This is a genomic window from Hydrocarboniphaga sp. (genome assembly GCF_028291725.1).
Lineage (GTDB): Bacteria > Pseudomonadota > Gammaproteobacteria > Nevskiales > Nevskiaceae > Hydrocarboniphaga.
In genome coordinates this window covers 1-48,421 of sequence record NZ_JAQGNT010000096.1, presented here as the reverse complement: position 1 = coordinate 48,421, position 48,421 = coordinate 1, and the positions used below count along the sequence as shown (strand labels likewise).

Annotated in this window: 41 protein-coding genes; 13 read left to right on the top strand and 28 right to left on the bottom strand. The window is 65.4% G+C overall.

The genetic code is table 11. The annotated features are described in order from the left end of the window. Nucleotides 1-175 precede the first annotated feature (175 nt). Both JWQ90_RS25220 and JWQ90_RS25215 read right to left on the bottom strand, forming a co-directional pair. On the bottom strand, nt 176-700 hold the full coding sequence (locus JWQ90_RS25220) for a nuclear transport factor 2 family protein (RefSeq protein WP_299697831.1): 525 nt from the start codon (nt 698-700) through the stop codon (nt 176-178). Nucleotides 701-1,047: 347 nt separating this feature from the next. Further along, on the bottom strand, nt 1,048-2,094 hold the full coding sequence (locus JWQ90_RS25215) for a LacI family DNA-binding transcriptional regulator (protein WP_299697830.1): 1,047 nt from the start codon (nt 2,092-2,094) through the stop codon (nt 1,048-1,050). 103 nt (nt 2,095-2,197) lie between these two features. Here JWQ90_RS25215 and JWQ90_RS25210 point away from each other — a divergent pair, with 103 nt between their 5' ends. From JWQ90_RS25210 to JWQ90_RS25200, 3 genes are all read left to right on the top strand, one after another. Next, complete coding sequence (locus JWQ90_RS25210; RefSeq protein ID WP_299697829.1) at nt 2,198-3,604, top strand: MFS transporter; 1,407 nt, start codon at nt 2,198-2,200, stop codon at nt 3,602-3,604. 173 nt (nt 3,605-3,777) lie between these two features. Further along, entirely contained in the window at nt 3,778-5,196 is a 1,419-nt protein-coding gene (gene xylE / locus JWQ90_RS25205; protein ID WP_299697828.1) for a D-xylose transporter XylE, read from the top strand. Nucleotides 5,197-5,199: 3 nt separating this feature from the next. Continuing rightward, a complete protein-coding gene (locus tag JWQ90_RS25200; protein WP_299697827.1) occupies nt 5,200-7,728 on the top strand; it encodes an exo 1,3/1,4-beta-D-glucan glucohydrolase in 2,529 nt (842 codons plus the stop codon). Nucleotides 7,729-7,746: 18 nt separating this feature from the next. Here JWQ90_RS25200 and JWQ90_RS25195 read toward each other — a convergent pair whose 3' ends face one another. Continuing rightward, nucleotides 7,747-9,294 (bottom strand): tryptophan halogenase family protein, encoded by a 1,548-nt coding sequence (locus JWQ90_RS25195; protein WP_299697826.1) that lies wholly within the window; start codon nt 9,292-9,294, stop codon nt 7,747-7,749. A 190-nt stretch (nt 9,295-9,484) separates the two neighbouring features. Between JWQ90_RS25195 and JWQ90_RS25190 the strand changes: the two genes are divergently transcribed. Beyond that, complete coding sequence (locus tag JWQ90_RS25190; RefSeq protein WP_299697825.1) at nt 9,485-11,911, top strand: TonB-dependent receptor; 2,427 nt, start codon at nt 9,485-9,487, stop codon at nt 11,909-11,911. Between the two features lie 90 nt (nt 11,912-12,001). Here the strand turns inward: JWQ90_RS25190 and JWQ90_RS25185 are convergent, their stop codons facing one another. The 8 genes from JWQ90_RS25185 to JWQ90_RS25150 all read right to left on the bottom strand — a co-directional run bounded on the left by JWQ90_RS25185 (nt 12,002) and on the right by JWQ90_RS25150 (nt 19,671). After that, the gene (locus tag JWQ90_RS25185) at nt 12,002-13,150 is read right to left on the bottom strand and encodes a hypothetical protein (protein ID WP_299697824.1); all 1,149 of its coding nucleotides are present in this window, start codon (nt 13,148-13,150) and stop codon (nt 12,002-12,004) included. A 10-nt stretch (nt 13,151-13,160) separates the two neighbouring features. Continuing rightward, the gene (locus JWQ90_RS25180; RefSeq protein ID WP_299697823.1) at nt 13,161-13,490 is read right to left on the bottom strand and encodes a hypothetical protein; all 330 of its coding nucleotides are present in this window, start codon (nt 13,488-13,490) and stop codon (nt 13,161-13,163) included. Between the two features lie 191 nt (nt 13,491-13,681). Next, nucleotides 13,682-14,485 (bottom strand): SDR family NAD(P)-dependent oxidoreductase, encoded by an 804-nt coding sequence (locus tag JWQ90_RS25175; RefSeq protein ID WP_299697822.1) that lies wholly within the window; start codon nt 14,483-14,485, stop codon nt 13,682-13,684. 19 nt (nt 14,486-14,504) lie between these two features. Next, complete coding sequence (locus JWQ90_RS25170; protein ID WP_299697821.1) at nt 14,505-15,278, bottom strand: enoyl-CoA hydratase-related protein; 774 nt, start codon at nt 15,276-15,278, stop codon at nt 14,505-14,507. Continuing rightward, a complete protein-coding gene (locus tag JWQ90_RS25165; protein WP_299697820.1) occupies nt 15,275-16,429 on the bottom strand; it encodes a sulfotransferase in 1,155 nt (384 codons plus the stop codon). Before JWQ90_RS25165 ends, JWQ90_RS25170 begins: the two co-directional genes overlap by 4 nt. Next, nucleotides 16,426-17,163, bottom strand: coding sequence for an SDR family NAD(P)-dependent oxidoreductase (locus JWQ90_RS25160; protein WP_299697819.1), 738 nt, complete (start codon nt 17,161-17,163; stop codon nt 16,426-16,428). The genes JWQ90_RS25165 and JWQ90_RS25160 overlap by 4 nt, the downstream gene beginning before the upstream one ends. A 116-nt stretch (nt 17,164-17,279) precedes the next feature. After that, complete coding sequence (locus tag JWQ90_RS25155; protein ID WP_299697818.1) at nt 17,280-18,311, bottom strand: phytanoyl-CoA dioxygenase family protein; 1,032 nt, start codon at nt 18,309-18,311, stop codon at nt 17,280-17,282. Nucleotides 18,312-18,513: 202 nt separating this feature from the next. Beyond that, entirely contained in the window at nt 18,514-19,671 is a 1,158-nt protein-coding gene (locus JWQ90_RS25150) for an amidohydrolase family protein (protein ID WP_299697817.1), read from the bottom strand. A gap of 212 nt (nt 19,672-19,883) precedes the next feature. Between JWQ90_RS25150 and JWQ90_RS25145 the strand changes: the two genes are divergently transcribed. Then, entirely contained in the window at nt 19,884-21,353 is a 1,470-nt protein-coding gene (locus JWQ90_RS25145) for an FCD domain-containing protein (RefSeq protein WP_299697816.1), read from the top strand. A gap of 81 nt (nt 21,354-21,434) precedes the next feature. Here JWQ90_RS25145 and JWQ90_RS25140 read toward each other — a convergent pair whose 3' ends face one another. From JWQ90_RS25140 to JWQ90_RS25090, 11 genes are all read right to left on the bottom strand, one after another. Further along, nucleotides 21,435-22,646, bottom strand: a complete 1,212-nt coding sequence (locus JWQ90_RS25140) for a CaiB/BaiF CoA-transferase family protein (RefSeq protein WP_299697815.1) — start codon at nt 22,644-22,646, stop codon at nt 21,435-21,437. A 143-nt stretch (nt 22,647-22,789) separates the two neighbouring features. Then, nucleotides 22,790-23,584 (bottom strand): enoyl-CoA hydratase-related protein, encoded by a 795-nt coding sequence (locus tag JWQ90_RS25135; protein ID WP_299697814.1) that lies wholly within the window; start codon nt 23,582-23,584, stop codon nt 22,790-22,792. Nucleotides 23,585-23,608: 24 nt separating this feature from the next. Then, on the bottom strand, nt 23,609-24,733 hold the full coding sequence (locus tag JWQ90_RS25130) for an acyl-CoA dehydrogenase family protein (RefSeq protein WP_299697813.1): 1,125 nt from the start codon (nt 24,731-24,733) through the stop codon (nt 23,609-23,611). Between the two features lie 133 nt (nt 24,734-24,866). Beyond that, the gene (locus JWQ90_RS25125) at nt 24,867-26,054 is read right to left on the bottom strand and encodes an acyl-CoA dehydrogenase family protein (RefSeq protein ID WP_299697812.1); all 1,188 of its coding nucleotides are present in this window, start codon (nt 26,052-26,054) and stop codon (nt 24,867-24,869) included. Between the two features lie 103 nt (nt 26,055-26,157). Beyond that, nucleotides 26,158-27,312, bottom strand: coding sequence for an acyl-CoA dehydrogenase family protein (locus tag JWQ90_RS25120; RefSeq protein WP_299697811.1), 1,155 nt, complete (start codon nt 27,310-27,312; stop codon nt 26,158-26,160). 7 nt (nt 27,313-27,319) lie between these two features. Then, the gene (locus JWQ90_RS25115) at nt 27,320-28,525 is read right to left on the bottom strand and encodes an acyl-CoA dehydrogenase family protein (protein ID WP_299697810.1); all 1,206 of its coding nucleotides are present in this window, start codon (nt 28,523-28,525) and stop codon (nt 27,320-27,322) included. 111 nt (nt 28,526-28,636) lie between these two features. Beyond that, nucleotides 28,637-29,425 carry an enoyl-CoA hydratase gene (locus JWQ90_RS25110; protein ID WP_299697809.1) on the bottom strand — a complete coding sequence of 263 codons (789 nt, stop codon included), beginning with the start codon at nt 29,423-29,425 and terminating at the stop codon, nt 28,637-28,639. A 109-nt stretch (nt 29,426-29,534) separates the two neighbouring features. Then, entirely contained in the window at nt 29,535-30,341 is an 807-nt protein-coding gene (locus JWQ90_RS25105; RefSeq protein ID WP_299697808.1) for a crotonase/enoyl-CoA hydratase family protein, read from the bottom strand. Between the two features lie 74 nt (nt 30,342-30,415). After that, nucleotides 30,416-32,038: a choline dehydrogenase gene (locus JWQ90_RS25100; RefSeq protein ID WP_299697807.1), complete on the bottom strand. Its 1,623-nt coding sequence runs from the start codon at nt 32,036-32,038 to the stop codon at nt 30,416-30,418. Between the two features lie 70 nt (nt 32,039-32,108). Then, nucleotides 32,109-33,221, bottom strand: a complete 1,113-nt coding sequence (locus tag JWQ90_RS25095; protein WP_299697806.1) for an NAD(P)/FAD-dependent oxidoreductase — start codon at nt 33,219-33,221, stop codon at nt 32,109-32,111. Nucleotides 33,222-33,233: 12 nt separating this feature from the next. Next, nucleotides 33,234-34,406, bottom strand: coding sequence for a substrate-binding domain-containing protein (locus tag JWQ90_RS25090; protein ID WP_299697805.1), 1,173 nt, complete (start codon nt 34,404-34,406; stop codon nt 33,234-33,236). A 30-nt stretch (nt 34,407-34,436) separates the two neighbouring features. On the opposite strand from JWQ90_RS25090, the gene JWQ90_RS25085 reads away from it, so the two are divergent. From JWQ90_RS25085 to JWQ90_RS25075, 4 genes are all read left to right on the top strand, one after another. Continuing rightward, entirely contained in the window at nt 34,437-34,661 is a 225-nt protein-coding gene (locus JWQ90_RS25085) for a hypothetical protein (protein WP_299697804.1), read from the top strand. A gap of 305 nt (nt 34,662-34,966) precedes the next feature. Further along, a complete protein-coding gene (locus JWQ90_RS25080) occupies nt 34,967-37,060 on the top strand; it encodes a 3-hydroxyacyl-CoA dehydrogenase NAD-binding domain-containing protein (protein ID WP_299697803.1) in 2,094 nt (697 codons plus the stop codon). A 49-nt stretch (nt 37,061-37,109) separates the two neighbouring features. Beyond that, nucleotides 37,110-37,319 (top strand): type II toxin-antitoxin system VapB family antitoxin, encoded by a 210-nt coding sequence (locus JWQ90_RS29300; RefSeq protein ID WP_366919593.1) that lies wholly within the window; start codon nt 37,110-37,112, stop codon nt 37,317-37,319. Between the two features lie 483 nt (nt 37,320-37,802). Beyond that, nucleotides 37,803-38,780: a site-specific DNA-methyltransferase gene (locus JWQ90_RS25075; RefSeq protein ID WP_299697802.1), complete on the top strand. Its 978-nt coding sequence runs from the start codon at nt 37,803-37,805 to the stop codon at nt 38,778-38,780. Here JWQ90_RS25075 and JWQ90_RS25070 read toward each other — a convergent pair. From JWQ90_RS25070 to JWQ90_RS25055, 4 genes are all read right to left on the bottom strand, one after another. Then, on the bottom strand, nt 38,767-39,492 hold the full coding sequence (locus JWQ90_RS25070) for a hypothetical protein (protein WP_299697801.1): 726 nt from the start codon (nt 39,490-39,492) through the stop codon (nt 38,767-38,769). The two genes, JWQ90_RS25075 and JWQ90_RS25070, sit on opposite strands and share 14 nt — an antisense overlap. Further along, entirely contained in the window at nt 39,489-39,719 is a 231-nt protein-coding gene (locus JWQ90_RS25065; protein WP_299697800.1) for a helix-turn-helix transcriptional regulator, read from the bottom strand. The genes JWQ90_RS25070 and JWQ90_RS25065 overlap by 4 nt, the downstream gene beginning before the upstream one ends. Before the next feature lie 105 nt (nt 39,720-39,824). Further along, the gene (locus JWQ90_RS25060) at nt 39,825-40,598 is read right to left on the bottom strand and encodes an SDR family oxidoreductase (protein ID WP_299697799.1); all 774 of its coding nucleotides are present in this window, start codon (nt 40,596-40,598) and stop codon (nt 39,825-39,827) included. Between the two features lie 3 nt (nt 40,599-40,601). After that, complete coding sequence (locus JWQ90_RS25055) at nt 40,602-41,396, bottom strand: SDR family oxidoreductase (RefSeq protein ID WP_299697798.1); 795 nt, start codon at nt 41,394-41,396, stop codon at nt 40,602-40,604. Nucleotides 41,397-41,554: 158 nt separating this feature from the next. Here JWQ90_RS25055 and JWQ90_RS25050 point away from each other — a divergent pair, with 158 nt between their 5' ends. From JWQ90_RS25050 to JWQ90_RS25040, 3 genes are read left to right on the top strand one after another with little or no spacing between them, the layout of a single operon-like run. Beyond that, a complete protein-coding gene (locus JWQ90_RS25050) occupies nt 41,555-42,481 on the top strand; it encodes an SDR family NAD(P)-dependent oxidoreductase (RefSeq protein WP_299697797.1) in 927 nt (308 codons plus the stop codon). Continuing rightward, on the top strand, nt 42,478-43,269 hold the full coding sequence (locus JWQ90_RS25045; protein ID WP_299697796.1) for an SDR family oxidoreductase: 792 nt from the start codon (nt 42,478-42,480) through the stop codon (nt 43,267-43,269). The genes JWQ90_RS25050 and JWQ90_RS25045 overlap by 4 nt, the downstream gene beginning before the upstream one ends. Nucleotides 43,270-43,274: 5 nt before the next feature. Then, nucleotides 43,275-43,655: a hypothetical protein gene (locus tag JWQ90_RS25040; RefSeq protein WP_299697795.1), complete on the top strand. Its 381-nt coding sequence runs from the start codon at nt 43,275-43,277 to the stop codon at nt 43,653-43,655. Between the two features lie 91 nt (nt 43,656-43,746). Here the strand turns inward: JWQ90_RS25040 and JWQ90_RS25035 are convergent, their stop codons facing one another. Together JWQ90_RS25035 and JWQ90_RS25030 are read right to left on the bottom strand one after the other, a co-directional pair. Further along, the gene (locus tag JWQ90_RS25035) at nt 43,747-45,204 is read right to left on the bottom strand and encodes an aldehyde dehydrogenase family protein (protein ID WP_299697794.1); all 1,458 of its coding nucleotides are present in this window, start codon (nt 45,202-45,204) and stop codon (nt 43,747-43,749) included. Nucleotides 45,205-45,336: 132 nt separating this feature from the next. Beyond that, complete coding sequence (locus tag JWQ90_RS25030) at nt 45,337-46,512, bottom strand: beta-ketoacyl synthase N-terminal-like domain-containing protein (protein WP_299697793.1); 1,176 nt, start codon at nt 46,510-46,512, stop codon at nt 45,337-45,339. Nucleotides 46,513-46,659: 147 nt separating this feature from the next. Here JWQ90_RS25030 and JWQ90_RS25025 point away from each other — a divergent pair, with 147 nt between their 5' ends. Further along, complete coding sequence (locus JWQ90_RS25025; protein ID WP_299697792.1) at nt 46,660-48,216, top strand: AMP-binding protein; 1,557 nt, start codon at nt 46,660-46,662, stop codon at nt 48,214-48,216. Nucleotides 48,217-48,421: the final 205 nt, after the last annotated feature.

Here is a 48,421-nt window from a genome sequence, read left to right as displayed (position 1 = left end):
GAACGTGGCCTGCCGCAGCGGCGAGAAGATGCCGTTGGCGTTCACTGCCTCGGCCGCGCCATCACGCGGCCGGGTGTCGCGTGACCCGCTCGCAGCTTTGGCTTCCGGAGATGTCGGCATTCAGCCGACGAGTTTAGCAAGAGCGGCAATAGGCCCCGGCTTTGGGCGCCGACCTTTATGCGTTCGGGCCGCCGACAGCCTTGAGAAAACCGACTCTGCCGGCCTCGCCTTCGCGCCGCAGAACGCAGGCGTTCAGCTCGAACTTCACGCCCGGGATGGTCTCGTTGACCGTCGGATTGCCGGTCCACCAGACGACGCGGCAAATGCGTTTGCGGATTCGCCAGCCTGCTTGTGTACGCATGACCTCGTCGTCGTACCAGCCGCTGCCGTCCCACAGAGGCGAGCCTCCGGCCGCATGACGCACGAGGCGCCAGCTGCCATAGGTGAAAGCCTGCGCCGAGTCGCCGTCGACCTGCACCAGGTGGTTCATCATGCAGTGCTGAGTGCTGTCGAAGGGCGCGTGGAAGGCCGCAAAATCCGACTTGAACCTCGCACGATCACGCCAATGCGCGGACTCGCTGTAGTCGGCATCGACATCGTCGGTGAAGATGCGATCGAATAAATCCCATCGCTGCGCATCCACTGCGACGCCGTAAAGATTGACCAGCTGGATGATGGACATGATGTCCGGCTGCGACATTCGAGCCTCCTCAGACCGATGCTCACCCGGGTGATCAAAGCGGGTTCAGCATCGGAGTCTGTGCCCGCCCCGACATCGTCGTCCATGCGAAAACCCATCGCGACGAGCACAGGCAAGCCTCGTGTCACGTCGAGGCAAGACGACACGGCCCGGGCAGCATTGGAATCCACACGAACCTCGCGACCCTCTTATTCCCTCCATGAACCGCCCCTGCCCCGCGAGCGACGTCGGTCGGCAATCCCTTGCCGACGTGTGCGCCCTGATCGCTTGAGCACGTCGGCAAAGGATTGCCGACCTAGCTTCATCGGCTTCCTGGGGGAATTCTCGTTACGTTAGTGCCATTCGCCTTAGGAGTCTGCCGGCGGTGGCGCGGTGGACTGGCGCAGCTTGATTTCGTATTCGAGATCCCGCCGCGACGCAGCGGCCGGCGGCGAGCCGGTGTCCTTGTGCCCGGTCAAGGCCAGCAGGATGTCGGCCGCGGCCTCGGCCATTTGCGCGATCGGCTGGCGCACCGTGGTCAGCGGCGGCCAGACCACGCCGGCGATCGGCGCGTCGTCGAAGCCGACCACCGACAGCTCCGACGGCAGCCGGATGCCGTTTTCGTGCGCCACCGCGATGACCGCAGCGGCCATGTCGTCGTTGCTGGCGAAAATGGCAGTCGGACGCTTCGGCTGCAGCAGCAGCCGCCGCGCGCACTCCAGACCGGAGGCATACGAGAACAGGCCCTGTTCGACCAGATGCGGCTGCAGCTTGAGCTGATGCGCCGCCATCGCGCGGCAGTAACCTTCGTAGCGCAGGCGCGCGGCCGAATGACCGGGGTCGCCCTTGATGAAACCGATCTCGCGATGGCCCAGGCCGATCAGGTGCTCGGTGAGTTGCTCGGCGGCCGCAGCGTCGTCCATCGCCACCACCGGCGAGTCGCCGAAGTCCTGGTCGGGCGCGATTCTGACGTAGGGCACGCCGGCTTCGCGCAGCACGCGCAGCACGTCGGGAAAGTCGGTGATCGGCGGCGTCAGCACCACACCGTCGAGGCGCAGTTGCGTGACCAGCGCGGCGGTGCGTGCAGCGACGTCGGGCGCGCTGATGTCGATCTGCTCGACCATCAGGTGATAGCCGGCCTCGCGACAACGATTGAGGATGCCGATCTCGACGCGATGCGCATAATCACCACTGGGATCACCAAACAGGTAGCCGATCAGGAACGAGCGCATGCCCGCCAGGCTGCGCGCCGAAAAGTTCGGCCTGTAGTCCAGTTCCGCGACCGCGCGCATCACCCGCTCGCGCATTTTCTCGCGGACATTGGGCTCTTTGTTGATCACGCGGGACACCGATTTGATCGATACCCCGGCGAGCACGGCCACGTCGGTGATGGTTGCCTTGCCGCCGGATTTCATCGATTCACCGCTCTCCCGTTGCAGGCTCGCATGCCGTCCCCGCATCGCCGATGATGCTGGCAGACCAGAGACACTGGCAACTACGGCGATGGGCGGGAGACGCATGCAAGACGACCGGAGCGGTGCACCGCGCGCCACCGCCAGTACCAGGCTCAGCGCGCGCGAGCGCTATGGTTTCGCGGTCGGCGATTTCGGGCTCAACCTGTACTGGCAGGGCCTGGGGCTGTTCCTGATTTTTTTCTACACCGACGTGCTCGGCATTCCGGCATCCGCGGCCGGTCTGTCGTACTTCGTCGCGACGCTGTGGGATTGCGTCACCGATCCGGTGATGGGTGTGCTCGCCGATCGCACACGCACGCGCTGGGGCCGCTACCGCCCGTTTCTGCTGTTCGGCTCGATGCCGCTGGCGATGGTGTTCGCGCTGGCGTTTTCGGGCCCGGCGCTATCGACATCCGGGCTGGTGGCCTGGACGCTGGTAACGCACTTGCTGGTGCGCACGCTGTACACCGCGGTGGCGATCCCCTACTCCGCGCTGTCCGCCTCGATCACCCGCGACAGCGACGAGCGCGTCGGCCTGACCGGCCTGCGCATGCAGTTCGCGTTTCTCGGCGGTTTTGCGGTCGCCTATCTGATACCGGCACTGGCCGAGGTACTCGGCGCCGGCGACCCGCGTCGCGGCTATAGCCTTGCGGCCGCGGTGACCGGCGCACTCGCCAGCGTTGCGTTCGCGCTGTGCTTCGCCTCGGTGCGCGAACCGGGGTACGCCCGGCCACCGCAGGCTTCGAGCAGCGGCTTCATCGCCGAGGCGCGCGCATTCCTGGCGAACGCGCGCCGCAACGCGCCGCTGCTGTGCCTGCTCGCCGGCAAGTTCCTGGTCACGCTGACCTTGACCATGCACACGCGCAACCTGATTTATTTCTTCAAGTACGTGCTGCGCGCCGAGCACCCGATCCGCTACGCGATCCCATTGCTGGGCGTCGCCAGCATGCTCAGCGTGCCGCTGTGGGTGTGGCTGATACGCCGCAGCAGCAAGCGCGGTGGCTGGCAGATCGGCAGCCTCCTGACCTTCGCCAGCGCGCTCGCGCTGTATCTGCCGCAGCAACTGCCGCTGCTTCCGGCCGTGGCACTGCTGGCCCTGATCGCGATGGGCAACACCGCGTATGGCGTGTGCTTCTGGGCGATGCTGCCGGACACCGTCGAATACCACCAATGGCGCTTCGGCCGGCGCGACGAGGCCAAGGTGTTCGGCCTGGCCGCGTTCATCGAGAAGTTTGCAATGGGCCTGTCCGCGCTGGCCACCGGCACGATGCTCGACGCCAGCGGCTTCGTCGCCAACCAGGTCCAGCAGCCACCCGCGCTGCAGGCCATCCGCGCGGCCATGGGCCTGCTGCCGGCGATCGGCGCGGCGCTGTCGATGCTGGCACTGTGGGGCTATACGCTCGACGGCGCCCGTCATCGCCAGATCGTCAGCGAGATCGACGCGCTGACCGGGGATCGCGGAACCGATTAGCAGCGACCGCCCCGCCCGCCGCGCTTGCCCGGCCATACGGCGCTGCAGAAAATGTCTTGACAGCGCTGTCTTTTCGATTAAGGTGGCGCTTAAGGGCTGGCTGCAAGTCTGGCGGTAACTTGCTGGCCCCAAAACGATAAGCGGGCGTCTAACGCCCGCCAGGAGAGAACCACATGACGGCTCGCAGCCCCCGCTCCCAGGCGACCGGACTTACCTTGATCGCAGCCCTCGGCGGCCTGTTGTTCGGCTACGACACTGCGGTGATTTCAGGCGCGATCGGCTCGATCGACCTGAACTTCATCGACCCGCTGCAGCTGTCCGAAACCGCCCGCTCCAGCCTCTCGGGCTTCACCATCTCCAGCGCGCTGTTCGGCTGCGTGATCGGCGGTGCCGGTGCCGGCTGGCTGGCCGATCGCTACGGCCGCAAGCGCACACTGGTGTTCGCCGCGCTGATGTTCCTGATCTGCTCGATCGGCTCGGCGGTGCCGGAACTGGGCCTGGGCACGATCGGCGGCATGGGCGCCGGCGCGCTGCTGCCATTCAATCTGTACCGCATCATCGGCGGCATCGGGGTCGGCGTCGCCTCGCTGGTGTCGCCGCTGTACATCGCCGAGATTGCGCCCAAGCACAGCCGCGGCAAGCTGGTGTCGCTGTACCAGATGGCGATCGTCGTCGGCATCGTCGGCGTGTACTTCATCAACTGGGCGATCGCCGGGCTCGGCAACTCCGAATGGCTGCACCGCGTCGGCTGGCGCTGGATGTTCGCGTCCGAGGCGCTGCCGTCGATGCTGTTCCTGGCGCTGCTGCTCGGCGCGCCGGACACGCCGCGCTGGCTGGTCATGCAACGCCGCGACACCGAGGCGCTGGCGCTGCTGCACCGGCTCGGCAGCGAAGCCGATCCGGGCGCGACGCTGGCCGAGATCCGCGCCAGCCTGGTGGTCAGCCAGGAGCGGCTGTTCGCCTACGGCGCGCTGGTCGTCGTCGTCGGCATCCTGCTGTCGGTGTTCCAGCAGCTGGTCGGCATCAACGCGGTGCTGTACTACGCGCCGCTGATGTTCCAGAACATGGGCTCGAGTACCGACTCGGCGCTGCTGCAGACGGTGATCGTCGGCCTCGCCAACATGGTGTTCACGCTGGTGGCGACCTTCAAGGTGGATTCCTGGGGGCGGCGGCCACTGATGCTGTGGGGCGCGCTGATCATGGCGGCGTCGATGCTGACGCTGGGCACGCTGTTCGCGTCCGGCCACATGGGCCTGGCGGCGCTGGTGGCGATGATCGTCTACATCGCCGGCTTCTCGCTGTCATGGGGGCCCGTGGTGTGGATCCTGTTGTCGGAAATCTTCCCCAACGCGATCAAGGCCAGAGCGATGGCGATCGCGGTGGCGGCGCAGTGGATCGCGAATCTGGCGGTGTCGTGGTCGTTCAAGGTCCTCGACGGCAACTCACTGCTCAACGCCGCGTTCAACCACGGCTTCGCCTACTGGATCTACGGTGCGATGAGCCTGCTCGCGGCGCTGTTCGTGTGGCGCTACGTGCCGGAGACCAAGGGCCGCAGCCTGGAACAGATGCAGCATCTGTGGCGTAAGGCCTGAAGCATGGCCCTCGTTCGCAAACGCTGGTTTTTTATTTCGGGGCTGCTGATCGCAGGCGGCCTCGGCTCCGTTGCCGCGTCGCCGGCCGATGTCGCGGTGCATCCGGCCTTGTGGCCGGACTCGCCGGCCGCGCAACTCGCCACGCCAGCGGTCGAGGCACGCGTCGATGCCTTGCTGGCGTCGATGCCGCTGGAACAGAAAGTCGGCCAGATGATCCAGGGCGACATTTCCACGATCACGCCGCAGGATCTGCACGACTATCCGCTGGGTTCGGTGCTGGCCGGCGGCAACTCCGGCCCGGGCGGCGACGACCGTGCGCCGCCCGCGGCCTGGCTGGCGATGGCCGACGCCTACTACACCGCGGCCATGGACGTGGCGCCGGGACGCACACCGATCCCGCTGCTGTTCGGCGTCGACGCGGTGCACGGGCACAACAACATCATCGGCGCGACCTTGTTCCCGCATAACGTCGGCCTCGGCGCCACGCGCGACCCGGAACTGCTGCACCGCATCGCCGAGGCCACGGCGAAAGAGGTCGCCGTGACCGGCCTGGACTGGAGCTTTGCACCGACACTGGCCGTGGTTCGTGACGACCGCTGGGGCCGCAGCTACGAGAGTTATTCCGAGGAGCCCGAAGTGGTGCGCAGTTACGCGGCGGCCGTGGTCAGCGGCCTGCAGGGCGACTACGGTACGGCCGGCTTCATGGGTCCGGGACGCACGCTGGCCTCCGCCAAACATTTTCTCGGCGACGGCGGCACCGATGGCGGCCACGATCAGGGCAACAATTTGGCCAGCGAGGCCGAACTGATCCGCCTGCACAACGCCGGCTATCCGCCGGCACTCGAAGCCGGCGTGCTGACGGTGATGGCCTCCTTCAGCAGCTGGCAGGGGCAGAAACTCAGCGGCAGCGAGCCGCTGATCACGCAGGTGCTGAAACAGCGCATGGGATTCCAGGGCCTGGTCGTCAGCGACTGGAACGCGCACAGCCAGATCCCGGGCTGCACCAAGGACAGCTGCGCCGCGGTGTTCAATGCCGGCGTCGACATGGTGATGGCCGCCGACTGCTGGAAAGGGCTCTACACCCACACGCTGGCGCAGGCGCGCAGCGGGCAGATCCCGGCAGCGCGCATCGACGACGCGGTGCGCCGCATCCTGCGCGTCAAACTGCTGGCGGGGCTGTTCGAGAAGCCGCGGCCATCACAGCGTCCGCTGGCTGGCGACTACGCCGAACTCGGCAGCCCAGCGCATCGCGCGCTGGCGCGTGAGGCCGCGCGGCGTTCGCTGGTGCTGCTGAAAAACAACGGCGGCCTGCTGCCGCTGCAGCGCAAGGCGCGCGTGCTGGTTGCCGGCACGGCGGCCGACGACATCGGCCGGCAGACCGGTGGCTGGACCATTTCCTGGCAGGGGACCGGCAACGGGCGCCAGGATTTTCCGGGCGCCACCTCGATCTGGCAGGGCATACGCGAGCTCGTCGAACACGCCGGGGGCTCTGCGGAGTTGAGCGCCGACGGCCACTACACGCACAAGCCCGACGCCGCCATCGTGGTGTTCGGTGAGGAGCCTTACGCCGAGTTTCAGGGCGATCTCGAAACCCTGGAATACCAGGCCGGCGACAAACGCGACCTGGCGCTGCTGCGACGGCTGAAGCGCCAGGGGATTCCGGTGGTGTCGATCTTCCTGTCGGGCCGTCCGCTGTGGGTCAACCCCGAGATCAACGCCTCGCGGGCTTTCGTCGCCGCCTGGCTGCCGGGCTCCGAAGGCGCCGCGATCGCAGACCTGATCTTCCGCGCGCCGGCCGGCCGGGCCGCGCCCGATTTCAGCGGCAAGCTGCCGTTCTCCTGGCCGCGCAGCGCGGCCCAGACCCTGCTCAACCGCGGCGACGCCGGCTACGCGCCGCTGTTCGCCTACGGCTATGGCCTGAGCTATCGCGACCATGGCTCGCTACGCCGGCTGTCCGAAGACCCCGGCGTCGCCGCGCCGACGGCGGCCAACCTGGGCATCTACTTCCGCAAGGGCCGCACGCTGGCACCATGGGCGCTGTACGCCCGCGATTCCCAAGGCGCCGCCGCGCTGGATGCGGCAACGCTCGCCAGCCCCGGCCGCGTGCTGCAGGTGCGCGCCGTCGACGGCGCCGCGCAGGAGGACGCACGTTCGATCAGCTGGTCGGGCGGCGGCGACGCTTCGATCTACGTGCAGGGCAAGGCCGTGGATCTGCGGCGGCAGGCGAATGGCGACATGGTGCTGAGCCTGCGCTACCGGGTCGATAGGGCGCCGAGCGCACCGGTGCGGCTGCGGCTGTCCTGCGGCGAAGGCTGCGGCGCATCACTGGATGCCGGCAGCCTGTTCGGTGATGCCGCCGGCGGCGCCTGGCGCACCGCCCACATCAAGCTGAGCTGTTTTGCGGCGGCGGGCGCGGACCTGTCGCAGGTGGAGCGTCCGTTCGAGATTCAAACCGACGGCCGCTTCGGCCTGAGCTTCACCGAACTGAAGCTCGACTCCAACCCGGGCGACGGCAGTTGCCCGGGATCGTGAACGCCTTGCCGGAGCGGATCAGCGCAGCGCACGCCGGTAGATATGCTTCACCAGTGCGCGGTGATCCGGCAGATCGGCCACCGCGTGCGGCGCGAGCTGGCGGATCGTCTGGAACTCGCGCTGCGCCTGCTCGGCGCGCGGATAGCGGGCGCGGCTGGCCGACAGGTCGCTGCGATATTCCATGCCGTACAGCACGTACTGCCAGCTCGACGGCAGGTACATTTCCAGGTCGGTGACGAAATCCAGCCGGTGCGGCGCGCGGTAACGCCACATCGCGAGCTTGTCCTTGAGCGTGTCCGGAATCGTCGCCGCGTCGGCGTTGTCGATCCAGTAGCGGCTGTCGCTGCGCTGGCTCAGGCAGTAATGCATCTTGATGAAGTCGAAGATGCGCTGGTAACGGCCGGTCATCAGCTCGTTGTAGATCCGCGCCGCCGGCGCCATCTCGCCGTCATGCGGCAACAGGTAGCCGATCAGGTAGGCCGCGGTTTCGATCAGGCCGATCCCGGATGATTCCAGCGGCTCGACGAAGCCGCCGGCAAGGCCGACCGATACGCAGTTCTTGACCCAGGCCGTTTCGCGGTAACCGACATTGAGCCGGATCGGCTTGGCCTCCAGACCGGCACCGGCGCGGCCGACATAGGCGCGCAACACCGCCTCGGCACGCTCGTCGCTGCTGTAGCGGCTGGAATAGACGTAGCCGACGCCGCGCCGCGCGTCGAGGCCGATGTCCCAGATCCAGCCCGCCTCCTGCGCCGCGGCGATGGTGTAAGGCGCGATCGGCGCATCGGGCCGCTCGTAGGGCACCTGCATCGCCAGTGCGCGATCGTTGAACAGCACCGAGTTCATGTTGCGAAACGGCGCCTTGAGAGCGCTGCCGATCAGCGCCGCGCGAAAGCCGGTGCAGTCGATGTACAGATCAGCGGTCAGCGCGCCGCGTTCACGCGTCACCACGCGGGCAATCGCACCGTCGGCAGCCAGCTCGACGCGTTCCACCGTCGCACGCAAATGCTCGACGCCGGTCGCGGTCGAGTGCTCGCACAGCAGCGCGGCGAAGCGCGCGGCGTCGAAGTGATACGCGTAGTTCATCGGCCCCTGAAAATCCGCGTCATTGAACCGCTTCGGGCCGCGGCCAGCGTCGACGATCGATTTCTGCAAGGTCACTGCCTCTGCGAATGCAGGCCGGCCTTCGGTCTCGCCCAGCAGCCAGTAAGGCAGCAGCTCCGGACCGTCGCCGCGCTGGCTCGGCAGGCTGAAAGGATGGAAGTAACTCGCCGCACCGGCCGCGCCCGGCGGCCGCACCCAGTGCCGAAACTGGATGCCCTGCTTGAACGTGCCCTGGCTGGCGCGCATGAAGCGCGCCTCGTCGATGCCGATCAGCGACAGGCTGCCCTTGATCGACGGGAACGTGCCCTCGCCCACGCCGACCGTGGCGATCTCCGGCGACTCCACCAGCGTCAGCTGCACGCCCTGCCCGCCGGCGCTGCCGAGCAGACGCGACAGCATCGCGGCGGTCAGCCAGCCGGCGGTGCCTCCGCCGACGATCAAGATCCGTTTGATGGCCGCCATTTTCTCTCCCCAATTTTTAATGCCTCATGTAGCGACGATGGCGGCTCCTGATAACGCTGTCAACCTCGGTTAAATTTAATTGACAGCGCTGTCTTAATTGGTTCAGTATCGCGGCACAGGTTCGGCGTGCGTTTGCAATGAGCACGCAAAAAAATGAACACAGAGGCGCAAGCCCATAAGGAGGAGAGAGATGCGAATCAAGGAACCCAAGTTCCGTCTGAAGGAAGCCGCGTTCAGCCGGCGCGCTTTGCTGATGGCCTTCCTCGCCGGATCGCCGTCGGCGATGGCCCAGCAGGCGCCGCCTATGCCGCCGGAGAATCAAGCCGTCGCTGCCACCGAGCCGGACGCGATCGAGGAAGTCATCGTCACGGCGACCAAGCGCTCGACCTCGCTGCAGGAAACACCGATCGCGGTCACCGCGATCAATGCCGCGGCGCTGCAGGATGCGCATGTGCAGACCGTGCAGGACATCGTCCATCTGGTGCCGAGTTTCCAGGCGACCTCGCAAGGCGATCACGGCGTGATCACGATGACCTTGCGCGGCATCGGCAACGACAGCGCCAAGACCGAGTACGCCGATCCGGAAGTGGCGATGTTCGTCAACGGCATCTATTCGCCGCGAGCCGAAGGCGCGACCAGCCTGCTGTTCGACATGGACTCCATCGAAGTGCTGCGCGGGCCGCAGGGCACGCTGTGGGGCCGCAACTCCACCGTCGGCGCCGTCAACATGCAGACCGCCAGAGCGGTGCTCGGGCAAACCTCCGGCCAGGTCGAGGCGGGAGTCGGTAACTACAACCGCTTCGGCACGCGCGGCGCGCTGAACCTGCCGATGGGCGATACCTTCGCGGTACGCCTGGCCTTCGTGCACGAGCAGCACGACGGTTATGTCGACTATCAGGATGCGCCGCATCCGTCGCTGCAAAGCCAGCAGGCCGCCCTTGCCGCCTACAACGCCGCCAATGAAACCAGCGTGCCGTTCCAGCCGCTGAATCCGAACCTGTTCGTGCAGCAAGGCGACAAATACAGCGCCCAGGATCAGAGCGCCGCGCGAGCCAGCATGCTGTGGCATCCGTCCGAGCAGCTGAGCTGGAACCTGTCGCTCGAGACCTTCGCCGATCGCGGCACGCCCAACATGAATCTGATGCAGGACCCGCGGCCCGGCGAAGACCGCTGGTCCGCACTGATCGACACGGCGCCCTATGTGAAGCGCGACGCCACGACCCTGCGCAGCCGTGTCGACTACGCGATCAACGATGACCTGGCCATGGCCTACGTCGCCGGCTACTCGCACTTCACCGGCGCCTCGGATTTCGACCAGGACGGCGGCGCCAAGGTACCGACCAGCTTCACTACCGGCGCAACCTACCAGGAAGATCGCACCAACCATTCGCGCTACAACAACTACAGCCATGAGCTGACGCTGCAATCCAGCGGCGAACACAGCATCGACTGGATACTGGGCCTGTACTACGCGGCGGAAGACAACGAGATCCGCTTCGACATTCCGATCTTCAACGGCACGCAGCAGGGCACCGTGGCCTGGCAGGGATCCTTCATCCAGCCCAAGGAAACCGTCGAGTCCAAGGCGATCTTCGGCCAGACCACCTGGAACCTGACGCAGGACCTGCACCTGACCGGTGGCCTGCGCTATACCGCCGACGTTCGCGAGAACAAGGGCGGCACCAACAACGGCTGGGACAGCGCAACGACCGCGGCCCACGTGCCGGTCGACCCCAGCAGCGACCCGCTGGCGCCAGGCTCGGGCTTCTCGACCTACCAGCACAACGACGGCCATTACAGCGGCAACAAGCTCACCTACCTCGCTCGTGTCGGCTACGACATAGCCAAGGACACCCTCGCCTACGCGAGCCTGTCCAGTGGCTACAAATCGGGTGGCCTGCAGGACGGCGGGGTCGAATACGGCCCGGAGACGCTGACCAATTACGAGGCCGGCATCAAGAACAGCTTCTTCGACAATCGCGTCACTTTCAACAACGCGGTCTACTACCAGGACTTCAAGGACTTCCAGTTCAGCGCCCCGGTCACCAACACGGACGGATCGCATTCGCTGGTGACCTCCAACGCCGAAGGCGCCAAGGTCTACGGCGTCGAGTCCGAAATGGCCGCGAAGATCAGCCGCGACGATCTGGTCCGGCTGTCGATGGCCTATACGCACACCGAACTCGGCAAGCTGATCGCCGGCAGCAACGACTACGCGCTGCCGCCCTGCCCGGTCGCCGACATTTCGAACTGTCTGGATGTGACCGGCAACGAGCTGCCGCATGCGCCGAAATTTGCCGCGCAATTGCTCTACGAACACAAGTTCCACCTGGCCAATGGCGCGGTGCTGGCGCCGCGCCTCAGCTCGCACTACGAGACGGCCAGCTGGCTGAGCGTGTTCAACGACGGCTCGGGTGATCGCCAGAAGAACTACACCCGCACCGACCTGGGCCTGCGCTACACGGCCGCATCGGAGAAGCCCTGGTATGTGGATTGTTTCGTCCAGAACCTCGAAAACTCGGATATCAGGACCAATGCACAGAGCTCGTTCGGCGTCTGGCAATCGCAGTATCTGCCGCCACGCACCTACGGCGCGAACGTCGGGCTCGAGTTCTGAGCCCAGCGGTTTCCCCACGAGGCAGTGCTTCCCTGCTGGGCACTGCCTCGCTTTTTCACGCTCGCCCCATCGGCCACTCCGCCAATCGCCTCAGTTGAGCAGCGCCGACGGGCTGTAGCTCAGGCTCAGCAGCGAGGCCGTTTCCTTGCCGTCGCCGCCGACGTCGCTCAGCCGGCCGAAGCGCAGATTCACCCATGCTCCCTTGATCAGACGCAGATCGACGCCCAGGGCTTGCTTGAAGGTTCGCTGCGACGCCGTGATGTCTCGTGAGCCGGCATCGCTGAACTCGGCCAGCGCGCGGATTGTGTCGGAGCCGAACGTCAGGCGCGCCACCAGCAGCGACGTGTCCTTGCGCTCGACGCTGGCAGTGCCCAGGGTCTGCAGCACCGGTTCGCTCAGGCTGCGTCGATAGGTGACGGCAAGCGCGGCGCGGTTCTTGAGATCCAGCCGGCCGCCGTCGAGATGTTCAAAGCCATAGGTCAACGACACCGCGAGTGTCTTGCCCAGGCTGCTCTGGTCGCCGCCGTCGTGCGGCTTGATCCAGCCCTGCCCATAGGAGAACGACGCGTTCGAGCGGTTCCAGCGCAGGCTGGCCTGGACGATCTGGTCGCAGGCCTTGACGGCGTCGAAGATCGGCTTGTCGTCTTCTTGTCCGCCGACCTGATTTGCCTGCTTGAAAAGCTCCGCCTGCACGGTACATTTGTCTTTACGCTCGGTGACTGCCTGGTCGTGCAGCGCATCGTCGAACGCGATGACCGGGTCGTCGCTGCGGTTGAAGATATAGCTCATCTCGATGGCGGCGGCCTGACGCTCGTAATCGATGTCGCCGATCTTGGCCTGCCCCTGCGCGTAGCTGAGTGTGGTCGACGACAGCAGGCGCACGTAGTCGTGATTCCGATAGTCCGGCAAGTCGAATGGCGACCAGGCCGTGCGCGCCGGCGCCACGGCAAGGGCGAGCGTCCCGTTGCCGCCGCCTTCACTCGCACCCTTGAACGCGACGACGATGTCACGGATGTTCTCCACGTTGGCGACGACGTCGCCCGAGATGCCCAGCAGGCTCGCCGCGGTGACCGAGCCGGCGGCATCGTCGGACTGATAGCTGCTCCAGTCGCCGCCGCCCTCGACTGCGGCGCCACCTTCATGCTGATACACCGGGGTCACCTGATCCTCGGCAAACGCCGGGATCGACGACAGGGCCCACAACAACACGCATGCCCGCTGGCTAAGCTTGATCATCATCGTGTTTGCCTTAGACGTTGAACTGGACCCAGGGCCGTTCGACGGCCTGGTCGCGCGGACCGCGCGTCGTGTCGACGTTCTTGGCGCCGCTGTCGTAACGCGATACGCCGTCGATCGGCAACTGGTAGTGGAACGTCCCGCCAAAACCGTTCTCCACGATCAGGATCACGTAGCGCGCCCAGTAAGTCCCGGCTGCCAGTTCGACCGCAACGTCCTGGCCCTCAATGAGATTGGCGCCGGCGATCGGCACGGAATCCAGGCTTTTTTCCTTGCGAACCGAGAACGCGCCAAGCAGCGAGGCCGCGCCGCTGACCCGGACCAATCCGAACTTGGTCGACATGACATTCCCCCTTTATGTGCTAACGACAGACCGTGTCGGACTTTCGACAGCGCAGCATCCTCATGCTTGATGATGCGATGCCGCTCTCGCCCCCACAGAGCTTCAACCACTAGCGCAATGCCGTCTAGACTTTGAGCGACCTGGAAATGTAGCGGAGATCGCGTTACAAGCAAGAGTCCGCGAACGAGGAACTACCTCATCGCCTCGATCATCGCCCCGAAGCGCTGCTCGACAGCGGCACCGAGCTGCGGATGAGTGAACACGTAGAAACGATTTTCGCGGATCGCGTCGAGCACCTGGCGGCCCACTTCCAGCGGCTCCATGCCTTCGTATTCAAGACGGTGTCGCGCCGCCGCCCGGCGCGACATCGCATCCGCATCCTGCGGCGCCAGCTGCTGCGACGAGGTTTCGAACAGCCGTGTACGCACCTGCGCCGGCAGCAGCACCGAGACGCCGATGGCTGAGCCCCGTAGTTCCAGCCTCAAGGCTTCGCTCAGCGCAAGCATGCCGGCCTTGCTGGCGACGTAGCTGGCGCCGCCGGCGTAGGGCAGCAGTGCACCCATCGACGCGGTGTTGACGACGTGGCCGCCCTGGCCCGCGCGGCGCATGCGCGGCAGCAGGCTGCGCAAACCGAGGAAGCTGCCGGTCAGGTTGGTGTCGATGATGCGCCGCCATTCGGCGGGCTCGAGTTCTTCCACCGGGCGTCCGCTGCCGGTGATTCCGGCGTTGTTGCATAGCAGGTGCACGCCGCCGAACAGGGTTTCGGCGCGAGCGGCCGCCGCATCCCAGGCCGCTTCGTCGCGAACATCCAGAATCTGCACGGCAGCCGCGTACCCGGTCGCGGCCAGGCGGGCCTGCGCGGCCGCAAGCGCATCGGCATCGACGTCGGCGAGCATCAGCTTCATGCCGGCTTCGGCGCAGGCTCGGGCGATCCCCAGGCCGATGCCGCTGGCGCCTCCGGTGATGAACGCGACGCGGCCTTTCAGATCCTGCACAGTGCCTCTCCGGTTGCGCTCAGAACCCGGAGAAATCCGGCTTGCGCTTCTCCATGAAAGCGGCGATCGCCTCGCGCACTTCTTCGGTGTGCAGCTGCGCGGTGAAGGCCTCGGACTCGCGCAGCAACTGCGCGTCGATGGTCGCGCAAGGCCGACGCATCAGCTCACGGGTGCGCCGCAGTGCCGACGGCGGCAGCGCGGCGACGCGCGCCGCCGCAGCGCGCGCCTCGGCGAGCAGCCGATCCTCGTCGACCAGCCGATTCAGCAATCCCCATTCACGGGCCGTCGCCGCATCGACCGGCTCGCCCATCAGCATCATCTCGGCTGCGCGCAGATAGCCGATGCGCTGCTGCAGGCTCAACGAGCTGCCGGCCTCCGGTACGAAGCCGCGCTGTACGAAGGGCAGCAGCAACCTGGCCGTCGGCGCAGCGAGCACGTAGTCGCACTGCAGCAGCAGCGTAGTGCCGATGCCGACCGCGTGACCTTGCACCGCGGCGATCATCATCCGGTCGATATGCGGCAGCCGCGCGGTGAAGCGGCCACCCGGATTGTCGAGGCCGCTGGGCACCTCGTCAGCCATCGCGTCGGCACTGAAGGCACCCAGATCGGCGCCGGCGCAGAACGACTTGCCTGCCCCGCTGAACAGAATCACGCGCACCGCCGAGTCGGCTTGCGCCCGATCCAGCGCCGCGTTGAGCTCGACCCACATCGGCGGCGTGATCGCGTTGAGCTTGTCCGGCCGATTCAGGCGGATTTCGCAGACGCCGTCGGCGATGGAGCACAGCACGTTCATGCGGCCAGGCCATACAGATCGATATACGCGGCGAAACGCCGGCGTATCGTGTCTTCGCTGATGCCGGTACCCTCCAGCGAATAGCGATGCTCGCCGTGCTTGTTCTGCGGGTTTTCGTCCAGCCAGCGCTGCATCGCCGCCGCGGACGCATCGCTCAGCGCAAGCCCGCAGCGCTCGTAGATCTGGCGGATGGTGTGCATCGGCCTGGAAGCGAAGTCGGCAAAGTAGACATCGACATAGCGATCCGGATGCGCGCGCCGCACCGCCATCGCACTGTCGATGCCCTGCCCCCACAGCTCGACCTCGCGCTGCGCCGCCGCGGTGAGGCTGGTATCGGGGCCCTCGTAGGGAATGCGCGCCATCCGCGCCAGACTCGCGCCGGAGGCGACCGAGGTCACCGGATTGCGATGCGTCTGGATGATCGTCGCCTGCGGAAACACTTCGATGAAGCCGGCAAGGCTGAACAGCGACGCCGGGTTCTTCAGCAGCCAGGGTTGGCCGGCCTGGTTCAGCCCGATCAAGCGAAGATTGTCGCGATAACGCCGCCACATCGGCGCGAAATCCTGCTGCAGGAACCAGCTCTGGTAACTCGGCAGATGCGCGTTGGTGGTGAAGTCCACCGACAGCAAGCTCTGCCGCGTCAGCAGCAGGCATTCGTAGACTTCGTCGGCGATGATCGGATGCGCGGCCTTCATCGCCGGCACTTCGCGATACAGCGCTTCCAACTCGTCGACCGCGCGCCGGTACAGCGTATTCGACTCCCAGCGCGCGCGCGGCGGCCGCGGCATTGGGTTGTCGATCAGCCAGTATTCCAGGCCCTGGAACTGCGGGTCCATCGCCAGCACGCGGTGCAGCGCGGTGGTGCCGGTGCGCGGCAGGCCGGTGATCAGGATCGGTGGCCGCAGCTCGTATTGCAGGCACTGTGGATGCTCGCGCCAGCCGCGCTGTGAATAGGCGCGCCCTACCAGCACCTGCACGATGCGGTCGAAGAATTTCTGCCAGCCGGATTCGGTCAGCCGGGTGTCGTGATCCAGCGCGTGCAGCAGCTTGCGCAGCGCCGGCAGGTAGCCGTCGCCGAAATCGCGCATGCCGCAAAGCGCGGTCGCAGCCTCGTGCAGGCGCGTTTCGCTGGCGACGAAGGAGCGATTCATTCGGCGCAGCGCCCGCCGTCGACCGCGTAGATCGCGCCGGTGATGTAGGCGGCTTCGTCGGAAGCCAGGAAGGCGGTCACTGCTGCGACTTCATCGACCGTGCCGAGCCGTTGCATCGGTGTGATCGATTTCTTCCACTCGATCACGCCCTCGGACGCGCCCTTGACCATCGGCGTCAGGATCATGCCGGGCGCCACTGCGTTGACGCGGATGCCATGCGCCACGTATTCCAGCGCCGCCTGCTGCGTCAGCATGTTGAGCCCGGCCTTGCCGACGATATACGCGGCCGAGCCCACCGAGGGCCGCCTGCCGCCTACCGAGGACATGTTGACGATGGCACCACCGCGCTGCGCCATCATTACCCGCAGCGTGTGCTTCATCACCAGGAACGCGCCGCGCAGGTTCACCGACATGATGCGGTCCCAGAGTTCCACATCGAGCTCGTGGATCGGCGTGCCGCCGTGCGAGATGCCGGCATTGTTGATCAGCACGTCAATCCGGCCGTAGTCCGTGACGCAGGCGCCGACCATCGCCTCGATCTGCTGAGGATCGGAGACATCGGCGCGATACGCGGCGATACGCCCCTGCCCCAGTTCGACGAGTTCATCGACCTTGCTTCCTCGGCTGACCGCAAACACTTCCGCACCCTCGCCGGCGAGCCGCAACGCAACAGCGCGGCCGATGCCGGCACCGGCGCCGGTGACCAGCGCGGTTTTTCCAATGAAGCGAGGCATACATGCTCCTTCAACCGCATCGCAGCGTGTAGGTTGGGGTGAGCGCAGCGAACCCCAACATCGGCGCGGACTTCATGTCGGGGTTCGCTGCGCTCACCCCAAGCTACTCGGCTGGCTTACTTGACGTGCTTCTCGTGCGCGTCATTCTCGTAGCCGTAAGTAAAACCGGCTTTCAGATTGCCGAAAGGCACCGCCTTCTTCTTGCCGCCGCGAGTCAGCTCGGGCACGAACGGCATGCCGCGGTTCATCGACTGGCGGTCGCCCGGATAGCGCGGCTCGAAACGCCCGGCGGCATCGAAGCGGAAGCCGAGCAGCGAGCGCACCTCGACCGGCAGCGACTCGTAAACGTCGTCGTGCAGGCTCTGCACGATGTCGTCCATCGGCCGCATCCACGACTGGTTCCACAGCAGCGTGAACGAGTAGCGCACCGTGTCCGATGTCGAATGCCCGGACTGGTGCCAGGTGCGGCTCTCGAACAGGATCACGTCGCCGGCCTTGCAGATCACCGGCACGGTCTCGATCGGCTCCGGATTGATCGGCACGCCCTGCGGCCCGATCGTGGTCTTCGGGTACAGGTTCCACTTGTGGCTGCGCGGCACCACGCGGGTCGCGCCCATGGCCTCGGTGAAATCGGTCAGGCAGACCATCATGTTCAAGTACACCGGCGTCGGCGTCGGGAACGGCACGAACTGCTGATCGCTGTGAATCACCATCGGCGTCGCGCCCTTCTTGACGATCAGGCCGGTCATGCTCGACAGCATCATCGGGTAGTTCTTGAAGCAGTGGTTCGCGTACTGGTGCAGCACCGGGTTCATCACGCCGAGGTCGATGAACACGCGGCCCTTGTTGACCAGCATCGGGATGCCCTGCCAGCAGGGTTCGGCGGGGCCGTCGCTGGCGCGGCCGATCCAGGTCTTGCTGGTGGAGCTCTGATCGCTGAGCTGGGCCACGCCCTGCTCTTCTTCCATCTCCGCCTGTTCTTTCAGGCGCGCGAGCAGCACGGCCACCTGTTCCGGCGTGAACAGCGCCTGGTGCACGGCGAGGCCGTACTCATCGAGATTGCGCTTGTTCTGCTCGACGTCCGCCGTCGCCTCGGGAAGATCGAGGCTGTAGGCGGCCGGCATTGCGGTAGCGAATGAAGTGCTCATTGAAATCTCCTCGGACTCTGATGATTTCGTGGGGCGCCTCCGTGGGCGCCTGCAGTTAGTAGTGCGGCACATAAATTTTGAAATGTCATTCCCGCGAAGGCGGGAATCCAGAGTTCACGGCTGAGTGCTTGGAGCCCTGGATTCCCGCCTACGCGGGAATGACGGTGGCTTGCGAATGCTGAGACATCACCGCGTCACCGCCCTACAACGCAGTCAGCGATGCCGGATCGGCTTCAGCACCGGCGGACAGGCGCGCGGCGGTGATCTGCGCATCGGCCAGACTCCTGGCGATGTCGATCTTGAACAGCTTCGCGGCATTGCCGCCGAGTATCGCGGCGCGGTCCTCGGCCGAAATGTCGATGCCTTGGAAAATGCCCTGAATGACTTTCTGCGAATGCGGGAACGTGCCTTCCAGGTGCGGATAGTCGGCGGCCCACAGCAGCGGCTTCACGCCGGTGACCGAGCGCGACATGATGCAGGCGCGGTCGAACTGGAAGGTGCAGCTGACCTGGCGCTTGACGAACTCGCTGGGCATCATCGACAGCTTCGGCTTGACGTAGAACTGGTGCGCGCGATACACCTCGTCCATGCGCTCGCACAGGAACGCCAGCCAGGACGCGCCGGCTTCGACCGTGACCATCTGCAGGTTCGGGAAACGCTCGAGCACGCCGCCGCAGACCATCTGGAACACCGCGCGCTGCGCCGAGTTGCCGACCTCGACATAGTTGATCACAGCGCCGCCAGGGCCGCGCTCGTAGACCGGCGAGGAGCCGGTGCCGACGTGCCAGGAGATCGGAATGCCGGCTTCCTGTGCGAGCGCCCACAGCGGGTCGAGATCGTTGCCGTTGAACTTCAGGCCTTCCGGCAGCACGCAGGGCACCAGTGCCGAGCGATAACCCAGCTTGATGCAGCGCTCGAGTTCGGCGGTAGCCTGCGCGATGGTGCCCGGCGCCACCGGCAGCACCGCGGTCGGAACGAAGCGGTGCGGATGCGGCTTGAAGGTTTCGATGCACCAGTCGTTGTAGATCCTGCTGCAGGCGATCTTCAGCTCCGGATCTTCGACCAGATACGGCACGCCGCCGGAGGTCGGATAAATCACCTCGGCGTGAATACCGTCCTGCGCCATGTCTTTCAGCCGCGGGTCGAGGTTCGGCTGCACGCCGCCATGCCGCTCCTGGCCGTGATAGCCGTCGCCCATGTTCATCCGATGGACGATCTTGTTGTCGCAGATGATGTTGAGGTAGCCGTCCTTGCGCTCGGCCTTCGGACCGCGGTCCTTCATCGCCTCGGGCAAGCGTTCGGCGAACAGCGTGCGCGGTTCGATCACGTGCGCATCCATGCTGAAAACGAAATCACCCATGTTGATTCTCCTGCCTCGCGGGTCGCGCATCTCGTGGTGCGCCGGATCGGTCCGGGCTTGGCCAAGACAAGGCCGCCACCCGTTTCTGCATCGATAGTGCGCTATTTAAATCGACAGAGTCAAGCACCCTTACACACGGCCGCCTTGCATCGATCTGCGACGAACACGGGCTGCAAGCCCTAAACTGCTGGCGAAGCCGAAACCAGCACCTCATGAGCGACACGAACGTCCCGCCCGAAGCTGTTGCACGCCCCAAACGACCCGAGCTGCTGGCCGCCGCGATCGAAGACCGCGTCGAGCGCGAACAGCTGCAGCCGGGCACGCCGCTCGGCACCGAAGCGCAGTTGATGGCGCAGTACGAGGTCAGCCGTGAGACGCTGCGCAATGCGATCCGCCAGCTCGAGCGCCACGGTGTCGCGGTGATGCGTCGCGGCGGCGGCGGCGGCGGCGGCGGCCTGACCGTCGCGGCCACGGCGTCGATGACCGCGGTGCGCGCGATCACGGCTCATCTGGAATTCTCCGACATCGGCTGGGACGAGATCGTCGAGGCGCGCGCGCTGCTCGACATGCAGGCGGCGAAGCTGGCGAGCCGGCGCATCGACGCGAGCGCTCGCAGCCGTCTGCGCCAGATCAGCGCCGAACTCGATCAGGGCCCGTCAACGGTACGGGCGATCGGCAAACGCCACCTTGCCCTGCCCGGCGCCATCGCCGAGATCAGCGGCAACGCGGTCGTGCAGTTATTCAGCCAGGCGCTCAGCAACTGGTCGACCGACGTGTTGCCGGCCGATCTCGGATCACCGGTGGTGAGGGATCGCGAGACCCAGCGCGTGAACGCGATCCTGCGCACCATCAGCGAGGCGATCGCAACCGGCGACGCCGATGCCGCCGGAGCCGCGGTCGAGGCCTTCAGCGCCAGCAGCCTGAAAGTCTGCAAGCTGCTCGAAGAGCGCCGTCGCCGTGCCTCGGCCAAGGACTGGATGGAGCTGCCTTCCGGCAGCGAAGGCGAAGGCAAGCTGGCACAGCGGCTGGCACTGGCGCTGGCGCGCGACGTCGCAGCCAAGGGCTGGCCACGCGAACGTCTCAGCGACGAGGCCGGCCTGATCGAGCGCTTCGGCGTCAGCCGCTCGGTGCTGCGCGAGGCGATCCGCATGCTCGAGCTGCACGGCATCGTGCGGCCGCAGCGCGGGCGCGGCGGCGGACTGATGATCGGCCGCCCGAACGCGGACTACACCATCGCCTCGGCCAAGCGCTACCTGCGCCGCGCCGGCCTGGGAGCGTCGGACTATCTGGCCGTGCGCGAGGCACTGGAGCGCGGCGCGATCCACCTCGCGGTGACTCGTGCGCATGCAGCGGATCTGCGCGCGATCAGCGAACTCAACTCACGTCTGCAAGCGGCGGACGATACTCAGATCACCGCGCTGGCGATCGAATGGCATGCGCAGCTGAGTCAGCTCGGCCGCAACCGCGCGCTTTCGCTGCTGCTGCGCACGCTGTTCACGCTGACCGAGGAGGCGCAGCCCCGATTGCCGGCCGATATTGCGCAGACTTTGCGCAAGCGCCACGCACGGCTGACGCAGGCGCTGCTGGACCGCGACGAACCGCGCGCGCAACTCGTCGCGCAGGAGCACGTAGCCTGGCTCAACCAGGTACTGGAACTCGGCCTCGCTGCGCTGCACCCGTAGGTCGGCAATCCCTTGCCGACGTGAGGCCTCATTTGCGCATCGAAGTTACACGTCGGCAAAGGATTGCCGACCTACGAGGTCTCAAATCACACCGGAAGCGCGCAGCTTCGCCAGATCGCCGGCACTCAAACCGAGCTTCGCCGCGAGCACCTGATCCGTATGCGCGCCCATCAGCGGCGGCGCCGCGTATTCACCCACCGGGGTTGCCGAGAAGTTGATCGGATTCGCCAGCAGCTTCAGCGCGCCCGACAGCGGGTGCTCGGTCTGCGTCAGCATGCCGCGATGCTGGATCTGCGGATTCGCAAATACCTCCGGCAATTCATTGACCGGGCTTGCCGGGATGTCGTTGGCGTCCAGCAGTTCCAGCCACTCGTCGCGTGTCTTGGTCTTAAAGACCTCGTCAAGTATCGGCAGGATCTGTTCACGGTTGGCGATGCGCCCGGCCGTGGTGTTGAAGCGCGGGTCTTCGAAGATGTCCAGACGCCCCGCCAGCTTGCAGAAGCTGCCAAACTGCTTGTTGTTGCCGGCGACGATGAAGATCGGCTTGTCGCTGCACTGAAAAGCCTGCGACGGAATGCCGCCGAAGCCGCCGTTGCCACGACGCGTCGGCACGGTGCCCGACACCAGATAATTCATCGCGAAATGCGACAGCGAAGCCAGCCCGCAATCGAGCAGCGACAGGTCGATGTACTGCCCCTCGCCACTGTGATCGCGGTGGCGCAGCGCCGCGAGTATGCCGACCGCCGCATAGAAGCTGGTCAGGATATCGACCATGCTGATGCCGACTTTCATCGGCTCCTGCGGATGGCCGCTGACGCTCATCAGCCCGCCCATCGCCTGGAAAATACCGTCGTAACCCGGCTTGTGACTGTAGGGCCCGGTCTGTCCGAAGCCGGTAACGGACAGATAGATCAGCTTCGGGTTGATCGCCTTCAGGCTGTCGTAGTCGAGCCCGTATTTCTTCAGCGTGCCGGTCTTGAAATTCTCGACCAGCACGTCGGATTCGGCGACCAGCCTGCGGATCAATGCCTGGCCTTCAGGCGCCGCGTGATTGATCGTGATCGACTGCTTGTTGCGGTTGCAGGCCAGATAGAACGCGGCGATGTCGGTGGCCTTGCCCTCCAGATCGTGCAGGAACGGCGGGCCGTAGGTGCGCGCCTCGTCGCCGCTGCCGGGCCGCTCGACCTTGATCACCTCGGCGCCGAGGTCGGCGAGCAGCTGCGTCGCCAGCGGCGCGGCAAGCACACGAGACAGGTCGAGTACGCGCACGCCTTTCAATGCGATGGATGGCATGTCAATTTCCCTCAGCCGTAGGTCGGCAATCCCTTGCCGACGTGTACACCTGCTGTGTAATCGCTGCCTCACGTCGGCAAGGGATTGCCGACCTACGGTGACGCGCCTCAACGCGATTAACTTTCATGATCCGCTACGGTTCACTAGTTGCCGTTGAACTGCGGCTTGCGCCTGTCTTTGAACGCCATTACCGCCTCGCGGTGATCGGCGCTGAATTCGGAGATGAATTCGAGCCCGGAGTGTGCAGCAATCAGGCCCTCGACCTGTCCGCGCAGCACCAGATTGATCGCGGTCTTGGTGCCGTTGATGGCGCGCGACGCGCCGCCTGCAAGGCGCTCGGCCATTGCATAGGTCGCAGTATCGAGTTCATCCATCGTCGCGTAGGCGCGCGTGATCAGGCCGATCATCGCGGCCTCAGCGGCCTTGATGGCGTCGCCGGTCAGCAGGTATTCGCGGGCTCGGGCGTAGCCGATCAGCAACGGCCAGATCAGCGCGCCGCCGTCACCGGCGACCAGGCCAACGCCGACATGCGGATCGGCGATCTTGGCGGTCTCGATCGCATAGCTGATGTCGCAAAACAGCGCCAGCGTCGCACCAAAGCCGATCGCATGGCCGTTGATGCGCGCGATCACCGGCTTCTCCAGCGCCAGCAGCGCGCGTAGCATCCGCTGCGCCTCGTCGAACTGCAGTTTCAGGCTCTCGGTATTGGTGAGCTGGTCGAGCATCACGTCGATATCGCCGCCGGCCGAGAAGGCGCGCGTGCCGGCGCCGGTCACCACAACGACCTTGGTCGCATCGTCGCGCGCGATGTCGTCGAAAATCGTCGACAGCTCGCGATGCGTGCCGATGTCGGCCGCGTTGGTCGGTGGATTGTCGAGCGTGACCACCAGTACCGCGCCTCGACGCTCGATCTTCAGACTGCGGTAGGACTCGTACATGCGCTGAACCTCGGACGATGAACCTCAGGCGGCGTCGCGCAGCTGTTGCGCGACCACGCCGACGTGATAGGCGCTGGAGCCGTACGCGGCCTCCAGCACGAGCAGGCGCTTGAAGTAGTGCCCGATGCAGTATTCGTTGGTCAGGCCGATGCCGCCGTGCAGTTGTACCGCCTGCGCGGCGATGTACTGCGCGCTCCTGCCGACCTGGGCCTTGCTCGCCGACACGGCGCCGCGGCGCCGTATCGCATCGCCATCTTCAGCATAGGCAAGCCCGCGATAGAGCATCGAGCGCGCCTGTTCCAGCGCGATGTACATGTCGGCCATGCGGTGCTGCAGCGCCTGGAAGCTGCCGATGGCAACCCCGAACTGCTTGCGCGTGCGCAGGTAATCGCGGGTGATCCACAGGGCCTGCTCCATCGCGCCGACCATCTCGGCGCAACAGGCGATCGTCGCCGCGCTGATGGCAAGGTCGATCGCCGAATCGGCCTTGCCGGCCGCGCCAAGCAGGGCCGATTCCGGCAGCAGCAGCTGATCGAAACTCAGATCGGCGGCCTGGCTGCCATCGACCAGCCGGTATTCGCGCAGCGACATGCCCGGCGTATCGCGATCGATCAGGAACAGGCTGAGTCCCTGCTCGCTGCGCGCCGACACCAGGAACCGGTCTGCGGACGGCGCGGCCAGTACCTGCGTCTTGGTGCCGCTGATCCGGGAACCCCCGCCGGTCGCCGCGGCGCGCGTCTCGACCCAGAGGCTGCGACCGCGGGCGCCAGGCTCGTTGTGCGCAACCGCGTATAGCGTGCTGCCGGCGATCAGCGCTTCGATCAATTCGGCCGCGCGCGCATCGCCGCTATGCAGCAACAGACGCGAGGCCTGTATGTGACTGGCCGCGTAAGGCTCGACCACCAGCCCGCGGCCAAACTCCTCCAGCAGAATCGCGGAGTCGGACAGGTCGCCGCCGAAGCCGCCAGACGCTTCCGGCAGGCCGATACCCAGCCAGCCCATCTCCGCATAGGCATTCCAGTGCGCGCGCCTGAAACCACCGGCCTGCTCGATCAACTGGCGCCGCGCTTCGAACGCGTACTCCTTTTCGACGTAGCGACGCAGGCTGTCGCGCAGCATGCTCTGTTCTTCGGTCAGTGCGAAGTCCATCAGCGCGCCTCACCAGCACATGAACCGCCGTAGGGCGGGAGCAGCGCGGCGTATCCCGCCGTTCGCGCGGCTCCCACGCGCAAGGCGGGATGCTCCCGCCCTACGATGCTAGCCATGTAAGAAAGGTCCATCGTCATAGCCCCAGAAACCCCTTCGCGATGATGTTGCGCTGGATTTCGTTGGAGCCGCCGTAGATCGTCACCGCGCGGCGATACAGGAAGTCGGCGGTCTTGCCGGCGGCAGCTTCCGGCCCCGGCAGCGTTTCAAAATCCAGCTCCGGATAGGCGATCAGGCCATAAGGACCAAGCGCTTCGACGATCAATGCTCCGATTTTCTGTATCAGCTCCGAGCCGCGCACTTTCAGCACCGAGCCGACCGGCCTGCCGGCGTCGGCGCCGTGATCCATGTCGGCAAGTGCACGCAGCGTCAGCCATTCGAGCGCACGCAGCTCGATTTCGGCCTCGGCGATGCGCGATGAAAACAGCGGATCGTCGATCAGCCGCGCGCCGCCGTCGAGCGCCAGCGCGGCGATGTGCTTCAGCTGCGACAGCAGGCGCTTGTTGCGCGGCACCTCGGCCGAGAACGCGCGCTCGTGTTCGAGCAGCAGCTTGGCGTAGGACCAGCCGGCGTTCTCTTCACCGATGCGGTTGGCAACCGGCACCCGGACATTGTCGAGAAACGTTTCGTTGAGCGTATGCGCGTCGTCGATCGACACGATCGGGCGGATCGTCACACCCGGTGACTTCGCGTCGATGATCAGGAAGGAGATGCCGCGCTGCGGCTTGCTGCTGCTGTCGGTACGCACCAGGCAGAACAGCCAGTCGGCGTAGTGCCCTTCGGTGGTCCAGGTCTTCTGGCCGTTGACGACGTAATGATCGCCATCGCGCACCGCAGTGGTTTTCAGCGACGCCAGGTCGGAACCGGCATTGGGCTCGGAGAACAGCTGGCCCCAGAAGATTTCACCTCTGCGCGTCGGCTCCAGGAAGCGCGCTTTCTGATCGTCGCTGCCATAGGTGTAGAGCACCGGACCAAGCAGCGAGAAACCCGCCGCGCAGGTCGGCGGCGCGCCGGCCAGAAAGCACTCCTCTTCGAAGATGAAACGCCGCTGCGGCGACCAGCCGGTGCCGCCGTATTCGACCGGCCAATGCGGCGCGGACCAGCCGCGGCGATACAACAGCTGCGTCCACCACAGCTCGTCTTCCTTGCTGGGATGAAAGCCGCGGCGATTGCGCGCGGCGACATCGACGGGCAGTTGCTCGCGCAGGAAGGCGCGGACTTCTTCGCGGAAGGCCTGGTCGGCGGGGTCGGGCTGAAAGTTCATCTCAGCGTCATTCCCGCGAAGGCGGGAATCCAGAGCTTGGAAGCCAGCGCTCGACGGCACCGGATTCCCGCCTTCGCGGGAATGACGAGTGAAAGTTTGGATATCACGGCGTCACCGAAACGAAGCCACCGGCTGCCGCAATCTTCGTCAGATGATGTTCGCCATCGCCGAACTGCGATTCGATCATCGTCAGCCGCTTGAAGTAGTGGCCGACCGCATATTCCTCGGTGACGCCGATGCCGCCATGCAACTGTACCGCGAGCTGGCCGACGATACGGCCCGACTTGCCGATCTGCACTTTCACCGCAGACAGAGTTTTGCGACGCTCGGCTTCGTCGACATCGTCAACCACCAGCGCGGCCAGCATCGCCATGCTGCGCGCCTGTTCGACTTCGACCAGCATGTCGGCGGCGTGATGCTGCAAGGCCTGGAAGCGGCTGATCGGCGCGCCGAACTGCTGGCGCTGCTTGAGGTAATCCACGCTCATCTCGAGCGCGGCCTGCATGCAGCCGACCGCTTCGCTGGCCAGCGCGGCAATCGCGTAGTCGGAGGCGCGCTGCAACAGCGCGTGGCCGCCGCCGATGCGGCCGACGAGATTGGCGGCCGGCACGGCGACGTCGCTCAGAATTAAATCTGCAGCGCGCAAGCCATCCTGCGTGCGATAGCCGCGACGGCGCAGGCCGGCGCTATCGGCATCGACCATGAACAGGCTGATGCCTTCTTCATCGGTGCGCGCGCCGGCGGTGCGCGCCGCCACCAGCAGGCGGTCGGCGCTGTCGCCGTGCAGTACCGCGATCTTGGTGCCGCTGAGGCGGTATTCGCCGTCGCGCAGTTCCGCGCGCGTGGCGACATCGGCCAGGTTGTAGCGTGACTGCTTCTCCAGATAGGCCAGCGAAACAAGCAATTCGCCGGCCGCGATCTGCGGCACCCAAAGCGCGAGCTGCTCGTCGCTGGCGCCAGCGCGCAGCGCGCCGCCGGCGATCACCACGGTGCTCAAATACGGCTCCAGCAACAGGCCGCGCCCGAGCGCCTCGTTGACCAGCATCAGTTCCACCGGCCCATAACCGAGACCGCCGTGGGCTTCATCGAACGGCAGTGCCAGAAAGCCCTGCTCCGCCAGCTGCGACCACACGCGCCGGCTCCAGCCTTCGGGCTCGGCGGCATAGCGGCGGCGTTGTTCGAAGCCGTATTCCTTCTGCACCAGCTTGTCGATGGCGTCCTTGAACAGGCTTTGCTCGTCTGCGAGATCAAAGTCCATGAGCTTCCTACTTGGGCAGGCCGAGCACGGCTTGCGCCAGGATGTTCTTCTGCACTTCGGTCGCGCCGCCATAGATCGAGGCAGCGCGCAGGATGAAATATACCGGCGCGATCGTGCTGCCCCATTCGGTGTCGGCCGGCGCGTCTTCCGGGTTCGGTGGGTCGTACTCGCCTTCGGCCGCGAGCGCCAGCGGCCCCGCCGCGCGCAACAGCAGTTCGGACGCGGCCTGGCGCAGTTCGACGCCCTTTATTTTCAGGATCGACGAGCGCGGATCGGGTTTCTCGGCATGTTCGCCCATCGCCGCCAGCACGCGCATCTGCGTGATTTCCAGCGCCTTCAGCTCGACCTCGATCTCCGCGCAGCGGCGGCGGAAACCCGCATCCTCAGCCAGCGTACGGTCACCGTCCTGCACCTGCGCGGCGATCTGCTTGGCGCGACGTATCAGATACTTGGACATGCCGATGCGCGCGATGCCGGTACGCTCGTTGCCGAGCAGGAACTTGGCGACGTCCCAGCCCTTGTTCTCCAGGTACACGCGCTGCGCGACCGGCACACGCACGTTGTCGAGAAACACCGAGTTGACCTCGTGGCGGCCATCGATGGTGATGATCGGCTGCACGCTCAGGCCCGGCGATTTCATGTCGATCAGCAGGAAGCTGATACCGGCCTGCTTCTTCGCCGCCGGATCGGTGCGTACCAACGTGAACATCCAGTCCGCGCGATGGCCCATGCCCTGCCACATCTTGGTACCGTTGACGACGTAGTGATCGCCATGGCGGATCGCGCTGGTACTCAGCGCGGCCAGATCGGAACCTGCGCCGGGCTCCGAAAATCCCTGGCACCACCAGTCGTCGAGATTGGCGATGCGCGGCAGCAGCCGCGCCTTCTGTTCGTCACTGCCGAAAGTGCCGATCACCGGGCCGATCATCGAGACGTTGAAACTCACCGGCTCCGGCGCCGGAAACTGGTGCAGTTCATCGAGAAAGATATAGCGCTGCACCGCGGTCCAGCCGGGGCCGCCCCAGGCCGCGGGCCAACTCGGAGTGGCCCAGCCGCGCGCATTGAGAATGCGCTGCCAGCTGACGACCTCGTCCTTGCTCAGCGCACGATGTTCCAGCATTTTGGCGTGGACGGGCTTCGGCAGATTCTCGCGAATGAAGCTTCGCACTTCCTCACGGAAGGCGTTTTCCTCATCGGTGAAGCGAAGGTCCATCGCTCAAGACCACCGTAGGGCGGGAGGAGCGCAGCGCATCCCGCCTGTCGAGCCTGGCAAGGCGGGATACTCCCGCCCCACGGTGACTACGGTGACTAAGAAATTCATCGCTCAGCGCCCCGTGAAAACCGGCTTGCGCTTCTCGGCGAACGCGCGGATGCCTTCCTTGTAATCGTTGCTGGCGTAGCAGGCCTGGAACAGTTCTTCGTTCTTGGCCAGGTCGCGCCGATCCGGGTCTTTGACGATGGTGTTGATCGAGAACTTGCACTGCTTGGCGGTCAGCGGCGCGCCGATCGCGATGCGCTCGGCGGTCTTCTTGATGTAGTCCTCGAACTCGGCGCCGGCCGGCAGCACTTTCGATACGAAGCCCTTGCGCAGGCAGTCGTCGGCGTCCCAGACGGCGCCGCCGAGCAGCAGTTCCTTGGTCGGCGCGCTGCCGACGACGTCGGTCACCAGGCGCAGCGACTTGTAGCGGTAGCCGATACCGTAGCGCAGCGCCGGCTGCGCGACCTGGATCGTCGACGAGCCGTAGCGCAGATCGGTGCAGACCGCGACCGAAATGCCGCCGCCGTAGCAGTAGCCGTTGATCGCGGCGATCGTGATCTTGCTGCAGTTGTACACCGCCATCATCGCGGTCCAGCCGGTCTGCGCGTAATGCTCCTGGGCGTTCTCGCCCATGCGCTCGTCCTCGTATTTGGAAACGTCGGCACCGGCGATGAAGGCCTTCTCGCCCGCACCGCTGATGACGATGACCTTGACCGCGTCATCGGCTTCGAGCTGCTGGATCGCGGTGCCCATGCCTTCCCACATATCCAGCGAAATGGCGTTGAGCTTGTCCGGGTTGTTGAAGATCAGATGGCCGATCGGGCCTTCCTTCTTGATGATGATTTTGTCGCTCATGATGTTCCTCTGTGTGATGGCGGCCGCCGCTGCGCGGTGGCGATAAGTGGGTTACTTGCCGCTAATCAGTAGTTTTAAATTCACCTGCCGGTGACCAATAGTTTTGCATTCACCTGCCGGTGAATTGAGGCGTGCGTTTTTCCAGAAACGCGTCCAGCGCCTCGGCGTGATCCTGAGTTTCGTGTGCCAGCGCCTGAAACGCGGCCGAGAGTTCGAGTACGTCGGCCAGCCGCTGCTGCTGGCCTTCACGCAGCAGGCGCTTGGCAAGCCGCAGTGCTTTCGCCGGATTGGCGACGACGCGCGCCGCCAAGGCTTGCGCGGCGGCCATCAGCTGATCGGCCGGCACGACTTGCGACACCAGGCCGACGCTGAGCGCGTCGGCGGCGCTCAGCATGTCGCCGGTGAAAATCATCTCGGCGGCCTTGGCCAGGCCGACCGCGCGCGGCAGGATCCAGGCGCCGCCATCACCCGGCACGATGCCCATCTTGATGAAGCTCGACGCGAACTTGGCGCCGTCGGCCGAGATGCGCATGTCGCACAGGCAGGCCAGGTCGAGCCCCAGGCCGATCGCATGGCCGTTGATCGCGGCGATCATCGGCACTTCGCATTCCCACATCGTGCGCGCGACGCGCTGCACGCCGCGCTTGTAGTTGGCGCGGGTGGCGTCGGGCGCTTCGAGCGGGCCGATGCCGTTGCGCTCCTTCATCGCCTTCAGGTTGCCGCCGGCCGAGAACGAGCTGCCCTTGCCGGTCAGCACGATGCAGCTCACCGAGACATCGTGCTGGGCGCGTTCGAAAGCCGCGGCCAGGTCGTCGCAATCCTGGTGCGTGCCGATCGCGTTACGGCTGTCGGGGCGATCGAGCGTCAGAGTGACCACCGCGCCATCCTGACGATAGAGAACAAACGGGTCAGTCAAGATCTACTCCGGCCGGGCGCGGAACGGTGCCGGTTTCAAGGCCATCGAGAGCCCATTGTATATGGTGTCCTATTTTAACGGCCACTGGTCCGCCCGTCCTGCAGAATCAGGTCGGCCGCCTTCTCGCCGATCATGATGATCGCCGCGTTCGAATTGCCCGAAACCACTGACGGCATCACCGAGGCATCCACCACGCGCAGCCGCTCGATGCCATGCACGCGCAACCTGGCATCGACGACCGCCATCGGATCACTGCCGATCCGCGCGGTACAGCTCGGGTGGTAGATCGAAGCACCGCGATCGCGGGCGAACGCCAGTACCGCCGCGTCGTCCTCGCGCTCGGGGCCGGGCTCGATCTCGGCCTCGACCAGGCCGCGCATCGCCGGCGCGCGCATGATCGCGCGCAGCTTCTGCAGCCCGTCCACGGTGACGCGGCGGTCTTGCTCGGCAGCCAGAAAATTCGGCCGGATCAGCGGTGCGGCCAGCGGATCGGGGCTCTGGATATGCACGTAGCCGCGGCTTTCCGGGCGCAGCTGGCAGATCGACGCGGTAAACCCGGACCACTCGTCCAGCGCATCGCCCATCTTGTTGGTGCTGAAGGTGATGAAGTGCGCCTGCACGTCGGGCCGCTGCGACTCGTAGCGGGTGCGGAAGAACGCGCCGGCATAACCGGCGCTGACCGTCAGCGGGCCCTTGCGCAGGAACAGATAGCGCAGGCCCATCTGGATCTGGCCCCACCAGCTGCTCATCGCGTCGTTGACCGTGATCGGCCGCGTGCATCGGTACACCGAACGCACCTGCAGGTGATCCTGGAAGCTTTCGCCGACTCCGGGCAGCTCGTGGACCAGATCAATCTCGAAGCGCTTCAAGTTTGGCCCAGAACCGATTCCGGAAAGCTCGAGCAACTGCGGCGTGTTGATCGCACCGCCGGACAGGATCACTTCGGCCGCGGCGTGGACCCGGTGCAGGCTGCCGTCGCGTCCGCGGTATTCGACGCCGACCGCACGCCGACCCTCCAGCAGCACCCGCGTCACATGCGCGCGGGTCAGCACGCGCAGGTTCGCGCGCCGGCGCGCCGGCTTCAGATACCCGGTCGCGGTGCTGCAGCGGCGGCCGTTGCGCGAGCTGGTCTGGAAATATCCGGCGCCCTCCTGGCGGGCGCCGTTGAAGTCGTCGTTGCGCGGATACCCGCACTGCTCCGCGGCGTCGAAGAAGGTTTCACAAAGCTCGTGAGGCTCGGTCTGGTCCGAAACCGCCTGCGGGCCGCCGACACCGTGATACTCGCTGGCGCCGCGCTGCTGGTCCTCGGAGCGGATGAAGTACGGCAGCACCTCGTCATAGCCCCAGCCTTCGGCGCCGGCGTCGCGCCAGCCATCGAAGTCCTCGCGCTGGCCGCGGATGTAGACCAGGCCGTTGATCGAGCTGGAGCCGCCGAGCACCTTGCCGCGCGGCTCGCTGATGCGCCGGCCGTTGAGCTGCGGCTCCGGCTCGGTCTGATACATCCAGTTGACGTTCGGATCGTTGAACAGCTTGCCGTAGCCCAGCGGCACATGTATCCACGGATTCCAGTCGCGGCCGCCGGCTTCCAGCAGCAGCACGCGGTGGCGGCCGTCGGCGCTCAGCCGGTTGGCGAGCACGCAGCCAGCCGAGCCCGCGCCGACGATGACGTAGTCGAAGTCGCCCTGGCTGTCGCTCATGGGCTCGTCCGCTGCCTAAGCTTTGATGGATGCGTCAACGGATGCGTCTTTGGATACATCAATGGATGTGTCAATTGAATAAGCCTTCGGCGATGCCGCCGACCTCGTCGGCGATCGCCAGCGATGCGGTCAGGCCCGGCGATTCGATGCCGAACAGGTTGATCAGCCCCGGTATCCGGTGGACCTCGGGGCCGTCGATACGGAAGTCGGCAGCGGCTTCGCCGGGGCCGGAAATCTTCGGACGGATGCCGGCGTAGCCCGGCGCTAGGCTGCCGTCCTTCAAGCCCGGCCAGTAGGCGCGGATCACGTCGTAGAAACGATCGGCGCGGCTCGCGTCGACCTGGTAATCGGGCCGCTCGACCCATTGCACGTCGGGGCCGAAACGCGCTTGCCCGCCATGGTCCAGAGTCAGATGCACGCCGAGGCCGCCGGGCTCCGGAACCGGGTAGATCAGGCGCGAAAACGGCGCCCGGCCGCTCAGCGTGAAGTAACTGCCCTTGGCGTAGTAGGCGCGCGGCAGCGCGTCCTGCGCGATGCCCTCTACCCGCCGCGCCAGATCCGGCGCCTCGATGCCGGCTGCGTTGATCACGCAGCGCGCTCTGAGCTGCGGCTCCGGATCGTCGCCGGCCACAATCGCAATGCCGTCCTGCTGCGGTATCAGCCGCGTGACCGGTGACCGATAGGCCAGCATCGCGCCATGAGCCTCGGCCTGGCCGAGCAGCGACAGCATGTAGCCATGCGAATCGATGATGCCGGTCGACGGTGAAAGCAGCGCGGCCGAGCACTGAAGCGCCGGCTCCAGCTGCAGCGCCTGCGCACGATCGAGCATCTGCAGATCGTCGACCCCGTTGCGCCGTGCGGCGGCATCGATCCTGGCCAGCTCCGGCTGCTGGGCCGCGTGGCTCGCGACGATCAGCTTGCCGCAGCGACGATGCTCGACACCGTAGCGCTCGCAATAGTCGTATAGCTGTTGCTTGCCGCTGACGCAGAGCCGCGCCTTCAACGAACCCTGCGGATAGTAGATGCCCGCGTGGATCACTTCGCTGTTGCGCGAACTGGTGGCCGTTCCGAACGCGTTTTCACGCTCCAGAATGAGGGTCTCGCGGCCGGACATCGCGATACGCCGCGCAATCGCCAGGCCGACCACGCCGGCTCCGATCACGATGCAGTCGACGGTATCCATAGTCAGAGGCGATCAGCGCTTGCGCGCCGCGCCGGTGCTGGCGCGCACGATCAGGCGCGTGTCGATCTCGATCGGCGTCGTCGTGATTTCGCCGCGCAGGCCGGCCAGCACGTACTCGCCGGCCATGCGGCCGATTTCGTCGGTACGCACCTGCAGCGTGGTCAGCGGCGGCTCCAGCAGCGACACGAACTCGATGTCGTCGAAACCGCTGATCGACAGCTCGCCGGGCAGCGCGATGTTCTGCGCGCGCGCCTCGGACAGCGCGCCGGCAGCCAGGATGTCGGTGCAGCAGATCACCGCGGTCGGCCTCGGGCTCAGCGCCAGCGTCTTGCGCATACCTTCGCGCCCCGCCTCGATCGAGAACGGGCCGTAGAAGATGCGCTCGGCCGGCAGGTTGATATCGGCCAGCGCCATCGCGTCGAGCACACCGTCGATGCGCGCACGCGCGCGCTCGTTGTGCTCGGGCTCGCCGGAAATCACCGCGAAATCGCGATGGCCCAGATCCAGCAGATGGCGCACCACGCGGTGCATCGCGCGGCGGTTGGAGATGCCCACGCAGGGATGACCGCGCGCCTCGTCGATCGACCAGGCGCAGACATACGGCAGGCGCGCCTGCTCGATGCGCCGATACACCGCGAGCGGATGATCGGTGCCGATCAGCACGATGCTGTCGATCCCGCGCTGGACCAGGCGCTCGACGATCGACACCTCTTCCTTCAGATCGTATTCGTGCGCCGCGATCAGCAGGTGATAGCCCTGGCGCCCGAGCGTCTTCTGCAGCGCCTGCACGAAGTTCGAGTAGATCGGGTTGTTGATGGTCGGCAGCACCGCGCCGACCGTCATGCTGCGGCGCAGCGCCAACGCCCGCGCCGCGCCGTCCGGCACGTAACCCAGCCGGTCGGCGGCTTCGCGCACGCGCCTCAAGGTGTGCGCCCGCACCGCGTCAGGCGACGACAGCGCGCGCGATGCGCTGCCAAGCGAAACGCCGGCCAGATGCGCGACATCGATCAGCCGCGGGCGGCCGCCGCCGTTGACGTCGGCAGGAGCCGGTGCCTCGATCGCGACTTCGGCGACCTTTGGCTTGGCCTTCGCAGCCGCCACCGGCTTGACCCTGGGGGCGGACTTGGCCAGCGCTTTCACGGCTGTGGGGGCAGCACTCCCGGTTTTTCTGCCGGACTTGGCCATCAGCTCACCGCTCCCCGGCCAGGCACTGCATTGACGATCGTGATTTCGGACATGCGTGTGAGCTTTCCCTGGAGACGGAAACCGAACTTCAGCCTTGCCCTCGCAACAGCGCCCGCGCATTCCCGCGCACCAGAAGCCATCGCCGTAGTAGGACCGATCGAAGTTATCACCGTTTCATTCCGCGCTCAAAAGCTTGACGACGACCCGCGTTCCACGCCGATCGGGGGCATCGTGATCGCGCCGATCGGCACTTAAACCGCTGACCCAACTCTCAACTCCAATACACTGACATTATTTATTTTTGTACTACCGCCCACAACCGGAAAGCGGTCCGTGCAACAGCGCTGCGGAGCCTGCCACGGGACTCGTCAGGCCCTCCAGCAGACCGCGCCAACGAGCCGGTCGGATGATCATACTTGAAGCGCTTACGGCTTTGATAGCCGTCGTGCAAAAAAAGCGGTGCCGGCACGCAAAACGATCCCGTTATTTAGTATCCTATTTATAGCCAGCCGGACCGGGCCTGTCACCGGGCCCGCCGCAACCCACCGAGGAGAGCCTTCGTGTCCAGCGTCGAATACAGCAGCAAGAACGATGTTGCCGTCATCACCCTGATCAATCCGCCCGTCAACGCGATCAGCCAGGGCATACGCGCCGGACTGATCGAGGCCCTGGACCGACTCGCAGCGGACAGCACGGTGCAATCGGCCGTACTGATCGGCGCCGGCGACACCTTCGTTGCCGGCGCCGACATCAAGGAGTTCGGCAAGCCGCTGGCGCCGCCGACCACACTGGAAGCCCTGGCCGCGATGGAAGCATCGAGCAAGCCGATTGTCGCCGCGCTCGCCGGTAACGCTCTGGGCGGCGGCCTGGAGATTGCTCTCGCCTGTCACTGGCGCGTCGCGGTACCGAAAGTGAAACTCGGCCTTCCCGAAATCACGCTCGGCATCATGCCGGGCGCTGGCGGCACGCAGCGCCTGCCGCGCCTGGTCGGCGGAGCGAAGGCGCTGGACATGATCCTCAGCGGTGCGCCGGTCGACGGCAGTAAGGGTCTGCAGCTCGGTATCGTCGACGAACTCGTCGAAGGCGATCCGCTGGAAGGCGCCATCGCCTTCGCGCGCAGGATCGTCGCGGAGAAACGTCCACTGCGCGTGACCAGCCAGCTTCAGGACAAGGTCGGCAACACCGACCCGGCGATTTTCGCCGAAGCGCGCAGCAAGAACGAAAAGAAATGGAAAGGCCTGCTGTCACCGTACAAGATCGTCGAGGCCGTCGAAGCCGCCTGCACGCTGCCGTTTGCCGAGGGCGCCGCGCTCGAACTGAAGCTGTATCGCGAAACCCAGGCCAGCCCGCAGCGCGCGGCGCTGACCTACATGTTCTTCGCCGAGCGCGAGGCCTCGAAGATCCCCGACGTGCCGCGCGATCTGAAGCCGGCGCCGGTGAAATCGGCCTCGGTGATCGGCGCCGGCACCATGGGCGGCGGCATCGCAATGTCGTTCGCCAACGTCGGTGTGCCGGTGAAGCTGCTCGAAGCCAGCCAGGACGCGCTGGACAAGGGGCTGGCCCGCATCCAGGGCAACTACGCGACCTCGGTTGCGCGCGGATCGATCAGCCAGGCGCAGATGGATCAGCGCCTGGCGCTGATCACACCGACTACCGAATACGCGCAGATCGGCGACGCCGACATCGTCGTCGAAGCGGTGTTCGAAAACATGGAAGTCAAGCAGGGCGTGTTCAGAACGCTGGATGGCGTCATGAAGCCAGGTGCAATTCTCGGCACCAACACCTCGACACTGGACATCGACCAGATCGCCAATGTGACGAAGCGCCCGCAGGAAGTGATCGGCATGCATTTCTTCTCGCCGGCCAACGTGATGAAGCTGGTCGAGAATGTGCGCGGCGGCAAGACCTCGCCCGAGATCATCGGCCGCACGATGGCGGTGTCCAGGCAGATCGGCAAGGTGCCGGTGCTCGCGAGAAACTGCGACGGCTTCATCGGCAACCGCGTCCTCGCGGTGTATGGCCGCGAATGCGATTTCATGCTGGAAGAAGGCGCCACGCCCTGGCAGATCGACCGTGCTCTGCAGGGCTTCGGCTTCCCGATGGGGCTGTTCCTGATGCGCGACATGGCCGGGCTCGACGTCGGCTGGCGCATCCGTGCTTACCGCGAGCAGTTCCGCGATAAGACTCTGCGCTATTCGCCAATCGGTGACCGCATCTGTGAACTCGGCCGCTTTGGCCAGAAGACCGGCGCCGGTTATTACAAGTACATCGGCCGCGACGCGACGCCCGATCCCGAGATCGAGGCGCTGATCATAAAAACTGCGGCAGACCTGGGCATCAAGCGACGCGAGGTCAGTGATGAGGAAATCGTCTGGCGCGTGCTCTCGGTGATGGCCAACGAGGGCGCCAAGATCGTCGGCGAAGGCATCGCGATCCGCGCGTCGGATGTCGACGTGACCTACGTGTTCGGCTACGGCTTCCCGCGCCACCAGGGCGGGCCGATGTTCTGGGCCGAGCAGCAGGGTCTGGACAAGGTCTACGCGAAAGTCGCCGGCTATCACGCCGAGCAGGGCTTGTTCTGGGAGCCTGCGCCGCTGCTGGTCAAGGCGGCGAAGAGCGGTGCGAAGAGCTGGAAGGACGCCGCTGTAGAGTAGATGAGCCTCATGCTACGTTTGTATCTACCAGTGTAGACACGTAGATATCATGGCGTTGAACATCGAAAACCCAGAAGTGGAACGCAAAGCGATAGAAGTAAGCCGCATCCTGGCTCTCAACAAAACGGCAGCGATCGAAGGCGCCCTCGATCTGCTACTCGCGCAGATTCAGAGCCGAGGAATGCGAACGCGTAGCGTAGAACTAGGGCGGCGCTTCCGGTGCAGGATGCCCGTTCAGCCGACGAAATTCTGGGCTTGACTCGCAGCGAATAAGCCGCCCGCTTTCTGGTGGACTGAACACGCCGCGCTTTTTGCCGCTCAGGTTCATGCCTGCTACGGCGCGCAGGGTGGTGCACGAAGCATGTTCCTGCCAGATTTTATGGTCGGCGCGCATCCAGCAGTCGAACGCATGACATTGATGACCCGCGACGCGAGGCGCTACAGACCTTACTTCCCAGCGCTGCCCTGAACTCACTCACCCCCGATCCCTGGCAAGCGGGGTTGAAATGAACGGGATCTCACGGCGCTGGAAATCGTCAACCTCCTTAGTTGCGGCAAGATCGGGTGACGCATATTCGCGCGAGCGATGATCCAGGTGCGTTTCGGCTGAAAGCGCGCAGCAATAGCCCGCGCGCACCGCGACACAACTCGGCGGGCTGGGTTGAAGTGAAACGCAAGCCAGCGGTATCTCCGACAAATGGCGCCAGAATTTTCATTTCGGTCTACGTGCTGGAAATGTCGCTTGCGGGACACGCTGAACGGTGAGATTATGATGACTATGATACCCATTCTGACAACGCCTTTAGGTGAACTGCACCAAGCGGACTGCGATCTCTTCCTCGCTGCTCTCGAACCCGATACGGTGGATCTGGCGTTTGCAGACCCGCCGTTCAACCTCGGGAAGACCTATAGCTCGCGCATCAACGATGCGAGGGCGGACGAGGACTATCTCGATTGGTGCAAGGCGTGGCTCGATCAGATGATCCGCGTGCTCAAACCGGGAGGATCGCTTTTTCTCTGGAACCTGCCGAAGTGGAACCTGCCGTTGGGCGCGCACCTCGGCGGCAAGCTGACGTTTAGACATTGGATTTCGGTTGACATCAAGTACTCGCTCCCAATCCAAAATCGTCTATACCCTTCGCACTACTCGCTGCTGTATTTCATCAAGGGTCCCAAACCAGCGATTTTTCATCCGGACAGGCTCCCTGTGCCGTGCTGCCGCCACTGTGGCGGCGAATTGCGTGATTACGGCGGGTACAAGGACAAAATGAACCCGAAAGGAGTGAGCATGTCAGATGTCTGGACCGATATTCCTCCCGTCCGACATGCCAAGTACAAGAAGCGCGCCGCCAACGCATTGTCGCTCAAGCTGATGGATCGAATCGTCACCATGGCCAGCGACCCCGGCTCACTAGTCCTTGATCCCTTTGGGGGATCGGGCACAACCTTCGTTGCAGCTGAGTTGCGGGGCCGGCGCTGGATCGGTTCGGAACTGGATTGCTCTGCTATTGTCGAGCGTTTCGACACAATTGAAGCAGACCGCGAACACCTGGATCAGATCACGCGGAACAAGAACGTGTTGTTCACAAAGTCCGATCTCGAACGCCGCATCAAAGCAGGCAATCCTCTATCCAAGGATTACCGGCTCAGCGACATTGAAGGCGCGTGTCTTTGTGAAACTCCAGACGGCCTACAGTCAGAACTGTTCACTTCCGTTTAGCACGTTTGCGCTTGGAGCGCCCCTGCTTTGCTCGACCATCCTTGCCGGAAGGCAGATAGGGGAAAGTATCGCTATCGGTCAACTCGTCGTGCTCGACCACGCTGATCGCCAACAGCCCCCTCGGTACGCTCACCTTCAGGCTCTCCCAAAGTTCCAGGTATGCGGACAGCTCACCGATATTCCCGATCCGATCTGTCAAATGCACGTACGTCTGCCTGCTCGGAACGATCAACACGCCGACTTGAATTTTCCCGCTGGCCAGCGCGATTGCCAGCTTATTGAGGGATCGGTGCGACGACGAAATGTTGCCCGTCTCCCACTCGATCGCGACCCGGGTGCCACCTGCAGCGGTCGTGACCAAGTCGAAGTCGCCAAAATTCGACGTAATCGGCTCCTGATACGTTTCCAGGCTCGGGTAAAGCCGTATGTCCGGCTGCCTACGATCCCGAGCAAGGTCTACGTCGGCTTCCGATTCCCATCCTTCGACCTCTACGATGAATTTCAAGAACCTTCGACGGAGATACCCCACGCCATTTCGTTCCGACTGACCATCGGGCCGCTTCACTTTCTTTCGTAATGTCAGGGTTCCGGCTCCTACCGGAAAATCAATCTGCTGGATCGCCCGAACGTAACTCGCATGAATCGACGCCCAATCCGGGCTCGACATGAGTCCGCCGCAGTCGAACAACACCAAGGTCCGAAGCCATTTCACTTCGAGGCTCCAGGCAAATCCGGCGTTAGCGCGGCTACATCACACTTCAAAGCGCGGCTAAGTCGGCACAAGACGATAAACGTCAGGTTTCGTTCACCACGCTCGACACCGCCAATGTACGAGCGATCAATTTCCGCCCTGGCAGCCAGATCTTCCTGCGTCCAGCCGAGCGACTCGCGTCGTTCACGAATTCGTTGGCCAAGAACCTTTAGCGGCTGAGTGGTCACGCCACAAGCCTGGCCAAAAGCGGACTATCAGTCCACGGACGATGATACCCATTACATGGCGCCTGAGAACCTTGGACGAGAGCACAGCACGGTCCCTCAGTTGCTCTACACCTCCATCACCGGCACATAAACCGGCCCGGCCATGTGGTAGCCGCCGTCGGCGTGGATCGTGTAGCCGGTGAGGTAGCGGCTGTCGTCGCTGACCAGATACACCGCGGCGCCGCCGATGTCTTCGACCGGGTCGCCGAAGCGCTGCAGCGCGACCAGCGGCAGGGTCGTATCGACATGCTCACTATGCTGCTCGTGGTAGGCGCGGAAGCGCTCGTCGTCGACCGTCGGCATCAGCACGTTGACCAGGATGTTGTCGGCGCCCCACTCCTGCGCCGCGGTGCGCGTCAGCGCGCGCAGCGCTTCGGCGGCGGCGCTGTAGGCGCCGATGTATTCGGCGACGTTCTCGCCGTAGACCGAGCCGAGGTTGACGATGCGGCCGCCGCCGTTGGCGCGCATCAGCGGCTGCAGCGCGCGCATCGCCCACAGCGCGGAATAGAAGCCCTGCGCGAAACCCTGCTCGAATGCAGAGTCCGGCAGTTCTTCAAGCCGCGTCCACTGCGGTTCTTCCATCGCCGCGTTGACCAGGATATCGAGCCGCCCCGCACCCGCGGTGGCTTGCGTGATCGCCGCGAGCAGAGCGTTCTTGTCGGACGGGTCCGCGTGGAAAAACGGCGCATCGAGTTCACGAGCCAGCGCATCACCGGCCGCGGCATCGCGATCGATCAGCAGCAACTGCGCGCCTTCGCGCGCAAAGCGCCGCGCGATGCCACGTCCGGGCTCGCGTCCGGCGCCGACGATTAATGCGAGCTTGTTTTGCAGTTGCGGCATGGCTCAGTTCCTCATATGCGGCTGCAGCGCCTGCACCGGCCGCGAGATACCCATGCCGCCGTCGAGGAAAAACGTCTCACCGGTGATAAAGCGTCCTTCTTCGCAGGCCAGCCCGAGGATCGCGCCGCCGATGTCGGTCTCGGGATCGCCGTGATGCTGCAGCGGCACGCGGTCGCGCATCATCTTGTAGGCCGCGGGATGATTTTCGCGAAAGCTTTTGGAGGCCGCGCTCTCCGCCGACGGCAGCACCACGTTGACGGTGATGCCGTAGCGGCCCCACTCGTTCGCGGCCGAGCGCGTCAGACCGCGGATGCCCTCCTTGCAGGCCGCGTAGTCGGAGGCCCAGCGGCTGCCGTTGATGCCGAAGATCGAGCCGAAGTTGACGATGCGGCCGCGACCCTGTGCCTTCATCATCGGCAAGGCCGCGCGCATCGCCCATAGCGTGGCGTAGAGACCGGACTGCAGCGTCTGGTCCCAGTCGTCATCCGGCTTGTCCTCGATCGGTGTCCACGGCATCACCGTCTGCGCGTTGTTGATCAGCACGTCGAGCCGGCCATAAATCCGACCGGCCTCGGCGACCACGTTCTGGATCTGTTCACGGACGCCGACGTCGGCGGCGACGTAGTGCACATGCGGCGTGATCGCATGCACCTCGTCGAGCATCTCGGTGGCCTTGGCCGCGGTGCGCGAGCATACGATCAGGCGTGCGCCCTCCTTGGCAAAACGCACTGCGAGGCCGCGGCCGATGCCGTAGCTGGCGCCGGTGATCACCGCAACCTGCCCGTCCAGACGACCCATGCTCTCTCTCCTAGCGTGCGCGCCTGAGGCGCTGCCTATTTTTTGCGCGGCGGGCTTCAGCTTGTGATCCAAAGCCAGCGTGCTCTCCGCCACGATTAAATAGTATGCTATCGAAAGAGGAGTGTCATCACCTCTACAAAACCGCCCTGAGGTTCTGCATGAGCGGCAACATCGATTTCAGCGCTCGCGTCGCGATCGTCACCGGGGCCGCCAGCGGCATCGGCCGGGCGATCGCGCTGGCTCTGGCGGCGCGTGGCGCCCGCGTACTCACCAACGACTTGAGCGGAGCCGACGACGTCGCGCGGGCAATTCGCAGCGCCGGCGGCGAGGCGACGGCAGATTCCACACCCGTCGGCGACTTCGACGCCGCGCGCGACATCGTCGCGCACGCCCTCGCCGCCTACGGGCGCATCGACATGCTGATCAACAGTGCCGGTATTTCGGCGCCCGGCGCGTTCACCGACGTCGGAGAGCGCGCGATCCTGCGCGTACTGCAGGTCAACCTGATCGGCGCACTCGCACTGACGCAGGCCGCGTGGCCGACGATGCAGGCCGCCGGTTACGGCCGCATTCTGAATATCGCGTCGAACGCGGCGCTCGGCATGGGCTACTCGGCGGCGTACGCGGCGTCCAAGGGCGGGCTGATTGCGCTGACCAAGGACAATGCGCGCGAAGGCGCCGCGTTCGGCATCAAGGCCAATGCGATGCTGCCGGTGGCGAGCACGACGATGACCGTGAAGATTCCGCCCGGAATGTTTCGCGACTGGATTGATACGCACTTTCCGCCGCAGAAAATCGCGGCCCCGGCGCTGTTCCTGCTCAGCGAAGCAATGCCCGCCAGCGGCGAGATCTTCAGTTGCGGCGGCGGGCGCATCGCACGCACCGCGTACCTGAATACCCAGGGCTACTTCAATACCGAGGCCACACCCGAATCGGTCGCCGATCATTTCGATGCGGTGATGGACACCGCCTCCGCGGTGCTGGTGGAGAACCAGCCGCAGGAGCTGAACCGCTACACCGCGTGGCTGCCGTGGCCGGAGACCGGCGGCATGCCGGGCATCGCCGGCAACAGGAGCATCGCTTGAGCCCGGTACTGGAAACACTGTTCGGCCTGCACGGAAAAATCGCGGTGATCACCGGTGGGGCCGGCGGCATCGGCCGCGAAATCGCGCGCGCACTGGCGCAAGCCGGCGCGCATGCCGTCATCGCCGATATCGATACCGATAACGCCGAATCCCTTGCGTCGGCGCTGCGCGACGAAGGACTCGGCGCATCGGCGACCCGCGTGGATCTGAACGACGAGGCGCAGATCGCCGCGATGTTCGAGCGTGTACGGGCGCAGATCGGCAGCGTCGACATCCTGGTGAACAATGCTGGCAGCTATCCGAAGTACGATTTCTTCAGGATCACGCGCGAGCAATGGGATGCGGTGCATCACCTGAACCTGCGGGCGAGTTTCGTCTGCATGCAGCACGCGATCGGCCAGATGCTCGAGGCCGGGCACGGCGGCCGCGTGATCAACATCAGCTCGGTGGCCTCGCAGCATCCGGCGACCATCTCGAACATGCATTACGCCGCGGCCAAGGCCGGTGTCGATGCACTGACGCGCGGCGCGGCGCTGGAGTTCAGTGGCCGCGGCATCACCGTCAATTCCGTTCTGCCCGGCCCGATCGCAGTAGCGACGGCCGTTGCCCCCACGCCGACTCATTCAGCGCCGGTAACCGGGCCGGCAGCCGATCGACAGCGCTGGCTCGCCGGCCGCTCCGGCACACCAATGGAAGTCGCCGCCGCGGTGCTGTTTTTTGCCGGTGCCGGTGGCGCCTATACCTCGGGCCAGGCGCTGGCCGTCGATGGCGGTTTCCTGGTCAGCTGACGACGATGGACTCGCAGACCTCGCTGGACGCGCGACAACTCAACACTATCATCCTGGCCAGCCCGTTCAATGCCTGGCTGGGCCAGCGTGTCGTCCATGTCGGCGACGATGGCATCCAGGTAGAGGTGCGCTGGCGCGAAGAATTCGTCGGCGGTGCGCAGACCCGGTATCTGCACGGCGGCATCTTCGCCGCGCTGATCACCCCTGCGGCTGTTACGAGGTGGCCGCGCAACTCGGCCGCACCGTTCCTATCTGACGGCGCCGTGAGAAGCCGGTGTTGTGTTGCCAGCTGGTGTAGGGCGGGTCGTGACCCGCCTCTTTTCGGCTCGGACAACAAAACGGCGGGTCACGACCCGCCCTACACCAGCTCGGGGCGCGAGCCGTAGGTCGGCAATCCCTTGCCGACGTGTACCTTCGATACGCAAACGAGGCCTCACGTCGGCAAGGGATTGCCGACCTACCCAGCCGGGCGGACACTCACCAGTCGAAGCGCACCGCGGTCATCTTCACGCGCGTATAGAAATGCAGGCCTTCCAGGCCCTGTTCCTTGAACGCCGAGCCCGACAGCTTGAAGCCGCCGAAAGGCTGGTGCACGTCCCAGCCTGACGTCGGCAGATTGACCGAAACCTGGCCGGTGTCGGCGGCGTCGAGAAAGCGCTGGGCATAGCGCAGGCTGTTCGTGAACAGCGCCGCCGACAGGCCGTAGACCGAATCGTTGACCGCGGCCACGGCTTCGTCGAACGACGCGACGCGGGTGATCGCCAGTACCGGCCCGAACACTTCGTCGCGCCAGATCGGCATGTCGCGAGTGACACCGGCGAGCACCGTCGGCGCAACGTAACAGCCGTTGACATAGTCCGCGCCCGGTGGTGGCGCGCCGCCTTGCAACAAGCTCGCGCCGGATTTCCGCGCGCCTTCGATATGGGACAGCACCTCGGCCTGCTGGCGACGATTGACCACCGGGCCGACATTCGTCGATGCCTCGCTGCCGGCACCGGTCCTGAGCCTGCCCACCGCATCGCACAGACGCGCGACGAAGGCGTCATGCACCGGGTCTTCGACGATCACCCGGCTGGTCGCGGTGCAGCGCTGGCCGGCCTGGCCGAAAGCCGCGCCGACGATGGTCGCGACGGCAAGATCCAGATCGGCGTCGGCCAGCACCACCGAGGCGTTCTTGCCGCCCATTTCGGTCTGCAGGCGCAGGTTGCGGCCGGCGAGCTTGCGACTCAGGCCGAGTCCGACTTCGGTCGAGCCGGTGAAGGTCACCGCCGCCAGTCGAGGATCGGCCAGCACGTGCTTGTCGAAAGTCGCGTGCTCGCACATCACCAGGTTCAGAACGCCGTCCGGCAAGCCGGCATCGACCAGCGCGCGCGTCAGCTGATAGGCTGCGAGCGGAGTTTCGCGCGCCGGCTTCAGCAGCACCGCGTTGCCGCTGATCAGCGCCGGGCCGAGCTTGCGCGCCGGCGTCAGAAAAGGATCGTTCCAGGGCGTGATCATCGCGACGATGCCGACCGGCTCGATCAGCGCCATCGCGCGCGTGCCGGGCCGGCCATCGGCGATGATGCCGCCCTGCGGCAAGCGCGCGCTCGCCGCGTAGAAGTCGAGAAAATCGGCGCTCTTTTCGACTTCGACGCGCGCCTCGGCCAGCGTCTTGCCGTTCTCGCTCGACACGATTTGCGCGATGTCATCCTGCTGCGCGCGCAGCGTGCGGGCGGCACGCGACAGCACCGCGGCGCGTGCGATCGGCGTCGCCGCTTTCCACAGCGCTGCCCCGGCTGCGGCCGCGTCCATCGCGCGCCGAGTCTGCTGCTCGTCCATCAGCTGGAATCGCGCCAGCACCTCGCGCTGATCGGCCGGATTCAGGTCCTGATTCTCGCCCGCCGCGGCGCCGGGTTCCCAGACACCGCCGATGCGGTATGTGAATTCGTAGCTCATCGAAGCTCCAGCAGTAAGCACATGTTTGCCATGACCACTGTAGGAGCGGCCCTTGACCGCGATTGAGATTGCACCGGCGCAATCGCGGTCAAGGACCGCTCCTACAGTTCAAAAAACGGAAGCGGTATTGCGCTATTTGCGCAGCACCGTCACCACACTCGCGCCGCCCAGCCCGACGTTGTGCTGCAGGCCGACGCGCGCGCCCTCGACCTGGCGCTGCTGCGCGTCACCGCGCAACTGCCAGACCAGCTCGCACATCTGCGCGATGCCGGTGGCGCCGATCGGATGCCCTTTCGACAGCAGGCCGCCGGAAGGATTGACCACGACGCGGCCGCCATAAGTGTTCTGACCGTCGCGGATGAAGGCCTCGGCCTCGCCGGGCTTGACCAGGCCCAGCGCGCTGTAGCTGACGATTTCATTGGGCGTGAAGCAGTCGTGCAGCTCGACCACGTCGAGGTCTTCCGGGCCGATGCCGGCCTGCGCGAACGCGCGCGACGCGGCGCGCGCCGAGACCTTGGCACCGACCACGTCGCTCATGCTGCCGCTGGCGAAACTCTCGTCGGTATCGGTGGCCAGCGCCTGGCCCGCGATCAGCACCGCGCGATTCAGACCCAGCCGGCGCTTGGCACGCTCAGAGACGAGCACCGCGGCGGCGGCGCCGCAGGTCGACGGGGAGCACTGGAACAAGGTCAACGGCCCCCAGATCGGCTTGGACGCGAGCACCGCTTCGACCGTGGTCGGCTCGCGGAACAGCGCATACGGATTGTGTTGCGCATGCGCGCGCGACTTCACCGACAGCAGCGCAAACAACGCGTCGCTGTAGCCATATTGCTTTTGCAGCTCGAGATACGAGCCGCCGAACACCTGCAGCGGAATCGCGGTGTCTTCGTCCCAGCCCTGGATCGCGCGCGTGGCCTCCTTGATCTTGGTGAACATCGGCCGATCGGCAAAGGAGTTCTTCGGCGACCCCATCGGCATCTGCTCAAAGCCGACCGCGATCGCGATGTCCGCGTCGCCGCTCTCGACCGCGCGCCGCATCAGGTACACCGCCGACGAGCCGGACGCGCAGGCGTTCTCGACGTTGACCACCGGGATGCCGGTCAGGCCGAGCCGGTACAGCGCCTCCTGCCCGTTGCAGGAGTCACCCATGGTGTAGCCGACAGCGGCCTCCTCGATCTGGGCGTAGTCGATGCCGGCATCGGCCAGCGCCGCACGGATCGCGGTCTCGGCCATTTTCTCGTAGGTCTCGCTCTTGCCCGGCTTCAGGAAAGGGATCATTCCGACACCGGCAATGTAGGCCTTGGACACGGTGTTTCTCCTCTGGGTAATGAAGGAAGTCGACGAAACGAGCGCTTTCCTCGCGCCGCGCCTTCCGATCGGCTTCTTTAAATAGTATCCTATTTAAAGAAGCCGCCGGCAATCATCGCCGGGGCAACGCCGGAAAACCGCCCGTCCATGTCTGACGCCCTGCACTCCCTGACACTCGACGGCCTGCTCGAAGAGCACCGCCGCTCGCATCCCGATCGCATCGCCGCGGTGTTCGAACATCGCGTGTTCACCTATCCGCAGCTCGCCGATCGTGTCATCCAGCTGTCCAACGCGCTGAGCGCTTCGGGCGTCGGTGCCGGCGACCGCGTGCTGTGGATGGGCCAGAACACCCACGTGATCTTCGAGGCCCTGCTGGCCTGCGCGCGCATCGGCGCGATGTTCTGCCCGCTCAACTGGCGCCAGACCGCCGGCGAAATGGCGTTCGTCATCGACGACCTGGAGCCCAGGGTCGTGGTCTGGCAGCAGCAGGAAATCGGCAGCGTGGTACTCGCCGCCAAGGCCCAGGCGCAATGGCAATCCGCGCAGTGGATCGCGTTCGACGCCGAGGGCAGCGGCTCATACGAGGACTACCTGAGTCACGGCGCGAAGCTCGACCCGCTCGCCGCCGAGGGCCGTATCAGCGATGCCTCGCTGCCCTGCCTGCTGATGTACACCGCGGCGTTCTCGGGCAGGCCCAACGGCGCCTTGCTGAGCCAGACCGCGTTCCTGTGGCAGAACCTGTCGCTGATCGACATCCAGGCACTGTCCAGCCAGACCGTGTTCCTGAACTCGGGGCCGCTGTTCCATATCGGCACGTTGATGGTATCAATGGCGACATTCCATGTCGGCGGCACCAATGTGTTCATCCGCCGCACCGATCCCGAAGCGATTGCGCAGCACATCCACAATCACCGCTGCACGCTGGCCTTCCTGGTCGGCAAGACCCAGCACGAGATCGTCGAGATCAATCGTGACGGCCGCTACGATCTGAAATGCCTGCGCTCACCCTGCCTGTCGCCGGAATGGGATGCGATGGTCACGCCGACCAGCGAGCGCAGCCTGTTCGGCTTCGGCCAGACCGAAGTCTGCGGCCCGGTGGTCTGGCAGTACTACGGCTGGGGCCAGTGCCTGTCGCGCAATGGCCGCACCGGCACTGTCGCTCAAGTGCGGGTGTTCGATGCCGACGACAAGGAACTCGGCCCCGGCGAAGTCGGTGAACTCGCGGTGCGCGGCCCGACGGTGATGAGCGGCTACTGGCGGCGGCCCGAGATCAATGCGCGGCGGCAACGCGGCGGCTGGCACTACACCAACGATCTCGGCAAGCGCGAGGTCGACGGCTCGATCAGCTTCGTCGGGCCGAAGACGCAGATGATCAAGTCGATGGCCGAGAACATCTACCCGGCCGAAGTCGAAGGCTGCCTGCGACAGCATCCGGCGGTTGCAGACTGCGGCATCATCGGCGTGCCCGACGACAAATGGGTGCAGAGCGTGAAGGCGATCGTGCAGCTCAAGCCCGATGCGCAGGCGACGGCGGCGGAGCTGATCGAACACTGCCGCGCCAACATCGCTTCGTACAAGAAGCCTCGTCACATCGAATTCGTCACCAACCTGCCGCGCACGCCGTCCGGCATGATCGACTACGCGGCGCTCGACCAGCGGTTTGGCGGCGGCAACTATCCGGGCGGGATGACGCGCGGGGCATAGTGCCGACCGCGCCAGCACGTGAGGCGGGAGCATCCCCAATGTCACTACCTTAGGAAGAAAATCCCCTCTCCCGCTTGCGGGAGAGACCGCCGCAGCTTGGCGCTGCCGGCTTGAGCCCCGGAACCGACCCGCCCCTTCCCCCGCCTGCGGGGGAAGGTTGGGATGGGGGCGAGACGATAGCGCCGCGCCTGCTCGCCCCCACCCC

Excerpts from the sequence above, each read along its gene's own strand:
- JWQ90_RS25170 (WP_299697821.1), bottom strand. The coding sequence starts at position 15,278 with ATGAACGTGCTGTGCTCCATCGCCGACGGCGTCTGCGAAATCCGCCTG.
- JWQ90_RS25100 (WP_299697807.1), bottom strand. The coding sequence starts at position 32,038 with ATGAGCGACAGCCAGGGCGACTTCGACTACGTCATCGTCGGCGCGGGC.
- JWQ90_RS25035 (WP_299697794.1), bottom strand. The coding sequence starts at position 45,204 with ATGAGCTACGAATTCACATACCGCATCGGCGGTGTCTGGGAACCCGGC.
- JWQ90_RS25140 (WP_299697815.1), bottom strand. The coding sequence starts at position 22,646 with ATGCCATCCATCGCATTGAAAGGCGTGCGCGTACTCGACCTGTCTCGT.
- JWQ90_RS25220 (WP_299697831.1), bottom strand. The coding sequence starts at position 700 with ATGTCGCAGCCGGACATCATGTCCATCATCCAGCTGGTCAATCTTTAC.
- JWQ90_RS25040 (WP_299697795.1), top strand. The coding sequence starts at position 43,275 with ATGGACTCGCAGACCTCGCTGGACGCGCGACAACTCAACACTATCATC.
- JWQ90_RS25180 (WP_299697823.1), bottom strand. The coding sequence starts at position 13,490 with ATGTCGACCAAGTTCGGATTGGTCCGGGTCAGCGGCGCGGCCTCGCTG.
- JWQ90_RS25160 (WP_299697819.1), bottom strand. The coding sequence starts at position 17,163 with ATGCCTCGCTTCATTGGAAAAACCGCGCTGGTCACCGGCGCCGGTGCC.
- JWQ90_RS25145 (WP_299697816.1), top strand. The coding sequence starts at position 19,884 with ATGAGCGACACGAACGTCCCGCCCGAAGCTGTTGCACGCCCCAAACGA.
- JWQ90_RS25195 (WP_299697826.1), bottom strand. The coding sequence starts at position 9,294 with ATGGCGGCCATCAAACGGATCTTGATCGTCGGCGGAGGCACCGCCGGC.
- JWQ90_RS25150 (WP_299697817.1), bottom strand. The coding sequence starts at position 19,671 with ATGGGTGATTTCGTTTTCAGCATGGATGCGCACGTGATCGAACCGCGC.
- JWQ90_RS25130 (WP_299697813.1), bottom strand. The coding sequence starts at position 24,733 with ATGGACTTCGCACTGACCGAAGAACAGAGCATGCTGCGCGACAGCCTG.
- JWQ90_RS25135 (WP_299697814.1), bottom strand. The coding sequence starts at position 23,584 with ATGTACGAGTCCTACCGCAGTCTGAAGATCGAGCGTCGAGGCGCGGTA.
- JWQ90_RS25215 (WP_299697830.1), bottom strand. The coding sequence starts at position 2,094 with ATGAAATCCGGCGGCAAGGCAACCATCACCGACGTGGCCGTGCTCGCC.
- JWQ90_RS25110 (WP_299697809.1), bottom strand. The coding sequence starts at position 29,425 with ATGAGCGACAAAATCATCATCAAGAAGGAAGGCCCGATCGGCCATCTG.
- xylE (WP_299697828.1), top strand. The coding sequence starts at position 3,778 with ATGACGGCTCGCAGCCCCCGCTCCCAGGCGACCGGACTTACCTTGATC.
- JWQ90_RS25210 (WP_299697829.1), top strand. The coding sequence starts at position 2,198 with ATGCAAGACGACCGGAGCGGTGCACCGCGCGCCACCGCCAGTACCAGG.
- JWQ90_RS25155 (WP_299697818.1), bottom strand. The coding sequence starts at position 18,311 with ATGAGCACTTCATTCGCTACCGCAATGCCGGCCGCCTACAGCCTCGAT.
- JWQ90_RS25115 (WP_299697810.1), bottom strand. The coding sequence starts at position 28,525 with ATGGACCTTCGCTTCACCGATGAGGAAAACGCCTTCCGTGAGGAAGTG.
- JWQ90_RS25025 (WP_299697792.1), top strand. The coding sequence starts at position 46,660 with ATGTCTGACGCCCTGCACTCCCTGACACTCGACGGCCTGCTCGAAGAG.
- JWQ90_RS25055 (WP_299697798.1), bottom strand. The coding sequence starts at position 41,396 with ATGGGTCGTCTGGACGGGCAGGTTGCGGTGATCACCGGCGCCAGCTAC.
- JWQ90_RS25095 (WP_299697806.1), bottom strand. The coding sequence starts at position 33,221 with ATGGATACCGTCGACTGCATCGTGATCGGAGCCGGCGTGGTCGGCCTG.
- JWQ90_RS25050 (WP_299697797.1), top strand. The coding sequence starts at position 41,555 with ATGAGCGGCAACATCGATTTCAGCGCTCGCGTCGCGATCGTCACCGGG.
- JWQ90_RS25190 (WP_299697825.1), top strand. The coding sequence starts at position 9,485 with ATGCGAATCAAGGAACCCAAGTTCCGTCTGAAGGAAGCCGCGTTCAGC.
- JWQ90_RS25200 (WP_299697827.1), top strand. The coding sequence starts at position 5,200 with ATGGCCCTCGTTCGCAAACGCTGGTTTTTTATTTCGGGGCTGCTGATC.
- JWQ90_RS25060 (WP_299697799.1), bottom strand. The coding sequence starts at position 40,598 with ATGCCGCAACTGCAAAACAAGCTCGCATTAATCGTCGGCGCCGGACGC.
- JWQ90_RS25165 (WP_299697820.1), bottom strand. The coding sequence starts at position 16,429 with ATGAATCGCTCCTTCGTCGCCAGCGAAACGCGCCTGCACGAGGCTGCG.
- JWQ90_RS25125 (WP_299697812.1), bottom strand. The coding sequence starts at position 26,054 with ATGAACTTTCAGCCCGACCCCGCCGACCAGGCCTTCCGCGAAGAAGTC.
- JWQ90_RS29300 (WP_366919593.1), top strand. The coding sequence starts at position 37,110 with ATGGCGTTGAACATCGAAAACCCAGAAGTGGAACGCAAAGCGATAGAA.
- JWQ90_RS25090 (WP_299697805.1), bottom strand. The coding sequence starts at position 34,406 with ATGGCCAAGTCCGGCAGAAAAACCGGGAGTGCTGCCCCCACAGCCGTG.
- JWQ90_RS25120 (WP_299697811.1), bottom strand. The coding sequence starts at position 27,312 with ATGGACTTTGATCTCGCAGACGAGCAAAGCCTGTTCAAGGACGCCATC.
- JWQ90_RS25185 (WP_299697824.1), bottom strand. The coding sequence starts at position 13,150 with ATGATGATCAAGCTTAGCCAGCGGGCATGCGTGTTGTTGTGGGCCCTG.